At 71.4% G+C, this 56300-nt stretch carries 50 protein-coding genes, 1 tRNA gene and 1 rRNA gene (1 of these 52 running past the window's edge); 31 read left to right on the plus strand and 21 right to left on the minus strand.

Annotation, left to right across the window (positions count from 1 at the left end):
• From rrf to ACFYZB_RS28370, 3 genes are all read left to right on the plus strand, one after another.
• A 5S ribosomal RNA gene (gene rrf / locus ACFYZB_RS28360) occupies positions 1 to 93 on the plus strand; the annotation flags it as partial.
• Positions 94 to 208: 115 nt separating this feature from the next.
• On the plus strand, positions 209 to 871 hold the full coding sequence (locus ACFYZB_RS28365) for a DegT/DnrJ/EryC1/StrS family aminotransferase (RefSeq protein WP_388763687.1): 663 nt from the start codon (positions 209 to 211) through the stop codon (positions 869 to 871).
• Between the two features lie 84 nt (positions 872 to 955).
• A tRNA-Thr gene (locus tag ACFYZB_RS28370) sits at positions 956 to 1031 on the plus strand.
• Positions 1032 to 1083: 52 nt separating this feature from the next.
• On the opposite strand, the gene ACFYZB_RS28375 is transcribed toward ACFYZB_RS28370, so the two are convergent.
• Positions 1084 to 3843, minus strand: a complete 2760-nt coding sequence (locus tag ACFYZB_RS28375; protein ID WP_351209060.1) for a SpoIIE family protein phosphatase — start codon at positions 3841 to 3843, stop codon at positions 1084 to 1086.
• A 408-nt stretch (positions 3844 to 4251) separates the two neighbouring features.
• Here ACFYZB_RS28375 and ACFYZB_RS28380 point away from each other — a divergent pair, with 408 nt between their 5' ends.
• From ACFYZB_RS28380 to ACFYZB_RS28420, 9 genes are all read left to right on the plus strand, one after another.
• On the plus strand, positions 4252 to 9714 hold the full coding sequence (locus ACFYZB_RS28380) for a HAMP domain-containing protein (protein ID WP_388763522.1): 5463 nt from the start codon (positions 4252 to 4254) through the stop codon (positions 9712 to 9714).
• A gap of 299 nt (positions 9715 to 10013) precedes the next feature.
• Positions 10014 to 10694 (plus strand): response regulator, encoded by a 681-nt coding sequence (locus ACFYZB_RS28385; protein ID WP_351209058.1) that lies wholly within the window; start codon positions 10014 to 10016, stop codon positions 10692 to 10694.
• A gap of 124 nt (positions 10695 to 10818) precedes the next feature.
• The gene (locus tag ACFYZB_RS28390) at positions 10819 to 13554 is read left to right on the plus strand and encodes a DNA translocase FtsK (RefSeq protein WP_388763524.1); all 2736 of its coding nucleotides are present in this window, start codon (positions 10819 to 10821) and stop codon (positions 13552 to 13554) included.
• A 281-nt stretch (positions 13555 to 13835) separates the two neighbouring features.
• Complete coding sequence (locus tag ACFYZB_RS28395) at positions 13836 to 14681, plus strand: helix-turn-helix domain-containing protein (RefSeq protein WP_388763525.1); 846 nt, start codon at positions 13836 to 13838, stop codon at positions 14679 to 14681.
• Positions 14682 to 14765: 84 nt separating this feature from the next.
• Positions 14766 to 16238: a 30S ribosomal protein S12 methylthiotransferase RimO gene (gene rimO, locus ACFYZB_RS28400; RefSeq protein ID WP_388763527.1), complete on the plus strand. Its 1473-nt coding sequence runs from the start codon at positions 14766 to 14768 to the stop codon at positions 16236 to 16238.
• Positions 16235 to 16993, plus strand: a complete 759-nt coding sequence (pgsA, locus tag ACFYZB_RS28405; RefSeq protein WP_351209054.1) for a CDP-diacylglycerol--glycerol-3-phosphate 3-phosphatidyltransferase — start codon at positions 16235 to 16237, stop codon at positions 16991 to 16993. The genes rimO and pgsA overlap by 4 nt, the downstream gene beginning before the upstream one ends.
• On the plus strand, positions 16990 to 17535 hold the full coding sequence (locus ACFYZB_RS28410; RefSeq protein WP_388763529.1) for a CinA family protein: 546 nt from the start codon (positions 16990 to 16992) through the stop codon (positions 17533 to 17535). The genes pgsA and ACFYZB_RS28410 overlap by 4 nt, the downstream gene beginning before the upstream one ends.
• A 109-nt stretch (positions 17536 to 17644) precedes the next feature.
• Positions 17645 to 18019, plus strand: coding sequence for a helix-turn-helix transcriptional regulator (locus ACFYZB_RS28415; RefSeq protein ID WP_351209052.1), 375 nt, complete (start codon positions 17645 to 17647; stop codon positions 18017 to 18019).
• A 198-nt stretch (positions 18020 to 18217) separates the two neighbouring features.
• Positions 18218 to 18688 (plus strand): Dps family protein, encoded by a 471-nt coding sequence (locus tag ACFYZB_RS28420; protein ID WP_388763688.1) that lies wholly within the window; start codon positions 18218 to 18220, stop codon positions 18686 to 18688.
• A gap of 354 nt (positions 18689 to 19042) precedes the next feature.
• Here the strand turns inward: ACFYZB_RS28420 and ACFYZB_RS28425 are convergent, their stop codons facing one another.
• From ACFYZB_RS28425 to ACFYZB_RS28435, 3 genes are all read right to left on the minus strand, one after another.
• Complete coding sequence (locus ACFYZB_RS28425) at positions 19043 to 19807, minus strand: SDR family NAD(P)-dependent oxidoreductase (protein WP_388763530.1); 765 nt, start codon at positions 19805 to 19807, stop codon at positions 19043 to 19045.
• A 140-nt stretch (positions 19808 to 19947) separates the two neighbouring features.
• Positions 19948 to 20796: an Fpg/Nei family DNA glycosylase gene (locus ACFYZB_RS28430; protein ID WP_388763532.1), complete on the minus strand. Its 849-nt coding sequence runs from the start codon at positions 20794 to 20796 to the stop codon at positions 19948 to 19950.
• Between the two features lie 151 nt (positions 20797 to 20947).
• Positions 20948 to 25939 (minus strand): ATP-dependent helicase, encoded by a 4992-nt coding sequence (locus ACFYZB_RS28435; RefSeq protein ID WP_388763534.1) that lies wholly within the window; start codon positions 25937 to 25939, stop codon positions 20948 to 20950.
• Between the two features lie 106 nt (positions 25940 to 26045).
• On the opposite strand from ACFYZB_RS28435, the gene ACFYZB_RS28440 reads away from it, so the two are divergent.
• From ACFYZB_RS28440 to ACFYZB_RS28450, 3 genes are read left to right on the plus strand one after another with little or no spacing between them, the layout of a single operon-like run.
• The gene (locus ACFYZB_RS28440; RefSeq protein WP_388763536.1) at positions 26046 to 26972 is read left to right on the plus strand and encodes an AraC family transcriptional regulator; all 927 of its coding nucleotides are present in this window, start codon (positions 26046 to 26048) and stop codon (positions 26970 to 26972) included.
• Between the two features lie 22 nt (positions 26973 to 26994).
• Positions 26995 to 27867 (plus strand): AzlC family ABC transporter permease, encoded by an 873-nt coding sequence (locus tag ACFYZB_RS28445; protein ID WP_388763538.1) that lies wholly within the window; start codon positions 26995 to 26997, stop codon positions 27865 to 27867.
• Positions 27864 to 28172, plus strand: a complete 309-nt coding sequence (locus tag ACFYZB_RS28450; RefSeq protein ID WP_351209046.1) for an AzlD domain-containing protein — start codon at positions 27864 to 27866, stop codon at positions 28170 to 28172. Before ACFYZB_RS28445 ends, ACFYZB_RS28450 begins: the two co-directional genes overlap by 4 nt.
• Before the next feature lie 96 nt (positions 28173 to 28268).
• Here ACFYZB_RS28450 and ACFYZB_RS28455 read toward each other — a convergent pair whose 3' ends face one another.
• Positions 28269 to 29213, minus strand: coding sequence for a hypothetical protein (locus tag ACFYZB_RS28455; RefSeq protein ID WP_388763540.1), 945 nt, complete (start codon positions 29211 to 29213; stop codon positions 28269 to 28271).
• 80 nt (positions 29214 to 29293) lie between these two features.
• Here ACFYZB_RS28455 and ACFYZB_RS28460 point away from each other — a divergent pair, with 80 nt between their 5' ends.
• The 4 genes from ACFYZB_RS28460 (at position 29294) to recX (ending at position 33093) form a co-directional block, all read left to right on the plus strand.
• A complete protein-coding gene (locus tag ACFYZB_RS28460) occupies positions 29294 to 29488 on the plus strand; it encodes a DUF3046 domain-containing protein (protein ID WP_388763542.1) in 195 nt (64 codons plus the stop codon).
• Positions 29489 to 29537: 49 nt separating this feature from the next.
• Complete coding sequence (locus tag ACFYZB_RS28465) at positions 29538 to 30788, plus strand: AI-2E family transporter (protein ID WP_388763543.1); 1251 nt, start codon at positions 29538 to 29540, stop codon at positions 30786 to 30788.
• Between the two features lie 304 nt (positions 30789 to 31092).
• A complete protein-coding gene (gene recA / locus ACFYZB_RS28470) occupies positions 31093 to 32220 on the plus strand; it encodes a recombinase RecA (protein WP_351209042.1) in 1128 nt (375 codons plus the stop codon).
• A 3-nt stretch (positions 32221 to 32223) separates the two neighbouring features.
• Positions 32224 to 33093 carry a recombination regulator RecX gene (gene recX / locus ACFYZB_RS28475; protein WP_388763545.1) on the plus strand — a complete coding sequence of 290 codons (870 nt, stop codon included), beginning with the start codon at positions 32224 to 32226 and terminating at the stop codon, positions 33091 to 33093.
• A gap of 54 nt (positions 33094 to 33147) precedes the next feature.
• Here recX and ACFYZB_RS28480 read toward each other — a convergent pair whose 3' ends face one another.
• The 8 genes from ACFYZB_RS28480 to ACFYZB_RS28515 form a co-directional block, all read right to left on the minus strand.
• A complete protein-coding gene (locus ACFYZB_RS28480; protein ID WP_388763690.1) occupies positions 33148 to 33567 on the minus strand; it encodes a rhodanese-like domain-containing protein in 420 nt (139 codons plus the stop codon).
• On the minus strand, positions 33558 to 34091 hold the full coding sequence (locus ACFYZB_RS28485) for a cysteine dioxygenase (RefSeq protein WP_351209040.1): 534 nt from the start codon (positions 34089 to 34091) through the stop codon (positions 33558 to 33560). The genes ACFYZB_RS28480 and ACFYZB_RS28485 overlap by 10 nt, the downstream gene beginning before the upstream one ends.
• Positions 34092 to 34160: 69 nt before the next feature.
• A complete protein-coding gene (locus ACFYZB_RS28490) occupies positions 34161 to 34247 on the minus strand; it encodes a putative leader peptide (protein WP_310875732.1) in 87 nt (28 codons plus the stop codon).
• 76 nt (positions 34248 to 34323) lie between these two features.
• A complete protein-coding gene (locus ACFYZB_RS28495; RefSeq protein ID WP_388763547.1) occupies positions 34324 to 35928 on the minus strand; it encodes an FAD-dependent monooxygenase in 1605 nt (534 codons plus the stop codon).
• Between the two features lie 176 nt (positions 35929 to 36104).
• Positions 36105 to 37055, minus strand: a complete 951-nt coding sequence (locus ACFYZB_RS28500) for an amino acid ABC transporter permease (protein ID WP_388763549.1) — start codon at positions 37053 to 37055, stop codon at positions 36105 to 36107.
• Positions 37052 to 37717 carry an amino acid ABC transporter permease gene (locus tag ACFYZB_RS28505; protein ID WP_351209037.1) on the minus strand — a complete coding sequence of 222 codons (666 nt, stop codon included), beginning with the start codon at positions 37715 to 37717 and terminating at the stop codon, positions 37052 to 37054. The genes ACFYZB_RS28500 and ACFYZB_RS28505 overlap by 4 nt, the downstream gene beginning before the upstream one ends.
• A 77-nt stretch (positions 37718 to 37794) precedes the next feature.
• Entirely contained in the window at positions 37795 to 38631 is an 837-nt protein-coding gene (locus tag ACFYZB_RS28510) for a glutamate ABC transporter substrate-binding protein (protein WP_388763551.1), read from the minus strand.
• A 78-nt stretch (positions 38632 to 38709) separates the two neighbouring features.
• Positions 38710 to 39489: an amino acid ABC transporter ATP-binding protein gene (locus tag ACFYZB_RS28515; RefSeq protein ID WP_351209035.1), complete on the minus strand. Its 780-nt coding sequence runs from the start codon at positions 39487 to 39489 to the stop codon at positions 38710 to 38712.
• Between the two features lie 290 nt (positions 39490 to 39779).
• On the opposite strand from ACFYZB_RS28515, the gene ACFYZB_RS28520 reads away from it, so the two are divergent.
• Both ACFYZB_RS28520 and ACFYZB_RS28525 read left to right on the plus strand, forming a co-directional pair.
• Complete coding sequence (locus tag ACFYZB_RS28520; protein ID WP_351209034.1) at positions 39780 to 40466, plus strand: response regulator transcription factor; 687 nt, start codon at positions 39780 to 39782, stop codon at positions 40464 to 40466.
• A 9-nt stretch (positions 40467 to 40475) separates the two neighbouring features.
• The gene (locus ACFYZB_RS28525) at positions 40476 to 41879 is read left to right on the plus strand and encodes a sensor histidine kinase (RefSeq protein ID WP_388763553.1); all 1404 of its coding nucleotides are present in this window, start codon (positions 40476 to 40478) and stop codon (positions 41877 to 41879) included.
• Positions 41880 to 41916: 37 nt separating this feature from the next.
• On the opposite strand, the gene ACFYZB_RS28530 is transcribed toward ACFYZB_RS28525, so the two are convergent.
• On the minus strand, positions 41917 to 42915 hold the full coding sequence (locus ACFYZB_RS28530; RefSeq protein ID WP_388763555.1) for a TAXI family TRAP transporter solute-binding subunit: 999 nt from the start codon (positions 42913 to 42915) through the stop codon (positions 41917 to 41919).
• A gap of 106 nt (positions 42916 to 43021) precedes the next feature.
• Here ACFYZB_RS28530 and ACFYZB_RS28535 point away from each other — a divergent pair, with 106 nt between their 5' ends.
• Complete coding sequence (locus ACFYZB_RS28535; protein WP_351209031.1) at positions 43022 to 43450, plus strand: MazG nucleotide pyrophosphohydrolase domain-containing protein; 429 nt, start codon at positions 43022 to 43024, stop codon at positions 43448 to 43450.
• Here the strand turns inward: ACFYZB_RS28535 and ACFYZB_RS28540 are convergent.
• The 3 genes from ACFYZB_RS28540 to ACFYZB_RS28550 form a co-directional block, all read right to left on the minus strand.
• Positions 43447 to 44871, minus strand: coding sequence for a hypothetical protein (locus ACFYZB_RS28540; RefSeq protein WP_388763557.1), 1425 nt, complete (start codon positions 44869 to 44871; stop codon positions 43447 to 43449). The genes ACFYZB_RS28535 and ACFYZB_RS28540 overlap by 4 nt on opposite strands.
• A 207-nt stretch (positions 44872 to 45078) precedes the next feature.
• Entirely contained in the window at positions 45079 to 45522 is a 444-nt protein-coding gene (locus ACFYZB_RS28545; RefSeq protein WP_388763559.1) for a MarR family winged helix-turn-helix transcriptional regulator, read from the minus strand.
• A gap of 39 nt (positions 45523 to 45561) precedes the next feature.
• Positions 45562 to 45921, minus strand: coding sequence for a DUF6204 family protein (locus ACFYZB_RS28550; protein ID WP_388763561.1), 360 nt, complete (start codon positions 45919 to 45921; stop codon positions 45562 to 45564).
• Between the two features lie 114 nt (positions 45922 to 46035).
• Here ACFYZB_RS28550 and ACFYZB_RS28555 point away from each other — a divergent pair, with 114 nt between their 5' ends.
• Positions 46036 to 47367 (plus strand): cytochrome P450, encoded by a 1332-nt coding sequence (locus ACFYZB_RS28555; RefSeq protein WP_388763563.1) that lies wholly within the window; start codon positions 46036 to 46038, stop codon positions 47365 to 47367.
• A gap of 93 nt (positions 47368 to 47460) precedes the next feature.
• Entirely contained in the window at positions 47461 to 48210 is a 750-nt protein-coding gene (locus ACFYZB_RS28560) for a PP2C family serine/threonine-protein phosphatase (RefSeq protein WP_351209026.1), read from the plus strand.
• Positions 48211 to 48306: 96 nt separating this feature from the next.
• On the opposite strand, the gene ACFYZB_RS28565 is transcribed toward ACFYZB_RS28560, so the two are convergent.
• The gene (locus ACFYZB_RS28565; RefSeq protein WP_388763565.1) at positions 48307 to 48969 is read right to left on the minus strand and encodes a protein-L-isoaspartate O-methyltransferase; all 663 of its coding nucleotides are present in this window, start codon (positions 48967 to 48969) and stop codon (positions 48307 to 48309) included.
• A gap of 46 nt (positions 48970 to 49015) precedes the next feature.
• Here ACFYZB_RS28565 and ACFYZB_RS28570 point away from each other — a divergent pair, with 46 nt between their 5' ends.
• Positions 49016 to 49294, plus strand: a complete 279-nt coding sequence (locus tag ACFYZB_RS28570; RefSeq protein WP_388763567.1) for a hypothetical protein — start codon at positions 49016 to 49018, stop codon at positions 49292 to 49294.
• 49 nt (positions 49295 to 49343) lie between these two features.
• On the opposite strand, the gene ACFYZB_RS28575 is transcribed toward ACFYZB_RS28570, so the two are convergent.
• On the minus strand, positions 49344 to 49769 hold the full coding sequence (locus ACFYZB_RS28575; RefSeq protein ID WP_388763569.1) for an SRPBCC family protein: 426 nt from the start codon (positions 49767 to 49769) through the stop codon (positions 49344 to 49346).
• A 113-nt stretch (positions 49770 to 49882) separates the two neighbouring features.
• Between ACFYZB_RS28575 and miaB the strand changes: the two genes are divergently transcribed.
• Both miaB and ACFYZB_RS28585 read left to right on the plus strand, forming a co-directional pair.
• Positions 49883 to 51412 carry a tRNA (N6-isopentenyl adenosine(37)-C2)-methylthiotransferase MiaB gene (miaB, locus tag ACFYZB_RS28580; RefSeq protein ID WP_388763571.1) on the plus strand — a complete coding sequence of 510 codons (1530 nt, stop codon included), beginning with the start codon at positions 49883 to 49885 and terminating at the stop codon, positions 51410 to 51412.
• A gap of 90 nt (positions 51413 to 51502) precedes the next feature.
• Positions 51503 to 52219, plus strand: coding sequence for a class III extradiol dioxygenase subunit B-like domain-containing protein (locus ACFYZB_RS28585; RefSeq protein ID WP_388763573.1), 717 nt, complete (start codon positions 51503 to 51505; stop codon positions 52217 to 52219).
• Positions 52220 to 52315: 96 nt separating this feature from the next.
• Here ACFYZB_RS28585 and ACFYZB_RS28590 read toward each other — a convergent pair whose 3' ends face one another.
• Both ACFYZB_RS28590 and ACFYZB_RS28595 read right to left on the minus strand, forming a co-directional pair.
• A complete protein-coding gene (locus ACFYZB_RS28590) occupies positions 52316 to 52615 on the minus strand; it encodes an antitoxin (RefSeq protein ID WP_351209020.1) in 300 nt (99 codons plus the stop codon).
• A 24-nt stretch (positions 52616 to 52639) separates the two neighbouring features.
• Positions 52640 to 52939, minus strand: a complete 300-nt coding sequence (locus ACFYZB_RS28595) for a hypothetical protein (RefSeq protein ID WP_388763575.1) — start codon at positions 52937 to 52939, stop codon at positions 52640 to 52642.
• 183 nt (positions 52940 to 53122) lie between these two features.
• Between ACFYZB_RS28595 and miaA the strand changes: the two genes are divergently transcribed.
• From miaA to ACFYZB_RS28615, 4 genes are all read left to right on the plus strand, one after another.
• Positions 53123 to 54061: a tRNA (adenosine(37)-N6)-dimethylallyltransferase MiaA gene (gene miaA / locus ACFYZB_RS28600; protein WP_351209018.1), complete on the plus strand. Its 939-nt coding sequence runs from the start codon at positions 53123 to 53125 to the stop codon at positions 54059 to 54061.
• A 101-nt stretch (positions 54062 to 54162) separates the two neighbouring features.
• Positions 54163 to 54867, plus strand: coding sequence for a hypothetical protein (locus tag ACFYZB_RS28605; RefSeq protein WP_388763577.1), 705 nt, complete (start codon positions 54163 to 54165; stop codon positions 54865 to 54867).
• Positions 54868 to 54964: 97 nt separating this feature from the next.
• A complete protein-coding gene (gene dapF / locus ACFYZB_RS28610; protein WP_351209017.1) occupies positions 54965 to 55828 on the plus strand; it encodes a diaminopimelate epimerase in 864 nt (287 codons plus the stop codon).
• A 283-nt stretch (positions 55829 to 56111) separates the two neighbouring features.
• Positions 56112 to 56300, plus strand: the beginning of a protein-coding gene (locus ACFYZB_RS28615; protein ID WP_388763579.1) for a RelA/SpoT family protein. 2067 nt of this gene lie beyond the right edge of the window; the window shows 189 of its 2256 coding nt (coding positions 1–189); its start codon is at positions 56112 to 56114; its stop codon lies off the right edge, out of view.

Genomic DNA, 56300 nt, shown 5'->3' on the forward strand with positions numbered 1-56300 from the left:
ACGCCCGGTTACATTCCGAACCCGGAAGCTAAGCCTCACAGCGCCGATGGTACTGCAGGGGGGACCCTGTGGGAGAGTAGGACGCCGCCGAACAAATTTTCAAAAAGGTCGGATTCTGAACTTCGGTTCGGAGTCCGGCCTTTTTACTTTGTTCTTAACGTGTCGTTCACGTTGCGCGCCCAGCATCCAGCACATGGGAACTGCTGCAATGCTCAGGGCCGCCGGCGTCGGCGTCGGCGACGAGGTCGTCGTACCTGCCTTCGGGAACGTCGAAGTCGCCGAGGCCGTGACCCTGGCCGGTGCGCTCCCGGTGTTCGCCGACATAGACCCGGTGACCTACTGCCTCGACCCCGGCGCTGTCGAGGCAGCTGTAACTCCGCGTACCGCAGCGGTCGTTGTCGTGCACCGCTTCGGGCGGTGGGCCGACGTGCGGCGGTTGCACGGGCTCGGGCAGCGGTACGGTGTGCTGGTTCTCGAGCAGGGCGAGTCCGAGGCGCCGTACGACGAGATAGCGCAGCGCAGGGAGCGCGCCGCCTACCTCGACGTCAGGCTCAAGGGCGTGCGGACGCCGGACGGTGGTGACGGGCACACCTACCAGCAGTACGTGGTGCGGGTGCCGGGGAACGGCCGGCCGGACCGGGACGCCTTCGCGATGGCGCTGCGGGCCAAGGGAGTTGAGTGCCGGGTGCCGGTCAAGACGCCCGTGCACCGGCTGCCGGAGTTCCGGCGGTGCGTGTCCCTGCCGGAGACCGAGCTGGCCGCCGACGAGACGCTGACGCTGCCCGTGGACGCAGCGCTCACCAAGCGGGAGATGCAGCGGATCGTGTCCGCGTGCAATGCGCTCGGCGGACTGCTGCAGCCTGCCTACTGAGCGGGTTCCGAACGAATTTGGGAACTCGGGCCCGTCCGGGGTACAGTTTCTTCGTCGCCGCGAGGGAAACCTCGAAATGGACAGGCCCCTATAGCTCAGTCGGCAGAGCGTCTCCATGGTAAGGAGAAGGTCAACGGTTCGATTCCGTTTGGGGGCTCCAGTAAAAAGGCCTCACCCTTCCGGGTGGGGCCTTCTTTCTGTTTGACGCCGCCTCATGCGTCCTTGTGGATTCCCGGGACGCGCATCGCCAGGATCGCCATGTCGTCCGACGGGGCGTCGGACGCGAAGCGTTCCACCGCCCGCATGATGCGTGCGGCGACCGCGCCCGCCGTCAGACCGGTGCAGGTCGTGAGCACGTCGGCGAGGCCGTCGTCGCCCAGCATGCGTGTGCCCTCACGGCGTTCCGTGACGCCGTCCGTGACGCAGAGCAGCACGTCACCGGGGTCGAGGGTGACGGTCTCCTCGTGCAGCTCCAGGTCCTCGATCACACCCAGCAGCGGCTGCGGTTCGGCGGCCGGCGTCACCGTGCCGTCCTGGCGCAGGCGCAGCGGAAGCGGGTGGCCGGCGCAGACCACCTTCAGCTCGGCGCTGCCGTCCTCCTGCGGGCGCATCTCGCCGTAGAGGAGAGTCAGGAAGCGGCTGCGGTCGCCCTCGTCGAGGATCGCGGAGTTCAGGCGCTGCAGGACGGCCGGTCCGGAGAGGCCCTCGCGGGCCAGCAGGCGCAGCGCGTGCCGGGCGAGGCCGGTGACCGCCGCCGCGTTCGGGCCCGTACCGCAGACGTCGCCGATGGCGAAGCCGTAGGCGCCGTTGCCGATCGGGAAGAGGTCGTAGAAGTCGCCGCCGACCTCGTTGCCCTCGCCGGCCGCGCGGTAGATGACCTCCACCTCGACGCCGTCGATCTGCGGCAGGCCCGGCGGGAGCAGGCTGCGCTGGAGGGACTGGCTGATGGCCGTGCGCTCCGAGTACAGGCGGGCGTTGTCCAGGGCGAGTGCGGCCCGGCGGGAGAGGTCCTCGGCCAGCTCGAGGATTTCCTGGCGGAAGTGTTCGTCGGTGGGCTTGCCGAGGGTGAGCATGCCGATGACGCGGTTGCGGGCCACGAGCGGCAGGACGACCGTCTCACCGCCGACCGCGGAGGCCGTGGCGAGGGTCGGGCCGATGCCCGAGGAGATCTGGCGGGTGGGTCCGCCGGAGAGGCCGAGGCTGCGCATGGAGCTGCGCAGGGCCGCGCGGTGGGCGACCTCGCCGGGGGCCGTCCAGACGCGGGCGCCGGGGGTCGGTACCGGATCCGGCGGGGGGACCTTCGACAGCAGCGACTTGATGCCGTCGATGAGTTCCTCGTCCTCGTGCAGGACGTACGACAGATACGGCTCGGAGGCCTGGTCGGCGATCGTATAGACGGCGCACCAGGTGGCCAGCGTGGGGACCGTCATCTGGGCCATCAGGGCCAGCGTCTGGTCGCGGTCCAGGGTGCCGGCCAGCAGGTCGGAGGCCTCGACCAGGAAGCTCAGGGAGCCGCGGCGCAGCCGCTCCAGCTCGCCCAGGCGGGCCGACTCGACGGCCAGGGCGATCCGGTCGGCGGCGAACTGCAGGCGCAGGGCCTCCTCGTTGGAGTACCGGCCCGGGGCCTCGGCCGCGACGCCGAGCGAGCCGGTGAGGCGGCCCTCGACCTTCAGCGGGACCGTGACGACCGAGCGCATGCCGGTGCCGGCGAGCAGTGGTACGGCACCGGGGACGGAGGTGAGGTCGTCGTGGACGGCCGGCATGCGCGCGGAGCCGTAGCGGCCGGGGCCTGCTTCGACGGGCACGCGCGCGAAGCGCTGGCGGGCGGAGGGCAGGCCGGTGGAGGCGCGGACCTCCAGCTCGGTCTCGTCGTCGGTGGCCAGCAGCAGGAAGGCGGAGTCGCCGTCGAGCATGTCGCGGGCGCGCTCCACGGTGCGCTGCAGGAGGCCGTCGAGGTCGTCCGGGGCGGGGGAGCCGATGAAGACCTCGAAGGGGTCGGTGCTCTGGCCGTCGGCGGACGTGCTCTGGTCGCCGGCCGGGACGCGCGACGGGGTCTGGAGCACGGCGCGCTCGTGGTCGCGGACCAGGAGGCAGACCGTGGAGGGTTCGCCGCCGGTGTCGCGGACCCTGAGGTGGGAGGCGTAGACCGGGGCCACCCGGCCGTCGGCGCCGCGGATGCCGTAGCTGCCCTCCCAGCGGGAGAGCTGCAGGGCCTCGGCCACGCCGGTGCTGGTGCCGGGGGTGTGCGGCCAGGCCGCCAGTTCGGTGAGGGGCCTGCCGATGACCTCGGCGGCCGGATAGCCGAACAGTTCTTCGGCGTCCTCGTTCCAGGAGGTGATGGCCCCCTTTCGGTCGACCTGAAGGACGGCGACGCGGACCCGGCCGTCGGCCAGCGGGAGCAGTTCGGCGGGCAGGGACGGGCCTGCCGTACGGGTGCCGACCGGACGTTCGGGCAGGTTGAGCTGGAACCAGACGTGCTTGTGGGTGGGTGTGTAGTCGACGCCCCAGCGGGTGGCCAGGGCCGCGCACAGCTGCAGGCCGCGGCCGCCCTCGCGGTCGGGGCTGCCCATCGTGGCCGGGCTGCTCTGGAGGGGGACCTCGCGTTCGGGGTAGCGGTCGGAGACCTCGATGCGCACACCGTCCTCGGTGCGCAGGCACAGGACGTCCGCGTGCGTGCCCGCATGGACGACCGCGTTGGTCACCAGTTCGCTGGTGAGGACCACGGCGTCGTCGACGATGTCGGCGAAGCCCCAGCCCTGGAGGGTGTCGCGGACGAAGGAGCGGGCGGTCGCGACCGACCGCCCCACGGGCTCGAAGGTGGCGGCCGCGCGCGCGGTGATCACAGAACTCCTCGGCCGGTTGTCTACGTGCAGGGCTGCGTGGCCGGCCGGCTCGCGCCGCTGCTGCGGCATCAGCTCGCCCGTCGGCTGTGGCTCCGGGGGCTGTTCCCCGGGGATGACTCCGGTGGTCATGTCTGCGGCCGCCCCTCCGATGCCCGCTCGTTCTCGTGCCACCGCCCAAGCCGGTCGGACCGGTGCGGCTGGACAGCCGCATGCAAGGTTACTTACCTTCGCCGTCCGAGCGGATGCCGGTCGCCGGTGTTTACCCCCCAGGGTGTGCGGACGATGTGCGAAGCTGCCGAACTGTTATGGCCTGGTTCGGGCGGGGTGAAACACTGGGCAAGCTTCTGATGAAGGTCGGGTCGGCCTGCGTGCATTCCGTGTACGGCGGGCAGCAGCCTCTGGTGTGGCCGGATCTCGTCTGGCAGAAATACGCAGCAGTAACGGGTACGCGGACGTAACCGGTATGCCGATCAGCGGCACTCCGGGCCGAAGCGGCCGAGCACAGCAGTAACGGTCTACCCCTCCGGGAGGGACACAGTGGAGTCTGGCGCGGCGACGCGTGGCACGAAGACGCGCGCGAAAGGCGGACCGTCCCTGGGCAGGCGCGGCGACACCACCACCGTGGACACGGCTGCCCTGAACCGGCTGCTGGCGGCTCTCGTCTCGATGCGCGACGGGAACTTCCGCAAGCGGCTCACCGTCTCCGGCGACGGTGTGATGTCGGAGATCGCGGCCGTCTTCAACGAGGTGGCCGACCGAAACCTGCATCTCACCGGTGAGCTGTCCCGGGTGCGCCGCATGGTGGGGCGTGAGGGAAAGCTCACGGAACGGCTGGAGAAGGGGGCCTGTGAGGGCTCCTGGGCGTCCGCGATCGACGCCTCCAACGCGCTGGTCGACGATCTCGTGTGGCCGGTCTCGGAGGTCGGCCGGGTGCTCACGGGGGTTGCCGAGGGTGATCTGTCGCCGCGCATGGAGCTGCGGACGCAGGCTCTGGACGGCGCCACCGGGCATCCGCTGCGGGGCGAGTTCCTGAAGGTCGGCCGTACCGTCAACAACCTGGTCGACCAGCTGTCGACGTTCACGGACGAGGTCACGCGCGTGGCCAGCGAGGTCGGCACCGAGGGCAAGCTCGGTGGTCAGGCCCGGGTGCGCGGTATGTCCGGTTCATGGAAGGATCTCACCGAGTCCGTCAACACCATGGCGCGGCAGCTGACCGCCCAGGTGCGTGACATCGCGCTGGTGACGACGGCGGTGGCCCGGGGTGACCTGTCACGCAAGGTCACCGTGCAGGTGGCCGGCGAGATGCTGGAGCTGAAGAACACCGTCAACACGATGGTGGAGCAGCTGTCGTCCTTCTCCGTCGAGGTGACCCGCGTCGCCCGTGAGGTGGGCACCGAGGGCATCCTGGGCGGTCAGGCGCAGGTGCCCGGTGTGGCCGGTGTGTGGAAGGAGCTGACCGACTCCGTCAACACGATGGCGGGCAACCTGACCGCGCAGGTCCGTGGGATCTCGCAGGTCACGACCGCTGTCGCCAATGGTGATCTGTCGCAGAAGGTGACGGTTCCGGCGCGCGGCGAGGTGGCGCAGCTCGCCGAGACGATCAACCAGATGACCGAGACGCTGCGGATCTTCGCGGACGAGGTCACGCGCGTGGCGAACGAGGTCGGCGGGGAGGGCCGGCTCGGCGGGCAGGCGAACGTGCCGGGTGCCGCCGGTACCTGGAAGGACCTGACCGACTCGGTCAACACGGTCTTCCGGAACCTCACCACCCAGGTGCGGGACATCGCCACCGTGACGACAGCCGTGGCCAACGGTGACCTGTCGCAGAAGGTCACCGTCGACGTGGCCGGCGAGATGCTGGAGCTGAAGAACACCGTCAACGGGATGGTGGACCAGCTGTCGGCGTTCGGTGCGGAGGTGACACGGGTCGCGCGGGAGATCGGTGTCGAGGGTGAGCTGGGCGGCCAGGCGCAGGTGCCCGGTGCCGCCGGCGCATGGAAGGACTTGACCGACTCCGTCAACACTGCATTCCGCAACCTCACCGGGCAGGTGCGCAACATCGCCCAGGTGACCACGGCGGTGGCCAACGGCGACCTCTCCCAGAAGGTCACCGTCGACGTCTCCGGCGAGATGCTCAAGCTGAAGAACACCGTGAACACGATGGTGGACCAGCTGTCGAGCTTCGCCGACCAGGTCACGCGGATGGCCCGGGACGTGGGTACGGAGGGCCGGCTCGGCGGTCAGGCCCGGGTGGACGGCGTGTCGGGCACCTGGAAGGAGTTGACGGACTCCGTCAACTTCATGGCCGGCAACCTGACGTCGCAGGTGCGGCAGATCGCCCAGGTGACGACGGCCGTGGCGCGTGGTGACCTGTCGCAGAAGATCGACGTTGACGCGCGCGGTGAGATTCTTGAGCTGAAGAACACGATCAACACGATGGTTGATCAGCTGTCCGCCTTCGCCGACCAGGTGACCCGGGTGGCCCGGGACGTGGGTACGGAGGGCCGGCTCGGCGGTCAGGCCCAGGTGCCCGGTGTGGCCGGTGTGTGGCGTGACCTGACCGACTCCGTGAACGGCATGGCCGGCAACCTGACGGCCCAGGTGCGCAACATCGCTCAGGTCGCGACGGCCGTGGCGCGCGGTGACCTCTCCCAGAAGATCACCGTGGATGCGCGCGGGGAGATCCTGGAGCTGAAGAACACGCTGAACACGATGGTGGACCAGCTGTCGTCGTTCGCCCAGGAGGTCACGCGTGTGGCCCGTGAGGTGGGTACGGAGGGCATCCTCGGCGGTCAGGCCGAGGTCCAGGGTGTCTCGGGCACCTGGAAGGACCTCACGCAGTCCGTGAACTTCATGGCGAACAACCTGACGATCCAGGTGCGCAACATCGCCGAGGTCACGACGGCGGTCGCCAAGGGTGACCTGTCGAAGAAGATCACTGTTGACGCCAAGGGTGAGATCCTTGAGCTCGTCACGACGGTCAACACCATGGTTGATCAGCTGTCCAGCTTCGCCGAGCAGGTGACCCGGGTGGCCCGTGAGGTGGGCACCGAGGGCATCCTGGGCGGCCAGGCGACCGTGCCGGGCGTCACCGGTATCTGGAAGGACCTGAGCAACAACGTCAACCTGATGGCCAACAACCTGACCATGCAGGTGCGGAACATCTCCCAGGTCGCCTCGGCCGTCGCCAACGGCGACCTGACCCGCCAGGTGACGATCGAGGCGCGCGGTGAGGTCGCTCAGCTCGCCGACACCATCAACATCATGGTGAAGACGCTGAGTTCGTTCGCGGACCAGGTCACCAAGGTGGCCCGCGAGGTGGGTACGGACGGCATCCTGGGCGGCCAGGCGCACGTACCGGGTGTGGCCGGCACCTGGAAGGACCTCACCGAGTCCGTGAACCAGATGGCGTCCAACCTGACCGGTCAGGTGCGCAACATCGCCATGGTCACCACGGCCATCGCCAAGGGTGACCTGACCAAGAAGATCGACATTGACGCGCGCGGCGAGATCCTTGAGCTGAAGACGACGATCAACACCATGGTTGACCAGCTGTCCAGCTTCGCCGAGGAGGTCACGCGCGTGGCCCGCGAGGTGGGCACGGAGGGGCAGCTCGGCGGCCAGGCACGCGTGCGTGACGTCGACGGCACCTGGCGGGACCTGACCGAGTCGGTGAACGAGATGGCCGGGAACCTGACCCGGCAGGTACGTGCCATCGCGCGCGTGGCGACCGCGGTGACCCGCGGCGACCTGAACCTGAAGATCGACGTCGACGCGTCCGGCGAGATCCAGGAACTGCAGGACTACATCAACAAGATGATCGCCAACCTGCGCGACACCACGATCGCCAACAAGGAGCAGGACTGGCTCAAGGGCAACCTGGCCCGTATCTCCGGTCTCATGCAGGGCCGCCGGGACCTGGAGGACGTGGCCTCGCTGATCATGAGCGAGCTTACGCCGGTGGTGTCCGCGCAGCACGGCGCGTTCTTCGTGGCGATGCCGCTCATGGAGGAGGGCAAGGACGGCGGCGACGGCGAGGACAACTACGAGCTGCGCATGCTGGGCTCGTACGGCTACTCGATGGGCTCCATGCCGACGTCGTTCCGGCCCGGTGAGGCGCTGGTCGGCACGGCCGCGGAGGAGAAGCGCACGATCCTGGTGGAGAATGCGCCCAGCGGCTATCTGAAGATCTCCTCCGGGCTCGGCGAGGCCCCGCCGGCGCAGGTGATCGTGCTGCCGGTGCTGTTCGAGGGCACGGTGCTCGGTGTGATCGAGCTGGCCTCCTTCACACCGTTCACGCAGATCCAGAAGGACTTCCTCAACCAGATCGCCGAGATGATCGCGACGAGCGTCAACACCATCTCGGTCAACACCAAGACCGAGCAGCTGCTGAAGCAGTCGCAGGAGCTGACCGAGCAACTGAGGGAGCGCTCCGCCGAGTTGGAGAACCGGCAGAAGGCGCTGCAGGCCTCCAACGCCGAACTGGAGGAGAAGGCCGAGCTGCTGGCCCGGCAGAACCGCGACATCGAGGTGAAGAACACCGAGATCGAGGAGGCCCGGCAGGTCCTGGAGGAGCGCGCCGAGCAGCTCGCGGTGTCGATGCGCTACAAGAGCGAGTTCCTCGCCAACATGTCGCACGAGCTGCGTACGCCGCTCAACTCGCTGCTGATTCTGGCCAAGTTGCTCGCCGACAACGCCGAGGGCAACCTCTCGCCGAAGCAGGTGGAGTTCGCCGAGACCATCCACGGCGCCGGTTCCGACCTGCTCCAGCTGATCAACGACATCCTCGACCTGTCGAAGGTCGAGGCGGGCAAGATGGACGTCTCCCCGACGCGTATCGCGCTCGTCCAGCTCGTGGACTACGTGGAGGCCACCTTCCGTCCGCTGACGGCCGAGAAGGGCCTGGACCTGTCCGTACGGGTCTCCCCGGAGCTGCCCGCGACACTGCACACCGACGAGCAGCGGTTGCTGCAGGTGCTGCGCAACCTGCTGTCGAACGCGGTGAAGTTCACCGACTCCGGGTCGGTGGAGCTGGTGATCAGGCCGGCCGGCGCCGACGTGCCGGTGGGCATCCGGGAGCAGCTGCTGGAGGCCGGCTCACTGACCGATCCGGACGCACCGCTGATCGCGTTCTCGGTGACGGACACCGGCATCGGCATCGCGGCCAGCAAGATGCGGGTGATCTTCGAGGCGTTCAAGCAGGCGGACGGCACGACCAGCCGCAAGTACGGCGGCACCGGCCTCGGCCTGTCGATCTCCCGGGAGATCGCGCAGCTGCTCGGCGGTGAGATCCACGCACAGAGCGAACCGGGCCGCGGCTCGACGTTCACGCTGTACCTGCCGCTGCATCCCAGCGAGCTGCCGCCCCAGGGCTACCAGCAGTCCGTGCCCCCGCTGGAGGCCGGCGAGCTGGTCGCCTCCCGGACGGAGCAGTCCTCGGAGCTGTCCGCCGTGGAGATCGAGACCCCGGCCGAGGTGAAGTCGTACCGGGAGACGCAGAACGGCCCGGCGGCGCTCTTCCGGCGCCGGCGCCGGGGTCTGCCGCAGGGCGAGCAGCGGCCGGAGCACTGGGCGGCCGTGCCCGACCAGGAGGGCGTGCCGCTGTCCGCGCGCGGGGTGCGGTTCGGCGGCGAGAAGGTGCTGATCGTCGACGACGACATCCGTAACGTGTTCGCTCTGACCAGCGTCCTCGAGCAGCACGGCCTGTCGGTGCTGTACGCCGAGAACGGCCGCGAGGGCATCGAGGTGCTGGAGCAGCACGACGACGTGGCGGTCGTGCTGATGGACATCATGATGCCGGAGATGGACGGGTACGCGACGACCACGGCGATCCGCAGGATGCCGCAGTTCGCCGGGCTGCCGATCATCGCGCTGACCGCGAAGGCGATGAAGGGCGACCGGGAGAAGGCCATCGAGTCCGGAGCCTCGGACTACGTGACCAAGCCGGTCGACCCGGATCATCTGCTGGCCGTGATGCAGCAGTGGATGGGTGGGAAGTGACGAGATCCGGCCACTGGGTTGTGAACACCCCGGGAACCCTTGGCGTGGGTCGGGAGTTGCCCCCTTGAGGTGATGGCGGACGAACCACCTAAGGTGGCGAGGGTACGTATGGGAATGCAGGATTCCGGGAACCATCCCGGCCCCCGCCGCGTTTCCGGTACGTGCACAGTGACATCGCGGTGACAGGGTGTGGCGACAGGCGGGGTGCGGCTACGATGACCGGCACAAGGACGGGCGGCGAAAGGGAGTCGTCCCCTGGGGCGGCGCCCGGTGTACCGCCGGGGCGAGGAGGGCGGGCCATGGTGCAGAAGGCCAAGATCCTCCTGGTCGATGACCGGCCGGAGAATCTGCTGGCGCTGGAGGCGATCCTCTCGGCGCTCGATCAGACGCTGGTGCGGGCATCGTCCGGGGAGGAAGCGCTCAAGGCACTGCTCACGGACGATTTCGCGGTCATTCTGCTGGACGTCCAGATGCCGGGCATGGACGGTTTCGAGACCGCCGCGCACATCAAGCGCCGCGAGCGGACCCGGGACATCCCGATCATCTTCCTCACAGCGATCAACCACGGCCCGCACCACACCTTCCGGGGCTATGCGGCAGGTGCGGTCGACTACATCTCCAAGCCCTTCGACCCGTGGGTGCTGCGAGCGAAGGTCTCGGTGTTCGTCGAGCTGTACATGAAGAACTGCCAGCTGCGGGAGCAGGCGGCGCTGCTGCGGCTGCAGTTGGAGGGCGGCGGCAAGGGCGGGGTCGGCGGCAAGGAGTCCGCCGGGCTGCTCGCCGAGCTGTCCGCGCGGCTCGCGGCCGTGGAGGAGCAGGCCGAGGCGCTGTCCAAGCAGCTGGACGACGATTCGGCGGACGCGGCCGCGGTGGCCACGGCGGCCCATCTGGAGCGCAAACTCACCGGGTTGCGGCGCGCGCTCGACGCCCTGGAGCCGGGCGCCGGCCCCGGTGGCTCGTCGGTGCCGGCGCAGAACTGACATACGCCCAGGTGGCGGTTGCCCATGAGCGTGCGTCAGTTCCGGTCCGCGTCAAGGGCGACACGAACGGGTGAAGCTGTGGGCACACGTGTCCGCTGTCGTCTCCCCCGGTAACCTCACACCCATGGCCTCACGTCCCTCCGCAGCCAAGAAGCAGCCCGCGAAGAAGGCGGCCGCTCCCTCGAAGGCTCCGGCGAAGAAGGCCGCAGCGAAGAAGGCCCCGGCCAAGAAGGCGCCCGCCAAGAAGGCCGCGGCCGGAAAGGCCGCGCCGCCGAAGCCGGCGCCCAGCCCCACCGGGGGCGTGTACCGGCTTGTGCGCGCCCTCTGGCTGGGCCTCGCGCACGCCGTCGGCGCCATCTTCCGCGGCATAGGGCAGGGCGCGAGGAACCTCGATCCGGCCCACCGCAAGGACGGCATCGCACTGCTGCTGTTCGGCATCGCGCTGATCGTCGCCGCCGGCACCTGGGCCGACCTGAAGGGTCCCGTCGGCAACCTCGTGGAGATCCTCGTCACCGGCGCCTTCGGCCGTCTCGACCTGCTGGTGCCGATACTGCTCGCGGTGATCGCCGTACGGTTCATCCGGCACCCGGAGAAGCCCGAGGCCAACGGACGGATCGTGATCGGCCTGTCCGCGCTCGTCATCGGCGTGCTCGGGCAGGTCCACATCGCGTGCGGCTCACCCGCGCGCAGCGACGGCATGCAGGCCATAAGGGACGCCGGCGGCCTCATCGGCTGGGCGGCGGCCACGCCGCTGACGTACAGCATGACCGACGTGCTCGCGGTACCGCTGCTGGTGCTGCTGACGGTCTTCGGGCTGCTCGTGGTGACCGCCACCCCGGTCAACGCCGTCCCGCAGCGACTGCGGGCGCTCGGCGTGCGCCTGGGCGTGCTGCACGACCACGAGACGGAGGAGTACTCCGAGGACGACGCGCGCTATGACGAGCAGTGGCGTGAGGCGCTGCCCGCGCGCCCCCGTAAGCGCCAGTCCGCCCCCCAGGCGTACGACCCCGACAGCGCCGAGGAGGAGGCCCTCTCGCAGCGCCGTGGCCGCCGCAGGCGCTCCGCAGTGCCCCAGCCGGATCTGCAGCAGCGCCGGATGGACGCCGTGGACGTCGCGGCGGCCGCCGCCGCGGCGCTGGACGGCGCGGTGCTGCACGGCATGCCACCGTCCCCGCTGGTGGCCGACCTCACCCAGGGCGTCAGCGTCGGCGACCGCGAGGAGACGACACCCGTACCGACCCCCGCGTCCGCGGCCTCACCGGTCCCGGCCGCGCGCCCCAAGCAGGAGAAGCTCACGGCCGGGGTCGTCCCCGACCTGACCAAGAAGGCCCCCGAGGAGCCGCGCGACCTGCCGCCGCGCGCCGAGCAGCTCCAGCTGTCGGGGGACATCACCTACTCGCTGCCGTCGCTGGACCTCCTCACCCGCGGCGGCCCCGGCAAGGCGCGCAGCGAGGCCAATGACGCCGTCGTCGCCTCGCTCACCCAGGTCTTCACCGAGTTCAAGGTCGACGCCGCCGTCACCGGCTTCACCCGCGGCCCGACGGTCACCCGCTACGAGGTCGAGCTCGGCCCCGCCGTGAAGGTCGAGCGGATCACCGCGCTGACCAAGAACATCGCGTACGCCGTCGCCAGCCCGGACGTGCGGATCATCAGCCCGATCCCCGGCAAGTCCGCGGTCGGCATCGAGATCCCGAACACCGACCGGGAGATGGTCAACCTCGGCGACGTCCTGCGCCTCGCGGAGTCCGCCGAGGACGACGACCCGATGCTGGTCGCCTTCGGCAAGGACGTCGAGGGCGGGTACGTGATGCACTCGCTGGCGAAGATGCCGCACATGCTGGTCGCCGGTGCGACCGGTTCCGGCAAGTCGTCCTGCATCAACTGCCTGATCACCTCGGTCATGATGCGGGCGACCCCGGAGGACGTCCGGATGATCCTGGTCGACCCCAAGCGCGTCGAGCTGACCGCCTACGAGGGCATCCCGCACCTGATCACGCCGATCATCACCAACCCCAAGCGGGCCGCCGAGGCCCTGCAGTGGGTCGTACGCGAGATGGACCTGCGCTACGACGACCTCGCGGCGTACGGCTACCGGCACATCGACGACTTCAACCGGGCCGTCCGCGAGGGCACGGTCAAGCCGCCCGAGGGCAGCGAGCGCGAGCTGCAGCCGTACCCGTACCTGCTGGTGATCGTGGACGAGCTGGCCGACCTGATGATGGTCGCCCCGCGTGACGTCGAGGACGCGATCGTGCGCATCACCCAGCTCGCGCGCGCGGCCGGCATCCACCTGGTGCTCGCCACCCAGCGCCCGTCGGTCGACGTGGTCACCGGTCTGATCAAGGCCAACGTGCCCTCCCGGCTGGCCTTCGCCACCTCCTCGCTCGCCGACTCCCGGGTCATCCTCGACCAGCCCGGCGCCGAGAAGCTGATCGGCAAGGGCGACGGCCTGTTCCTGCCGATGGGCGCGAACAAGCCGACCCGTATGCAGGGCGCGTTCGTCACCGAGGCCGAGGTCGCGGCCGTCGTCCAGCACTGCAAGGACCAGATGGCGCCGGTCTTCCGGGACGACGTCACGGTCGGCAGCAAGCAGAAGAAGGAGATCGACGAGGACATCGGCGACGACCTCGACCTGCTGTGCCAGGCGGCCGAGCTGGTCGTCTCCACCCAGTTCGGGTCGACGTCCATGCTCCAGCGCAAGCTGCGCGTCGGCTTCGCCAAGGCCGGGCGGCTCATGGACCTCATGGAGTCCCGCAACATCGTGGGCCCGAGCGAGGGATCCAAGGCACGTGACGTTCTTGTGAAGCCTGACGAGCTGGACGGCGTGCTCGCCATGATTCGCGGGGAGTCTGGAGAGTAGGCGGCGAAGGGCGAAGGGTCGTCCGGCGGATGACGGTTACTGCGGCATCGTCGTGATCCACCCGTTAGAGAAGGACGGGCAACCGTTTCCCTTTGTCGTACGTCCAGTTGAGCGAAAGGACAGTTGGGCGTCCCACCATGGGGTACCTGCCTGTCCAATCATAGGAATGTCCGGCCATTCCTATGGTGTACAAAGTCCGACCGCCCGGTTGCCCCACCCTTTCGTACCCCCCCTAGACTGAGCTTCCAGCACAGGTGGCTACACGCTCGAAAGGCGCCCCCGTGTCCATCGGCAACTCCCCTGAAGACGAGCGTCCGTTCCAAGACGAGTCCCAGGAAGCCCGTGTCTCCGTGGGCCGCGCCCTGCAGCAGGCGCGGATCGCGGCCGGGCTCACCGTGGACGACGTCAGCACCGCCACTCGTGTCCGTATAAGCATCATCCATGCCATCGAGGCGGACGACTTCGCCCCCTGCGGCGGCGCTGTGTACGCCCGCGGGCACATCCGCACGCTGGCCAAGGCCGTCCACCTCGATCCCGCGCCCCTGATCGCCCAGTACGACGCCGAGCACGGCGGCCGTCCCGCCCCCACGCCGGCAGCCCCCCTGTTCGAGGCCGAGCGGATCCGGCCCGAGCGGCGCGGACCGAACTGGACCGCCGCCATGGTCGCCGCGATCGTCGTGGTGATCGGCTTCGTCGGCTTCACCGCGGTCAAGGGCAGCGACTCCGGAAACGATGCGAAGTCGCAGGTCGCTGGAGGTGCCAGTACGTCCGCCGCGCACAAGTCCGCCTCACCCAGCCCGACGAGGAACAAGCCGGCCACGCCGAGCGCCGCACCCTCCGACAGCGCCATCGCCGCCGCGCCCCAGGACAAGGTGACCGTCCAGGTCAGTGCGCCCAACGGCCGCAGCTGGATCTCGGCCAAGGACCACAACGGCCGAATGCTCTTCGACGGGCTGCTGACGAAGGGCGAGTCCAAGACCTTCCAGGACAGCACAAAGATCAACCTGATCCTCGGCGACGCCGGAGCGATCGAGCTGTACGTCAACGGCAAGAAGATCGACGACAACTTCCAGCCGGGCCAGGTGCAGCGCCTGACCTACACCAAGGGCGACCCCGTCGCGGGGTAGACCGTCCCCGTGCGGAACGGATGTGACGGGGTCGGCCAACCCCGTCGACGTGGGCTGTCAGTGAGACGAAGTACTCTTGAGCCCATGCCTGAACGCCGTACCGTCGCACTCGTCACACTCGGCTGCGCCCGTAACGAGGTGGACTCGGAGGAGCTCGCAGGCCGTTTGGAGGCGGACGGCTGGCAGCTCGTCGAGGACGCCGCGGACGCCGACGTCGCCGTGGTCAACACGTGCGGCTTCGTCGAGGCCGCGAAGAAGGACTCCGTCGACGCCCTCCTCGAGGCCAACGACCTCAAGGACCATGGGAGAACCCAGGCCGTCGTGGCGGTGGGCTGCATGGCCGAGCGGTACGGCAAGGAGCTGGCCGAGGCGCTGCCCGAGGCCGACGGCGTGCTCGGCTTCGACGACTACGCGGACATCTCCGACCGCCTGCAGACCATCCTGTCCGGCGGCATCCACGCCTCCCACACCCCGCGCGACCGCCGCAAGCTGCTCCCGATCAGCCCGGCCGACCGGCAGGAATCGGCCGCGTCCGTCGCCCTGCCCGGGCACGGCCCCGCCGACCTCCCGGAGGGTGTGGCACCCGCATCCGGCCCCCGCGCACCCCTGCGCCGCCGCCTCGACGGCGCCCCGGTCGCGTCGGTGAAGCTCGCCTCCGGCTGCGACCGGCGCTGCTCCTTCTGCGCCATCCCGTCCTTCCGGGGCTCCTTCGTCTCCCGCCGTCCCAGCGACGTGCTGAACGAGACGCGGTGGCTGGCCGAGCAGGGCGTGAAGGAGATCATGCTGGTCTCCGAGAACAACACCTCCTACGGCAAGGACCTCGGCGACATCCGCCTGCTGGAGTCCCTGCTGCCCGAGCTGGCCGAGGTCGACGGCATCGAGCGGGTGCGGGTGAGCTACCTGCAGCCGGCCGAGATGCGCCCGGGCCTGATCGACGTGCTGACCTCCACCCCCAAGGTCGCCCCGTACTTCGACCTGTCCTTCCAGCACTCCGCGCCCGGCGTGCTGCGTGCCATGCGTCGCTTCGGCGACACCGACCGCTTCCTGGAGCTGCTCGACACGATCCGCTCCAAGGCGCCCGAGGCCGGCGTGCGCTCCAACTTCATCGTCGGCTTCCCCGGCGAGAGCGAGGCGGACCTGGCCGAGCTGGAGCGCTTCCTGAACGGCGCCCGCCTGGACGCCATCGGTGTCTTCGGCTACTCCGACGAGGAGGGCACGGAGGCGGCGACCTACGACCACAAGCTCGACGAGGACCTCGTGGCCGAGCGCCTGGCCCGGGTGTCCCGGCTCGCGGAGGAGCTCGTCTCCCAGCGCGCCGAGGAGCGCGTCGGCGACACCGTGCGCGTCCTGGTCGAGTCGGCCGACGAGGAAGAGGGCGTGTACGGCCGTGCCGAACACCAGGCGCCCGAGACCGACGGCCAGGTCCTGCTCACGAGCGGCGCGGGCCTGAGTGTCGGACGTATGGTCGAGGCGAAGGTGGTCGGTACGGAAGGTGTCGACCTGGTGGCCGAGCCGCTGACCGGCTCGCCCGCGTGTAGTGAGGAGGCGGGCAGATGACCGGAGTCCCGGCATCCGCCGCGGGTGGCTCCTCCGGCGCGCACGGCGCCCGGGGTTCCGCCGCCGCTGCCGACGGCGCTCGGTCCGAGGTCTCCGGTTCTGCTCCAGGTCCCGACAACGGCGGCAGGTCCGCGCGCGGCGGAAAGATCGCGGCCGCGGCCGTCAACCAGGCCAGCGTCTGGAACGTGGCCAATCTGCTGACCATGCTCCGGCTGGTCCTGGTGCCCGGCTTCGTGGCGCTGATGCTGGCCAACGGCGGCTACGACCCGGCCTGGCGCTCACTGGCCTGGGCGGCCTTCGCCATCGCCATGATCACCGACCTGTTCGACGGGCATCTGGCGCGCACCTACAACCTGGTCACCGACTTCGGGAAGATCGCCGACCCCATCGCCGACAAGGCGATCATGGGGGCGGCGCTGATCTGTCTGTCGGCCCTGGGCGATCTGCCGTGGTGGGTGACGGCCGTGATCCTCGGCCGGGAACTCGGCATCACGCTGCTGCGTTTTCTGGTCATTCGCTACGGCGTGATCCCGGCCAGCCGCGGGGGCAAGCTCAAGACCCTCACCCAGGGGGTGGCGGTCGGGATGTACGTCCTGGCGCTGACGGGATGGCTGGCCACGCTGAGGTTCTGGGTGATGGCCGTGGCGGTCGTCCTCACCGTCGTCACCGGACTCGACTACGTGAGACAAGCCATTGTGCTGCGCAGGCGGGGAATCGCCGAGCGCGCGGCGGCGTTGGAGGAGAAGGAAGCGTGAGCTCACAGGCCACCGAACTGGTGCGACTACTGACCGTGAGGGGCCAGACCCTCGCTGTTGCCGAGTCGCTCACCGGTGGCCTGGTGGCGGCGGAGATCACCTCGGTCCCCGGAGCGTCCAAGGTGTTCCGGGGTTCGGTCACGGCCTACGCCACCGAGCTGAAGCACGGGCTGCTCGGCGTCGACGCAACCCTGCTGGCACAGCGAGGAGCGGTGGACCCGCACGTCGCGGGCCAGATGGCAGCCGGCGCACGCAAGGCGCTGGGCGCCGACTGGGGCATCGCGACCACCGGAGTGGCCGGCCCCGAACCCCAGGACGGCAAGCCCGTCGGGACGGTCTTCGTGGCCGTCGACGGGCCGTTCACCGACCGCCCCGGTTCTGCCGGTGGCGGAAAAGTGGAGGCCCTGCGGTTGAACGGCAGCCGTGCGGAAATTCGTATGGAGAGTGTACGGAGCGTACTCGCAGCGCTCCTCGAGCAGCTTGCGGGCGAACAGACCGGTAATGAGCGGGCACAGGATACGGAACGGAACGGGGGGTTTTGATGTTTGCAGCCCTGAGTGAACACGACATCGCTCCCCGCACGGCCGCAGCGCGAGGCGGTACGGTGGGGCGAGAAGGATGCGGCTACGCGGTCCGAGGAGGGAGCCACCGATGATTCTGCTCCGTCGCCTGCTGGGTGACGTGCTGCGTCGGCAGCGCCAACGCCAGGGCCGTACTCTGCGCGAAGTCTCCTCGTCCGCCCGAGTCTCACTCGGCTATCTCTCCGAGGTGGAGCGGGGGCAGAAGGAGGCTTCCTCCGAGCTGCTCTCCGCCATCTGCGACGCGCTGGACGTACGGATGTCGGAACTCATGCGAGAAGTGAGCGACGAGCTGGCGCTCGCCGAACTGGCGCAGTCCGCCGCGGCCACCGAGCCCGTGCCCACGCCGGTCCGCCCGGTCCTGGGTTCCGTCTCGGTGACCGGTGTGCCACCGGAACGGGTGACCATCAAGGCACCCGCCGGGGCGGTGGACGTGGTTGCCGCGTGACGTACGCGTGCGCGGCTTAGCCAACCGATACGTGTGAGGCCCCGGTCGGCCGTTCCAGGGACACCTGGAGCGTCGGCCGGGTTTTTCGCTTTGCCGCTCGCATGTGTGATGTGTGTCGCTTTTGCGTCCGTTTGCCGGTGTTGGGCGAGGCGGTCATGGTGGAGGGACGTGACGGCGCCGAAGCACCGGAGGAAGCGGATGTACGTCGTGAAGAGCCCGTTGGCGGACGCGGACCTGAAAACCGTGGCCGAGGCCCTGCAGGGCGCCCTCGTCGACCTGGTGGACCTCTCCCTGGTCGCCAAGCAGATCCACTGGAACATCGTCGGGCCCCGCTTCCGCTCCATCCACCTCCAGCTCGACGAGGTCGTCGCCTCGGCGCGCACCCACTCCGACACCGTGGCCGAGCGGGCCTCGGCCCTGGGCGTACCGCCGGACGGGCGCGCCGCCACGGTGGCCTCCGGCACCGGCATCGGCACCACTCCGGCCGGCTGGATCAAGGACGGCGACGCGGTCCGGGCGATGGTGGACGCACTCGGCGCCGTGATCACCCGGATGCGGGAGAGGGTGGCCGCGACGGGGGAGCCGGATCCGGTGTCCCAGGACATCTTCATCGGGATCACGGCGGATCTGGAGAAGCATCACTGGATGTTCCAGGCCGAGAACGCGTGAGCGATTCGCTCGCGGCCGGTCCTCGATCGCCACACGGGCTGCTTCGGCCGCTGCATCCGTGAGCCCTCGGTGCGCCTCCCGTGTCGGGCGGGCGGCGGTCTAGCGTCCCCCAGGAGGTGGTGGCGGCCATGGTGGGACGGGCAGCGCGCTGGGCAGTCGGACTGGGGCTCGCAGCCGTGTGGTGGTGGGCCGTGCTGCGGATCGCCCTGGGGCAGGGCGCGGGTGTGCTGGAAGGCGCCGTCGCGGCCGGCGGGTGGGGGCTGAGCCTGCTGCCCGTGCACTGCGTCCCCAGGGGACAGGCCGTGGGAGCCGTGCCGAAGGGGCGGTGGGGGGCCGCCTGGCGGGTGCGGGACGCTACCAGGGCATCGCCACGCCCCCGTTAGGGCGAAGTATCTGACCTGTGGTGAACGCCGAGGCGTCCGACGCCAGGTACAGCACCGCGTGTGCGACGTCGTCGGGCTCGCCGACCCGGCCGAGTGGCGCCATCCGGGCCATCACGCCCTCGGTGTGCGCCTGCGCCTCGCGGTCGTGGCGGTCGGTCATCGGGGTCCGGATCCAGCCCGGGGCGATCGCGTTGACCCGGATGCCGTGCCGGCCGACCTCGCCGGCCAGCGTCTTGGTGAGCTGCACCACGGCCGCTTTCGCGGCGCTGTAGCAGAGCAGCCCGTGGCCGCCGGTGTCGATCGCGCCGGAGGCCATGGTGACGATGCTGCCGCGCGTCGCACGGGCCAGCATCAAGCGGGTCGCCTCCTGACAGGCGTACAGCACGCCCTTGAAGTTGACGTTCAGCACCCGGTCGAGGTCCTCGTCGCGGGTCTCCAGCACGGGGCTGCTGTGCATGATCCCGGCGATCGCCGCCATCACGTCCAGGCGCTCGCAGGACCGGACGGCCTCCGCCAGCCGGGCCCGGTCGGTGACGTCCAGGACGTGGGTACGGGCCGTGCCGCCGCGCTTCTCGATCAGCTCCGCCGTGCCCTGCAGGCCGTCGCCGTCCCGGTCGGCGCAGTGCACCGTCGCCCCCGCCTCGGCGAGCAGAACGGCGGAGGCCCGGCCGATACCGCCGGCGGCTCCGGTGACGAATGCGGTGCGCCCGGTGAGGTCGTACGCCGTGAGAGGCATGCAGCGACGGTACGAGCATTTCTGACGGGTCGTCAATTGGTCGGGGTGGATTGCGCTTGCCGCGTGCACCGGGGCACGACCACAGGTGCGCACGGGGTGCGAATCGGCTGTCGTCGGGGCATCGGACGGAGCGGTGGGCGTCAGGTGGTGCGGCGGGGAGGAGGGCGGTCTCGCCGGTGCTGTGGTGAGCCGGGGACCGGGGCGGGGCCCGTCTGGCAGGTGGGGCACCAGTAGGTAGGGCGTTCCCGGGAGCCGTCGCCCTGGTCGGCCAAGCGGATCGAGGTGCGGCAGCGCAGGCAGGGGCGGGGTGCGCGGCCGTAGACGAACAGGTCGTGCCGGTGCAGGCCCGTGGTCTGGCGCACGGGGCGGTCGCGGTTCGCCTCCAGGAGTCTCTTGGCGAGCGCGGGCAACTTCTCGGCGCGGTCCGCGGGCAGCATGCCGACCGGCAGCCACGGGGTGACACCCAGCAGGAAGCACAGCTCGCTCTTGTAGATGTTCCCGATACCTGCGAGGTTGCGCTGGTCGAGCAGGGCCTCGCCGAGCGGGCGGGCGGGGTCGGCGAGGAGGTTGGCGAGGGCGCGCTCGGGATCCCAGTCCGGGCCGAGCAGGTCGGGGCCCAGATGGCCGACGACCTGCTCCTCCTCGCTCGTGCGCAGCAACTCCATGACCTGGAGCCGGTAGCCCACGGCCGTGCGGTCGGCGGTGCCGAGGATCGCCCTGATCTGGTGTCCGGGGCCGCCCCGCCAGCGTTCGCCGGTGCCGTACACCTTCCAGGTGCCCTCCATCCGCAGATGCGTGTGCAGGGTCAGGCCACCCTCGAACCGGGTGAGCAGGTGTTTGCCGCGCGGGACCGTGCCGAGCACCGTACGACCCGTGAGATCGACCGTCGCGTACCGCGGCACCCTGAAGTCGCTGCGGGTCAGCACCTTGCCCGCGAGGGCCTCGTGCAGCCGCTTCGCGGCCTGCCAGACCGTGTCACCTTCGGGCATGGGTCAAGGGTGCCACGGCCGGGTGCGGCGGGCATGCGGCCGCCCCGGCGTGGGTGCGACCGGTCACGACGGCGCCGCGGACGAAAGACGGCACATCGCGGCACCTCCACGCTTCGAGGCGCCTCCGCACTTCGCGGCACCCAGCGGAGCGTCACGCTCTCAGCCGCAGTCCGCGTGGCGTGGCCACGAAGCCCGCTGCTTCGAAAAGGGTACCTATGGGCGAGGTCAGTGCCTGTTCGCCGTTGATCCGCTCGACCGTGACCGTGCCGAGGGAGCCCGCGCGGGCGGCCGCGGCAAGGGCCTCCGCGGCCGTACCGAGACGGGGGTCGTCCGGGGGCGGAGTGTCCGGGCCGGAGGGCCAGGCCAGCAGGGTCTTGCCGCCGCGCTCCATGTACAGCGTCAGCTCGCCCTCCACCAGGACGACCAGCGAGCCCGCCTTGCGGCCCGGCTTGTGCCCGGCCTCGGTCGGCGGGTCGGGCCAGGACAGGGCCGCGCCGTAGGCGTTGGCGGGATCGGCCGCGGCGAGGACCACGGCACGCGGGTCGGGTGAGGCCGTGCTCGTACGACCGCTGCCGTACCCCCGGAGCGCCGGTGAGCCGTAGGCGCCCGCTCCGCCTCCTCGGGGGCCGCCGTAGCCGGGGGAGGCGAAGGGGTCGGGGAGGTCGCGGGGCGAGACATAGTCGCCGGGGGCGGACGGGGGGTCCGCCGGCGGCCAGGTGAAGTCGCCGTCGAGCCCGGGATGGGCGAAGCCGGCGTCCGACCCTTCGAAGGCGCCGGGGAGGGGGTGCGCGTGGGGTGGGCCGTTGCTCCCGCCGAAGTCGTCCGGGAACGCCGGTGCGGCAAAGCCGTTCGAGACGCCCGGGAAGCCGCTTCGGGGGTCCGCGGCGGTCAGGCCCTCGCCGCGTTCGCGGGCGTTGGACACCGCGCGGAGCCGGTCCACCGCGCCGTCCATGGCGAACTGGGCCGCGCCCAGGCCCTCGACCACATAGCCGCGCCGTGCCTGGCCGCTCTCCTCGAACGCGGACAGCACCCGGTACACCGCCGAGAAGCCGCCCTCGATCCCCTCCGCCGCGACCGCCCCGCGGGTGACCACGCCGTGCCGGTCCAGCAGGGTGCGGGCCAGCGCGTGGGCGCGCACGGTGGCGTCCGGCTCCGCTGCCGGGAGCAGTGACCAGCGGCCGGCCACCGTCGGCGGGCCGCTACGGGACGCGGTGCGGGCGGCGGCCGTCAGGGAGCCGTAGCGCCCGCGTGGGACGGCACGCTTGGCGCGGTGGGCGGTCGAGCCCGCCGTGCGGCCCGAGCCGAGCAGGGAGCGCATCGGTGCGAGAGTGTCGTTGGTCAGTCGGCCCGACCAGGCCAGGTCCCAGAGGGCGTCGGCGAGTTGGGGGTCGGTCGCGTCGGGATGGATGGTGGCACGGACCTGGTCGGCGATCTGACGGAAGAACAGGCCATAGCCGCCGGAGAGCGCGTCCAGCACGGACTGGTGGACCGCGGTGAGCTCGAGGGGGTGGGGCGTCGGCAGCAGCAGGGGGGCCGCGTCCGCCAGATAGAGGGAGACCCAGCCGTCCTTGCCGGGCAGGGCACCCGCGCCGGCCCACACCACTTCGCCGGCGGCGGTGAGCTCGTCGAGCATCGAGGGCGTGTAGTTCGCCACGCGGGAGGGCAGGACCAGCTTCTCCAGCGCGGAGGCCGGCACGGAGGCGCCCTGCAACTGCTCGACGGCGCGCACCAGTCCGTCGATGCCGCGCAGGCCGTGCCCCTTGCCGATGTGCTGCCACTGCGGCAGGAACTGGGCGAGCGCGGCCGGTGGCGCGGGCTCCAGCTCATGGCGCAGGGCCGCCAGGGAGCGGCGGCGCAGGCGGCGCAGTACGGCCGCGTCGCACCACTCCTGGCCGATGCCCGCCGGGTGGAACTCGCCCTGGACGACCCGGCCGTTCGCGGCGAGCCGCTGCAGGGCGCCCTCGGTGACCGCCACGCCCAGGCCGAAGCGGGCCGCGGCCGTGGCCGAGGTGAACGGGCCGTGCGTGCGCGCGTAGCGGGCGAGGAGATCGCCCAGGGGATCCTTGACCGGCTCGGTGAACGCCTCGGGCACACCGACCGGCAGTGCCGTGCCGAGCGCGTCGCGCAGCCGGCCCGCGTCCTCGACCGCCGCCCAGTGGTCGGCGCCGGCGATCCGGACCTTGATGGCCCGGCGGGCTCCGGCCAGTTCGCGCGCCCACTGCGGATCCGCGCCCCGGGCCACCAGCTCGGCGTCGGTCAGCGGGCCGAGCAGCCGCAGGACATCGGCCACGCCCTCCACGTCCTTGACCCGGCGGTCCTCGGTGAGCCACTGCAGCTCCCGCTCCAGCTCGGTCAGTACCTCGGCGTCGAGCAGTTCGCGCAGCTCCGCCTGGCCCAGCAGCTCGGCCAGCAGCCGGGAGTCCAGGGACAGCGCGGCGGCGCGGCGCTCGGCGAGCGGGGAGTCGCCCTCGTACAGGAACTGGGCGACGTACCCGAACAGCAGGGAGCGGGCGAACGGGGACGGCTCCGGCGTGGTGACCTCGACCAGGCGCACCCGGCGGGACTCGATGTCACCCATCAGCTCCGTGAGCCCGGGGACGTCGAAGACGTCCTGGAGGCACTCGCGGACGGCCTCCAGGACGATCGGGAAGGAGCCGAACTCGCTCGCCACCTGGAGCAGTTGGGCGGCGCGCTGGCGCTGCTGCCACAGCGGGGTGCGCTTGCCGGGGTTGCGGCGCGGCAGCAGCAGCGCGCGGGCGGCGCACTCGCGGAACCGGGAGGCGAACAGGGCGGAGCCGCCGACCTGGTCGGTGACGATCTGGTCGACCTCGCCCTTGTCGAAGGCGACGTCCGCAGCGCCGACGGGCGCCTGGTCGCTGTCGTACTCCGTGCCGGCCTTCATCGGTGCCTGGTCGAGCAGGTCCAGGCCCATCAGGTCGGCGTCGGGCAGGCGCAGCACGATGCCGTCGTCGGCATGCATGACCTGCGCGTCCATGCCGTACCGCTCGGACAGTCGGGCGCCGAGCGCCAGGGCCCAGGGGGCGTGCACCTGGGCGCCGAAGGGGGAGTGGACGACGACCCGCCAGTCGCCGAGCTCGTCGCGGAACCGCTCCACGACGATCGTGCGGTCGTCCGGGACGTGGCCGCAGGCCTCGCGCTGTTCGTCCAGGTACGACAGCACGTTGTCCGCCGCCCAGGCGTCGAGGCCGGCCGCCAGCAGCCGAAGCCGGGCGTCGTCCCTGGGCAGCGCGCCGACCTCGCGCAGGAACGCGCCCACTGCGCGGCCCAGTTCGAGGGGGCGGCCCAGCTGGTCGCCCTTCCAGAAGGGCAGTCGGCCCGGCACGCCGGGCGCGGGGGAGACCAGGACCCGGTCGCGGGTGATGTCCTCGATGCGCCAGGAACTCGTGCCCAGCGTGAAGACGTCCCCGACCCGGGACTCGTAGACCATCTCCTCGTCGAGCTCGCCGACCCGGCCGCCGCCCTTCTTGGGGTCGGCACCGGCGAGGAAGACCCCGAACAGTCCGCGGTCGGGGATCGTGCCGCCGGAGGTGACGGCGAGGCGCTGGGCGCCCGGGCGGCCGGTGATCTCGCCGGTCAGGCGGTCCCACACCACGCGCGGGCGCAACTCCGCGAACGCGTCGGACGGATAGCGGCCCGCGAGCATGTCGAGGACCGCCGTGAACGCCGACTCGGGCAGCGACGCGAAGGGGGCCGCACGACGGACCACGGCGAGCAGGTCGTCGAACTGCCAGGTCTCCAGCGCCGTCATCGCGACCAACTGCTGCGCGAGCACGTCCAGCGGGTTCGCGGGGACCTTCAGCGACTCGATCGAGCCGGAGCGCATCCGCTCGGTGACCACGGCCGCCTGGACGAGGTCGCCGCGGTACTTGGGGAAGACGACGCCGGTGGAGACCGCGCCCACCTGGTGTCCCGCGCGGCCGACGCGCTGCAGCCCGGAGGCGACCGAGGGCGGGGACTCGACCTGCACGACCAGGTCGACGGCGCCCATGTCGATGCCCAGCTCCAGGCTGGACGTGGCGACCACGGCGGGCAGGCGGCCTGCCTTCAGGTCCTCCTCGACCAGGGCGCGCTGCTCCTTGGAGACCGAGCCGTGGTGGGCGCGGGCGATCACCGGGGGCGCGCCCTGGGCCGCGCCCGAGCCGCCCATCAGCTGGGCCGGGGCGTGGTGCTCGTCCAGGGTTTCGCCGGTCGCCCGCTCGTAGGCGATCTCGTTGAGCCGGTTGCACAGCCGCTCGGCGAGGCGCCGGGAGTTGGCGAACACGATCGTGGAGCGGTGGGACTGGACCAGGTCGGCGATCCGCTCCTCCACATGCGGCCAGATCGACGGCCGCTCCGCGCCCTCGCCCGCGTCCGCCGCGGGGGAGCCGCCCAGCTCGCCCATGTCCTCGACCGGGACGACCACGGACAGGTCGAACTCCTTGCCGGACTCCGGCTGGACGATCTCCACCTTGCGGCGCGGTGAGAGGTACCGGGCCACCTCGTCCACCGGGCGGACGGTCGCCGACAGGCCGATCCGGCGGGCCGGCTTCGGCAGCAGCTCGTCCAGCCGCTCCAGGGAGAGCGCGAGATGGGCGCCGCGCTTGGTACCCGCGACCGCGTGCACCTCGTCCAGGATCACCGTCTCCACGCCCGTCAGCGCGTCGCGCGTGGCCGAGGTAAGCATCAGGAACAGTGACTCGGGGGTGGTGATCAAGATGTCCGGCGGGCGGGTGGACAGCGCGCGCCGCTCGGCGGCCGGGGTGTCGCCGGAGCGGATACCGACCCGGACCTCGGGCTCGGGCAGGCCCAGGCGCACGGACTCCTGGCGGATGCCGGTCAGCGGGCTGCGGAGATTGCGCTCGACGTCGACCGCGAGGGCCTTCAGCGGGGAGACATAGAGCACCCGGCAGCGTTTCTTCGGGTCGGCCGGGGGCGGGGTCGAGGCCAGCTGATCCAGGGCGGCGAGGAACGCGGCCAGCGTCTTGCCCGAGCCGGTCGGGGCCACCACCAGCACGTCCGAGCCCGCACCGATGGCCTGCCACGCGCCGGCCTGGGCCGCGGTGGGCGCGGAGAACGCCCCCGTGAACCAGCCGCGGGTCGCGGGTGAGAAGCCGTCGAGGGCCCGGTGTGCGGAGCTGACCATGCGTCCATCCTGCACCCGGCCACTGACAATCGTGCTGACCTGGGCAAACGCCGTGCGGAGGTGAGTGGGCGGGCCGGTCGCGGACAGCGGGGCGGAGAATGGGCGCATGGCGGGTGCGGCTCGACGGGGCGAGGAACGGACGCACGGGACGACGGGGGCGCGTCGGCCGGTGGAGCGTGCGCGGCACTGGCGGTACGACGATCTGCCGGGCGTCGATCTGCTGCGGGCCCGGTACATCCGCAAGACCTTCGTCCGGCACACCCACGAGCACTTCGTGATCGCGGCCATAGCCGACGGCGTCGAGGTCTTCCACCACCGTGGCACCGACGTGTCCGCGGGCGCGGGAGCCCTCGCTCTGGTCAACCCGGACACCGCGCACACCGGCCGCGCAGGCGTCCCCGAGGGCTGGCGGTACGGCGCGGTCTACCCCTCACCCGAGGTGGTCGCCGCGATCGCGGCCGAGACCACCACCATTCGGGGCACGCCGGGTTTCGTCAGCCCCGTCCTCGACGACCCCTACACGGTCGGCCTGGTCCACCAGGTGCTGCGCGCCGCCGACGAGGGCAACGCGCTGGCCGCCGACACCCTGCTGCGGGTGGCCGTGACCAGGCTGCTCCGGCTGAACGGCGGACCGCTGCCGCAGCGGCCGGTCCGCTCGGCCGGAGCCGGTGTCGCGGCACGCGCGCGTGCCGTGCTGGACGAGCGGATGGCCGAGCCGCCGACCCTGGAACGGCTGGCCACCGACCTCGGCACCAGCCCGTTCGCCCTCCTTCGGGCGTTCCGTGACGCCTACGGCATGCCGCCGCACGCCTGGCTGACCGACGCCCGCGTGCGGCGAGCGCGGCTCCTGCTGGACGCGGGCTCGCCCCCCGCCGAGGCGGCCACGGCCGTCGGCTTCACCGACCAGCCGCACCTCAACCGGCACTTCACCCGGATCGTCGGCGTGCCGCCGGGGGCCTACCAGCGCGAGCGCAGGAACGCGGGCGAGCCGAGGGGCATGCGCGGGCGCAAGAACGTACAAGACCCGCGGTGAGGGACGTCCGTACCGTCGGGGCGTGGCACAGCAGACAGCATGCGTGGACATGACCGCCGACGGCGCGGACAAGCCCGACCGGGCCGTCGTACGGGACGCCCTCGGGGTCGGCGTCGCCGTGGGTCTGTCCGGCTTCGCCTTCGGGGTGACCTCGGCCGGGAGCGGGCTCGGGCTGCTCCAGACCTGTGCGCTCAGCCTCCTGGTCTTCACCGGCGCTTCCCAGTTCGCCCTGGTCGGAGCGCTCGCCGCCGGAGGCAATCCGTTCACGGCGGCCGCCGGCGCCTTCTTCCTCGGCATGCGCAACGCCTTCTACGGGCTGCGCCTGTCACACCTGCTCGCCCTCCCGCGCGTGGTGCGGCCGTTCGCCGCCCAGTGGGTGATCGACGAGACGACGGCGGTCACCCTGGCCCAGCCGACCCGGCGCGCCCGGCGGATCGGCTTCACCGTCACCGGGCTCACGCTGTACGCGCTCTGGAACCTCACCACGCTGCTCGGCGCGCTCGGCGCCAAGGCCATCGGTGACACGCGCGCGTGGGGCCTCGACGCGGCCGGACCCGCCGTGTTCCTGGCACTCCTCGCGCCGATGCTGAGAACGACCACCGAGCGCGCGGTCGCGGGCCTGGCGGTCCTGCTGGGCCTCGGCCCGCTGCCCGTGCTGCCGGCCGGCGTTCCGGTCCTGGTGGCAGCCCTGGCGGCGCCGATCGCGCTCGTCGCCGAGGGCCGCCGCGAGGGGCGTGGCCGACAAGGGGTACGACGCGCGCCGGGCCGGCCGGGTGGACCGGCTGGACCCACCGCATCGGAAGGAGTGGGCCGGGTGGACCGGATTGACCAGGTTGACCGGATCAATGAAGTGGACGGACCGGACGGCGGCGCCGTGGCGGAGGGGGACCGGTGAACACCTGGATTGCGATCGGCCTGACCGCCCTCGGCTGTTACGCCGTCAAGCTCGCCGGGCTGCTGGTGCCCGCGGGCGTCATGGAGCGGCCGTTCGTACGGCGGCTCGCCGCCCTGCTGCCCGTCGCCCTCCTCGCCGCGCTCACGGCTCAGCAGACGTTCTCCGACGGGCACGCGCTCGTGCTGGACGCACGGGTCGCGGGGCTCGGTGCGGCCGCCGTGGCGCTGGTGCTGCGCGCGCCGTTCCTGCTGGTCGTCGGTGCGGCCGTGGTGGTGACGGCGGGCCTACGGGCGCTTGGTGGATGATGCGGGAGCGGCGCGGGCCGGCGCGGTTCACACGCGGGCGGCTCCGCGCGTGAACCGGTTCGGCCCGGCCGCCGCGGGCGGCCGCACGGCACCGGCTCAGCCCACGAAACGGCCGTACGCCCGCAGGGTGCGCAGGGCTTCGACCGTCACCAGGGGACGTGCCTCCAGTGCCGGGGCCGGGGCCCACTGGCGCCACCGGACCGGCCAGCCGCCGTCCTCCTGCTGCTCGGCGGCCAGGTGGTCCAGGGAGCGTGTCATCTCGTCGTCCGTGAACCACGCGCGCGCGAGTGACTCCGGAGACCTGGCGAAGTCGTGCGGGAAGTGGTGCTCGCCCGGCGCGTAGCCCGACGCGACCGGATACGCGTCGAGCCGGTCCGGGTCCAGAGCCGCGAGCCGCTGCTCGCGAACCAGGCGGCCCAGACGGTCCGCGGCGGCCTCCGCGCGCGAACGGTCGGGAGCGGAGTCGAGGAAGGCCACGGCGGCCTCCACCTCGTAGGGGTGGGACTTCTCCAGGGTCTCCACGGCCTGCCAGCAGAAGTCGGTGGCCCGGAACAGCCAGGCGTGCCACACCTCGTTGCGGTGCAGCAGTCCCACCACCGGTCCCGTGGCGAGCAGCTCGCTGGGAGGGTCGTCGACGACCGGGACGAACGGCGCCACCGGATATCCGCGCTGGCTGGGATGGATCGCCGGCAGGGCGCCGTCCGCGGTGGAGATCGAGGTCAGATAGCGGCACACGCGTTCGACCCGCTGCCCGCCGCAGCGCCCGATGGCGTCCAGGACGCGCAGCGCATGCGCGGTGTGCAGGGGCTGGCTCACGGGGCCGCGCAGATCGGGCTCCAGCGCGTGCCCGTACCCGCCGTCCTCGTTGCGGTAGGCGTCCAGCGCCGCTTCCACCGCGTCCGGGGTGCCGTGGAGGAAGTGGTACGCGAAGAGGCGCTGTTCCAGCACGCGCGCGGTGAGCCACACGAACTGCTCGGCGCGGAAGAGCGGGGAGCGCGCCGGGGGCGGGGAGGGGAGTGGGGAAGCTCCTGTTTCGGCCATGGGTCAGACCGTAGGACGGAAAGCGGTCTCGGCAAGGGCTCACGGCCGGGGCCCACCCCCAGGGGCGGGATACTGGAGTCATGCGGTTGACGGTCTTCTGGCAGCGGATGGCGGAACACTTCGGTCCGGGGTACGCCGACACCTTCGCGCGCGATCACGTCATGTCGGAGCTGGGCGGGCGCACGGTGCACGAGGCGCTGGACGCCGGCTGGGACGCGAAGGACGTGTGGCGCGTGGTCTGCGCGGTGATGAACGTGCCGGGCGAGCGGCACTGACCCGTTGCCCCGAGCGCAGGCTGCCGGTGGGGTGGGCGAGACTTGGCGCGTGGCACCGATGGACGAGCACAACGAGCCGCTGACCCGGGACGCGGCACCGACCGGCACGACACGGCCCGAGCGGCCCACAGCCCCCGACGCAGTCGCCGCGGGCGGCCGCATGCCGCGCTGGCTGCCGCGCGCCATGATGCTCGCGCTCGCGCTGATCGCCGCGTTCCAGCTCGGCAGCTGGGCCTTCCACCAGCTGACCGGACTGTTGATCAACGTATTGATCGCGTTCTTCCTGGCCCTGGCGATCGAGCCCGCAGTGAGCCGGATGGCCGCCCGCGGCATGCGCCGGGGACTGGCCACCTTCCTTGTCTTCCTCGGGTTGACGATCGCCGTCGCCGGGTTCGTCGCCCTGCTCGGCTCCATGCTGGCCGGCCAGATCATCAAGATGGTCGAGGGCTTCCCGCAGTACCTTGACTCGCTCATCAACTGGATCAATGAGACCTTCCACACCGAACTCCGGCGCGTGGACGTCCAGGAGGGCCTGCTCCACTCCGACTGGCTGCGCAAGTACGCGCAGACCAGCGCCGCCGGTGTCCTCGACGTCTCCGCGCAGGTGCTCGGCGGGCTGTTCCAGCTCCTGACCGTGGGGCTGTTCTCCTTCTACTTCGCGGCCGACGGCCCCCGGCTGCGCCGCGCCCTGTGTTCTGTCCTGCCGCCCGCACGCCAGGCGGAGGTGCTGCGGGCCTGGGAGATCGCCGTCGACAAGACGGGCGGCTACCTCTACTCGCGCGGCCTGATGGCGCTCGTCTCCGGCGTCGCCCACTACATCCTGCTCCAGTCCCTCGGCGTGCCGTACGCACCCGTGCTCGGCGTCTGGGTGGGCCTCGTCTCGCAGTTCATCCCGACCATCGGCACCTACCTCGCCGGCGCGCTGCCGATGCTGATCGCGTTCACCGTCAACCCCTGGTACGCGGTGTGGGTGCTGGCCTTCGTGGTGGTCTACCAGCAGTTCGAGAACTACATGCTCCAGCCCAAACTGACCGCCAGGACGGTCGACATCCACCCCGCGGTCGCCTTCGGCTCGGTCATCGCCGGCACCGCGCTGCTGGGCGCCGTCGGCGCGCTGATCGCCATCCCGGCGGTGGCCACCCTCCAGGCCTTCCTGGGGGCGTATGTGAAGCGGTACGCCGTCACGGACGATCCCCGGGTGCACGGGCACCGCGGCCGGGGACCAGGCAGTCCCGGGATGCCGGCGCGGATACGCGGGCCGCGGGCCGCGCAGCCCCGGCCGGAGGAGTCGTCGCCCTGAACCGGTGGGCCCGGAAGGCGGAAGGCAGCCGTGATGGGTCAAGGCATTCCGGGGCGGTCCGCGCGGTCGTCGTCCGGTCGAGGACACCTGCCCTGCACCGCCGGAAGCAGCGCTTGACACCAAAATCGAACATCCATTCTCATGGAGGCTCAGGCGAGGCTTTGGTCGGTGGATTTCGCCCCGTTTTGCGGGAAGAAGTCCCATGGTTATCCACAGGCTGGGCCTGCGTCGGGGCGCATTGTCAGTGGCAGGCGTTAGCGTCTTTGACGTGAAGCGATCGACTCAAGCAAACCGGGTGGAACCCATGGCAGGAACCGACCGCGAGAAGGCGCTCGACGCCGCGCTCGCGCAGATTGAACGGCAATTCGGCAAGGGCGCGGTCATGCGCATGGGCGAGCGGGCGAAGGAGCCCATCGAGGTCATCCCGACCGGGTCGACCGCGCTCGACGTCGCCCTCGGCGTCGGTGGCCTTCCGCGTGGCCGTGTCGTGGAGATCTACGGACCGGAGTCCTCCGGTAAGACGACCCTTACCCTGCACGCCGTGGCCAACGCCCAGAAGGCCGGCGGCCAGGTCGCGTTCGTGGACGCGGAGCACGCTCTCGACCCCGAGTACGCGAAGAAGCTGGGCGTCGACATCGACAACCTGATCCTCTCCCAGCCCGACAACGGCGAGCAGGCCCTGGAGATCGTGGACATGCTGGTCCGCTCCGGCGCCCTCGATCTCATCGTCATCGACTCCGTCGCCGCGCTCGTCCCGCGCGCGGAGATCGAGGGCGAGATGGGCGACAGCCACGTCGGTCTCCAGGCCCGCCTGATGAGCCAGGCTCTGCGGAAGATCACCAGCGCGCTCAACCAGTCCAAGACCACCGCGATCTTCATCAACCAGCTGCGCGAGAAGATCGGCGTGATGTTCGGCTCCCCGGAGACCACGACCGGTGGCCGGGCGCTGAAGTTCTACGCCTCGGTGCGTATCGACATCCGCCGCATCGAGACCCTGAAGGACGGCACCGAGGCGGTCGGCAACCGCACCCGCTGCAAGGTCGTCAAGAACAAGGTCGCGCCGCCCTTCAAGCAGGCCGAGTTCGACATCCTCTACGGCCAGGGCATCAGCCGCGAGGGCGGCCTGATCGACATGGGCGTGGAGCACGGCTTCGTCCGCAAGGCCGGCGCCTGGTACACGTACGAGGGCGACCAGCTCGGCCAGGGCAAGGAGAACGCGCGCAACTTCCTCAAGGACAACCCCGACCTGGCCAACGAGATCGAGAAGAAGATCAAGGAAAAGCTGGGCGTCGGTGTCCGGCCGGAGGAGCCCGCCGCCGAGCCGGGCGGGGACGCGGCGGTCACCACCGCGGCCGCCGACGACGCCAAGACGGTGCCCGCCCCGGCAGCCGCCAAGGCCACCAAGCCCAAGGCCGCTGCAGCCAAGAGCTGACCCGTGACACGACGAACCGACTGGGCCGAGTACGAGTACGCCACCCCCGGTGCCCCACGGGGGAGGGGCACCGGGGGCCGCCCGGACTCCACCCCGGGCGGTGACGGCGGGCACCCGGACGACGGTCACAAGGGTCACGACGGGTACGACGAGTACCGCGGCGCCGGTGGATACGGGGATGCCGGCGGCGCCCATCCGGGGAGCACGGGCGACGAGCCGTACGGGGGCGGCTCGCCCGGCCGTGGCTCCCGGGGTGGTGCCGGCCCGCGGGGTGGCCGGGGGCGCGGCCGGCGGCGGCACGGCTTCGGCGACGCGCCCGGTGAGGACGAAGGCCCCCCTTCCTCGTCGAGGGCCGAGCGGGGGGAGTCTTCGGGGGACCCGGCTGAGCGGGCCCGGGCGATCTGCCTGCGCCTGCTCACCGGGACCCCGCGCACCCGAAAGCAACTCGCGGACGCCCTGCGCAAGCGGGAGATCCCCGAGGACGTGGCCGAGGAGGTGCTGTCGCGGTTCGAGGAGGTCGGGCTGATCGACGACAGCGCGTTCGCGGACGCCTGGGTGGAGTCCCGGCACCACGGCCGGGGACTCGCACGCCGGGCGCTCGCCCAGGAACTGCGCACCAAGGGGGTCGACTCCGCGCTGATCGACGAGGCCGTCTCCCAGCTCGACTCCGAGCAGGAGGAGGCGACCGCCCGTGAGCTCGTGGACCGCAAACTGCGCGCCACCCGTGGCCTCGACCGTGACAAGCGGCTCCGCCGCCTCGCCGGCATGCTCGCCCGCAAGGGCTACCCCGAGGGCATGGCCCTCCGCGTCGTCCGCCAGGCCCTGGAGGAAGAGGGCGAGGACACGGAGTTCCTCGGAGACGGGGACTACTGACCCCGGATCCCGGGTGGTGACGATGGCCACGACCAGCAGGCGCTGAGGGGCCGTTCAGGGCTTCGCCGGCTCCACCGGGAGGCCTTCCGCCCGCCATGCCTGGAAGCCGCCCACGAGGTCCGTCGCCCGGTGCAGGCCCAGTTGGCGGAGGGAGGCGACCGCGAGGCTGGAGGCGTAGCCCTCGTTGCAGACCACCACGACACGCAGGTCATGGCCGGTGGCCTCGGGGACGCGATGGCTGCCCTGGGGATCGAGGCGCCACTCCAGCTCGTTGCGCTCGATGACGAGTGCGCCGGGGATCACCCCGTCCCGCTCGCGCAGGGCCGCATACCGGATGTCGACCAGAAGCGCCTCGCCCGTCCGCGCCGCCTCGTCCGCCTCCCGTGCCTCGATGCGCCGGTAGCCCGCGCGCACCCGCTCCAGCAACTCGTCGATGCCGACCGGTACTTCACCGCCGGTGCCGCTCACTGCCAGTCCTCCGGGCGTTCGACCTGCTCCAGACGCAGGACCTGCCCGCTGCGGCTGTAGCGGCGGATGCGCGGCAGGGGCGGGTAATAGGCGTGCACCGAGATCGCGTGCTGGGTACGGGAGTCGTTGAGGACCTCGTGGACATGGTGCCGGCCGAAGGCGCGGCCCTCGCCGACGGTCAGCCGGCGTTCGCGGTCCACGTCCTCGGCGAGTTCCAGGGTCTTCCAGCCGTCGGTCGGCAGTCGAGTGGCGAGCGAGTTCTCCTTGAGAACGCCCGAGGCGGTGAGGAACGCGCCGACCGAGTCGGCGTGGTCGTGCCAGCCGGTGCCGGTGCCGGGCGGCCAGCCGATGAGCCACGCCTCGCTGCCGCCCGGCCCCTCCAGCCGCACCCAGGTGCGGCCCTCCGGGTCGAGCGGGAGGGAGGCGATCAGCTCGGCGTCGGCGGCCGTACGCCGCACGAAGTCGAGGAGGTCCGCCTGCGTGGGCGCCGAGCCGACGGCAGGGGACACGGGAACGGGGGAAACAGACACGTGCACCGTCCTGGGAAGGTTCGCGGAACGGGCGCACCGCGGCGCCCGGAAGAAGGGGGGGATGCGAATTCAGCAGGACGGGCGACACACGCAGCCCGCGTAGCGGATGAGGTCCATGTGGACCCTCCGCCACAGGCGCACGCAGGTGTCGGTCATGGTCCGGAGTACAGCATGCCGGTGTAATTCGGTCAACTCACCGTCACCATGTGGACAGCGGGTGACGGTCGTGGCGTCAGCGGGCGCCGGAGGCCGCCTGTGCCTCCTCCTTGGCGGCGCCGCCCACCGTCGCCTCCGCCGCCGCGTACAGGTCGGCGGGCCGGACCCCGCTCAGTGCGGTCACCAGGTGGCCGTCGGGGCGCACGAGCAGCACGCTGTGCGCCGGCGCACCCGGGTAGCTCTCGGCCACCAGCAGCTCGGCGGGGTACGGCAGCGCGGTCACGGCCGCCGCGAGCCGGGGCATCACGCCGGCGGAGACCCAGTGCTTGCGGTCCCACACCCCTGTGCCGGGCGCGATCAGCACGACGAGGAGGGCGCCGCGGCCGAGCCGTTCGCGCAGTTGGACGAAGGAACCATCCTCCGCGGTGACCCGTACGTCGGTGACGGCCGCGCCGGGCGGGGTGCCGACCGGGATCTCGCCCTCCAGATTCCGGGGCGCGAGCGGCGAGCCGGCGTACGCCCCTGGCGCACCGAGCGGCCCGCGGCCGAGGTGACCGTCCGTGAGCAGCGCGTCGTGGCCGCGCGCCGCACCCGGGACGATCTGGCGCAGTCCGCCGGCGCCGCGCAGCACCGGCAGCGCCTGGTCGGCGGCGCGCAGCCGGGCGGCGACCACCGCGCGCCGCTCTGTCTGGTAGCTGTCCAGCAGCGCCTCGTGCCGGCCGTGGTGCCAGGCCGGGGCCAGCTTCCAGGCGAGGTTGTCGGCGTCCCGGAGACCCTCGTCCAGGCCCTGGGTGCCGAGCGCGCCGAGCAGATGGGCCGCGTCCCCGGCGAGGAAGACCCGGCCGACGCGCCAGCGGCGGGCCAGCCGGTGGTGCACCGTGTGGACACCGGTGTCGAGCAGCTCGTACGGCGGTGTCGAGCCGTCCGTCCAGCCCGCGAGCGTCTCGCGGATCCGGGCCACCAGGATCTCGGGCGTGACCAGGTCCTTGCCCGGGGGCAGCAGCCAGTCCAGGCGCCACACGCCGTCCGGGAGGGGGCGGGCGGTCACCTCCCCGGCCGAGGAGCCGGACTGCCGCCACGGCGGCGCCCGATGGAGCAACGTCCGGCCCTGCCAGGGAAGTTCCACGCGCAGAGCGGCGACCGCGTGCCGCTCCACCGCCGTACGGCCGGGGAAGCGGATGTCCTGGAGTTTGCGCACCGTGGAGCGCGGGCCGTCGCAGCCGACCAGGTAACTGCCGCGCCACCAGGTGCCGTTCGGGCCCCGGGTGTGCGCGGTGACGCCGGAACGCTCCTGCTCGATCGAGTCCAGACGGCTGTCCACGGCCACCTTCACCAGCGGCTCGTCGGCGACGGCCGCGCGCAGGGCGCCGGTGACCACGTGCTGGGCGATGTGCAGCGGAGCCGCCGGGTCCGCCTCCTCGAAGGTGATCTCGCTCATCACCTGCTTGCGCCTGAGGGACCGCCATCCGGCCCAGCGCACGCCCTGCTCACCGAGCGCCACCCCGGTCAGCCGCTCCAGCAGGGCGGCCGTGTCCTCGCGCAGTACGACGGTGCGGGCCGAGCGGGGTTCGTCCTTGCCGGGACCCTCGTCCAGGACGACGGACGGCACCTCCTGGCGGGCCAGCGCGAGGGCGAGCGCAAGCCCGACGGGCCCCGCTCCGACGATGATCACCGGGTCCATGACGCGGCGCCCCCTGCCCGTGACGATGCCCTGACGGAGACAAGTGAACAGGAAGGGGGAGCGGGGTGCACGATCACAGAACGTATGCAACCCATTGGCAGAGTTTGCGTCAAGCGAACGGAGGCAGTGGCGATCAGGCCACTGCCTCCGGGCGTTTCATATCACCTGAATGAACGTCAGTTCCCGTGTCCGCCGCCGTGGTGACCGCCGCCCACGAAGGGACCGCTGAGGTCGGCGGCGCCTCCGGCCCCGGTCGCCGCCGTACCCGCGATGTCCGTGACGTCCTGGGCGCCGAGCACCGCCCCGGTCGACTTCTTGCCGCGCCGCAGCCTGGCCTCCAGCCAGCTCGCGAACGAGGTCAGCGAGAAGTTGATGATCACGAAGATCACGGCCACCACGGTCAGCGAGGCGATCATGTTGCCGTAGTAGCCGGCCATCGTGTTGGCCGAGGCCATCAGTTCGGGGAAGGTGAGGACCGCGCCGCCGAGGGCGGTGTCCTTCACGATGACCACCAACTGGCTGACGATGGCCGGGAGCATGGTGGTGACCGACTGCGGCAGCAGGATGAGCCGCATCATCTGCCCCTTGCGCAGACCGATCGCCAGGGCCGCCTCGGACTGCCCCTTCGGCAGGGCGAGAATGCCCGCGCGGACGATCTCCGCGAGCACGGACGCGTTGTACAGCACCAGGCCGGTGACGACCGCGTAGAACGGCCGGTCGTCCGAAGTGACGTCGGTGTACTGGGCGAAGAGCGCGAGCCCGAAGATCATCAGCACCAGGACGGGGATCGCGCGGAAGAACTCGACCACGATCGTGGCCGGGACGCGCACCCACAGGTGGTCAGAGAGCCGGGCGATACCGAGGACGGCACCGAGCGGCAGTGCGATGATCATTGCCAGGGCCGCCGCCTCCAGGGTCTTCTGCAGACCGGGCCAGATGTACGTCGAGTACGCCTCGGTGCCGCTGAAGAAGGGCTTCCACAGGGCCCAGGCCAGCTGCCCCTTGTCGTCGAACGACTTGTACACCCACCATGCGACGGCCGCGAGGGCGATCAGGAAGACCGCCGTGTACAGGATGTTGCGCCGCTTGGCGCGGGGTCCCTGGACGTCGTACAGGACCGAGCTCATCGCTTCACCGCCACCTTCTTGCCCACCCAGCCGAGGATCAGACCGGTCGGCAGGGTCAGGCAGACGAACCCGAAGGCGATGACCGCGGAGATCGCCAGCAGCTCCGCCTCGTTCTCGATCATCTTCTTCATCAGGAACGCCGCCTCCGCCACGCCGATCGCGGCCGCGACCGTCGTGTTCTTCGTCAGCGCGATCAGTACGTTGGTCAGCGGACCGACGGCCGCGCGGAGGGCCTGCGGCAGCACGACCAGCCCCAGCACCTGGGGGAAGCTCAGCCCGATGGCCCGGGCAGCCTCCGCCTGGCCGACCGGCACCGTGTTGATGCCGGCCCGGATCGCCTCGCACACGAAGGCCGAGGTGTAGACGATCAGACCGAGCACGGCCAGCCGGAAGTTGATCGTGTCGAAGTCGCTTGCACCGAGGCTGATGCCGAGCGTCTGGTTGAGGCCGAGGGAGGAGAAGAGGATGATCACCGTGAGCGGGATGTTCCGCACGATGTTCACGTAGGCGGTGCCGAAACCGCGCATCAGCGGTACCGGGCCCACCCGCATGGCGGCCAGCAGAGTGCCCCAGACCAGGGAGCCCACGGCCGACAGCAGCGTCAGCTGCACGGTCGTCCAGAAGGCGCCCAGCACGTCGTACTTGTCAAGAAAGTCGAACACGATCTCCCGCGCTTCCGCGTGTAGGGATGCCCCGGTGCGCCGCCGTGTTCAGAGACGGCGCACCGGACGGCGTTGCCTCAGCTCTTGATGTCGCCGATCTTCGGGGCGGGCTCGTTCTTGTAGTCGGCCGGGCCGAAGTTCTTCCTCACGGCCACCTCCCAGGAGCCGTCGGAGACCATCTCCTCGAGGGCCTTGTCGATCTTGGCCTTGAGGGCGCTGCCCTTCTTGACGCCGATGCCGTAGTTCTCGTTGGTCATCTTGAAGCCGCCGAGCTTGAACTTGCCCTTGAACTGGGCCTGGGAGGCGTAGCCCGCGAGGATCGAGTCGTCCGTGGTGAGGGCCTCGATGGCGCCGCTCTGCAGACCGCCGAGACAGGCCGAGTAGGTCGGGTACGTCACGAGGTCGGCCTTGGGGGCCAGCTTGTCGTGGAGGTTCTGCGCCGAGGTGGAGCCGGCCACCGAGCAGAGCTTCTTGCCGTTCAGGTCCGCGGGAGACTTGATCTTCGTGTCGTCCGCCCGCAGCAGCACGTCCTGGTGGGCCAGCAGGTACGGCCCGGCGAAGTCGACCTTCTGCTCGCGCTTCGGGGTGATCGAGTAGGTGGCGGCGATGAAGTCGACGTCACCGCGCTGCAGCATGGTCTCGCGGTCGGCGCTCTTCGACTCCTTCCACTCGATCTGGTCCGCGCTGTAGCCGAGCTTCTTGGCGACATAGGTGGCCACGTCCACGTCGAAGCCCGAGTAGCCCTGCGGGGTCTTCTGGCCGAGGCCCGGCTGGTCGAACTTGATGCCGATGGCGATCTTCTTGCCGCCACCGGAGGAGCCGTTGTCGTCCTTCTTGCCGCCGCCGCACGCGGTGGCGCCCACGGCGAGCGCGAGTACGGCGGCCGAGGCGGCGGTGACCTTGCGGAGCTTCATGGTGAACATCCTTCTGAAGGGTGAGGAACGAGGTCCGTTGGAAAAGCCAACCCAGGGGCGCGGGGCGGGCCTGCGACGTCAGTGGTGCAGGATCTTGGACAGGAAGTCCTTGGCCCGGTCGCTGCGCGGGTTGCTGAAGAACTGGTCGGGTGCAGCCTGTTCGACGATCCGGCCGTCGGCCATGAAGACCACACGGTTCGCGGCCGATCGAGCGAAGCCCATCTCGTGGGTGACGACGACCATCGTCATGCCGTCACGGGCGAGCTGCTGCATGACCTCGAGGACCTCGTTGATCATCTCGGGGTCGAGGGCGGAGGTCGGCTCGTCGAAGAGCATGACCTTCGGGCCCATCGCCAGGGCCCGCGCGATGGCGACGCGCTGCTGCTGGCCGCCGGACAGCTGCGCGGGGTACTTGTCGGCCTGGGTGCCCACGCCGACCCGGTCGAGCAGTGACCGGGCCTTCTCCTCGGCCTGCTTCTTGTCCGCCTTGCGGACCTTGAGCTGGCCCAGCATCACGTTCTCGAGCACGGTCTTGTGCGCGAAGAGGTTGAAGGACTGGAAGACCATCCCGACGTCCGCCCGCAGCCGGGCCAGCTCCCTGCCCTCCTGGGGCAGGGGCTTGCCGTCGATGGTGATCGTGCCCGAGTCGATCGTCTCCAGGCGGTTGATGGTGCGGCACAGGGTCGACTTTCCGGACCCGGAGGGCCCGATGACCACGACGACCTCGCCGCGGGCGATCGTCAGGTCGATGTCCTGGAGCACGTGCAACGCGCCGAAGTGCTTGTTGACGCTCTTCAGGACGACCAGTTCGTCGGACGTGACCACAGTGTCTTCCTTGGTCACCGATACATTGGTCATCGCTTTCGGGCTCCGTCCTCCTCGGTTTCGCAGGACAGTAGTGAGGGGCTGTGACCTGCGTCATCACATCTGAGGGAGATCTGAGCATCACGATCAGATAGCAATCGGACACGTGTCGTAGCACTTGCCGCCCGTGTGCGTATCGGCCGGATAACGGAAGCGGCGGGCAACCGGAACCCTCTTGACGCCGTCCTTGTACATCGGCGTCACTGCCATGGTGCACGCGCGCGTGAGCAGATGCGAGGCACGTGAACCCAGACCGTACGACCGCTGAACCGGAGGGGGCCGGGATGAGACTGCTGCTCGTCGAGGACGACAACCACGTCGCCGCGGCCCTGTCCGCCGTACTCGCGCGACACGGTTTCGACGTCACGCACGCACGCAGCGGCGAGGAGGCCCTCCAGGCGCTCGTCCCCGAGAGCGACGGTTTCGGCGTGGTCCTGCTCGACCTGGGCCTGCCCGACCAGGACGGCTACGAGGTCTGCGGCAAGATCCGCAAACGCACCAGCACCCCGGTGATCATGGTGACGGCCCGCTCCGACGTCCGCTCCCGCATCCACGGGCTCAACCTGGGCGCCGACGACTACGTGGTGAAGCCCTACGACACCGGGGAACTTCTCGCCCGTATCCACGCCGTCAGCCGGCGTACCGTCCACGAGGATCCGGCGGCGGTCGGCGAGAGCGCCCTGCATCTCGGTCCCGTACGCATCGAACTGCCCACCCGGCAGGTCACGGTGGACGGTTCGGTCGTCCAGCTGACCCGCAAGGAGTTCGATCTGCTCGCCCTGCTGGCGCAGCGCCCCGGCGTGGTGTTCCGGCGGGAGCAGATCATCAGCGAGGTCTGGCGCACCAGTTGGGAGGGCACCGGACGCACCCTGGAGGTGCACGTCGCCTCCCTGCGCGCCAAACTGCGCATGCCCGCGCTCATCGAGACCGTACGCGGCGTCGGCTACCGGCTCGTCGCCCCGGCCGCCTAGCGGGGACGGGTGCGCGCACGTCTGCTGCCGCTGCTCATCATCCTGTTGGCGGCCGTCCTTCTCGCCCTCGGGCTTCCGCTCGCCGTCAGCCTGGCCGCCGCGCAGCAGCAGAAGGTGGTCGTCGACCGGATCGACGACACGGCACGCTTCGCGGCGCTCGCCCAGTTCGTCACCGACGGGCCCAGCGGATCGCGCCGCACCGGCACCGACGAGCGCCTGGAGGCCCTGCGCAGCGAACTCGGCAGCTACTACGGCGTCTACGGCATCCGCGCGGGCGTCTTCTACCGCAACGGCTCGGCGATGGCCAACGCCCCCGACGACTGGTTCGTACCGCGGACGGGGGAGGTGCGGGAGGCGTTCGAGGAGGCGTTGCTCAGCCGGCGCAGCCATGACCCGCGGCAGGTGTGGCCCTGGCAGCACAGCCGGCTGGTCGTGGCCTCGCCGGTGATCCGGGACGGGGACGTCGTGGCGGTCGTGGTCACCGAGTCGCCCACCGGGCAGATGCGTGCGCGGACCCTGCGCGGCTGGCTGATCATCGGGGCCGGCGAGATCGCGGCGATGCTGCTGGCCGTGGGCGCGGCGCTGCGGCTGACCGGCTGGGTGCTCCGACCGGTACGGGTCCTGGACGCCACCACCCACGACATCGCCACCGGACGGCTGAAGTCACGGGTCGCTGTCGGCGGCGGGCCGCCGGAACTCAGGCGGCTCGCCCGTTCGTTCAACGAGATGGCGGACAACGTCGAGGACGTGCTGGAGCAGCAGCGCGCCTTCGTCGCGGACGCCTCGCACCAGCTGCGCAACCCGCTCGCGGCGCTGCTGCTGCGCATCGAACTGCTCGCACTCGAACTGCCGGAGGACAACGAGGAGATCGCCTCGGTCCGCACCGAGGGAAAGCGCCTCGCGCAGGTCCTGGACGACCTGCTGGACCTGGCGCTGGCCGAGCACGCCGAGGCGGACCTGACGCTGTCCGACATCGGCGCCCTCACCGAGGAACGGGTCGCCGCCTGGTCTCCGGCGGCCGAGGCCAAGGGCGTCCGGCTGAGCGGGGACTGCCCGCCCACGACCGCCTGGGCGGACCCGATCGCCCTGTCCAGCGCCCTGGACGCGGTGATCGACAACGCCGTGAAGTTCAGCCCCGAGGGCGGCACGGTGGAGGTCACCGTCGCCTCCGACGGCGACAGATCCACGGTCGTGGTCACTGACACCGGGCCCGGCCTCACCGACGAGGAACTCGCCCGCGTCGGCGACCGGTTCTGGCGCAGCGGCCGCCACCAGAACATCAAGGGCTCGGGCCTCGGCCTGTCCATCGTGCGTGCGTTGCTCACGCCGTGCGGCGGCTCGATCGACTACGCCCACCATGAGCCGCGAGGGCTGCGGGTGACGGTGTCGGTGCCCAGGCACGCGGAGCGGTGACGGGGGCTGAGCGCTCGGCCGAGCGGTCATGCCGCGGCTACGGCTTCACCGAGCGGTAGTAGCGACGGGCGCCCTCCTGGAGAGGCAGCGGGTCGGTGTAGATGGCGGTGCGCAGATCGACGAGTTGGGCGGAGTGGACATGGGCGCCGATGTCGTCGCGGCTCTTGATGACCGTGCGGGTCACCCATTCGGTGAGCCGGGGATCCATGTCCGCGCGGGTCATCAGGAGGTTGGACACGGAGATCGTCGGGACCTCGTTGCCCTGCTGCACGGCCGGGTACGCCGACTCGGGGATGTTGGTGGCCCGGTAGTAGCGCGCCTCCTCGCCCTGGCTGTGCAGTTTGGTGACCAGGTCGCCCTCGATCGGCACGAACTTGAAGGCGGACCGCTGGGCCAGCGTGACGAGTCCCTTGGTGGGCAGGCCGCCCGACCAGAAGAAGGCGTCGACCTTGCGCTGCTCCAGCTGGTCGGGCCCGGTGTCGATGCCGTCCGCGACCGGGGTGATGTCCTTGCGGGGGTCGATGCCGGAGGCCTTCAGCACCCGGTCGGCGATCAGCCGCACCCCGGAGTCGGGCAGCCCGGTCGCCACCCGCTTGTGCCTCAGGTCGGCGACGTTTCTGATGTCCGAGTCACTGCGCACGACGAGGTGGACGTAGTCGTCGTAGAGCCGGGCCACCCCGCGCAGCCGTCCGGCGCCGCTGCCGTGTCGCAGCTCGTAGGCCTCCACCGCGTCGGCCGCCGCGATGGTGAAGTCGGCCCTGCCGGTCGCCACCCGCTGCACGTTCTCCTGCGAGCCGGCGCTGTTCAGCAGCTTCACCTTCAGGTTGGGCATGTCCTTGGCGAACTCGGCGCGCAGCCGCTCGCCGTACTCCTGGTAGACCCCCCGGGGCGTGCCCGTACTGAACACGATCGTCCCGCTCGGCGGCTTCTCGCCCAGCGGCAGCAGCCACCACAGCAGCAGGCCGAGCACCACGGCACCTGCGGCCGAGACCGGCAGCGCCCGGCGCCTGCTGATACGGGCGAACACCTTGGACATGCGGCGATCCTGCCAGGCCGGGTGCGACGCTGACCAGGGCAGGGGTCGCTCCGGGGTCCGGAGGCGGACGGAGGGCTCTGTCGGTGGTGGCCGTTAGAGTCGTCGCATGAGCACTTCTCCCGCCGACCTCGTCCGAGAGTTCCACCTCGCCTTCGGCCTCGACGCCCGCACCACGCCGACGGAGGTCGACCCCGAACTGGCCGCGCACCGTGGGGAACTGCTCGCCGAGGAGGCCGCGGAGGTCGCCGAGGTCGCGGTCGACGGCCCGCTGGACCGGCTCGCGCACGAACTGGCGGACGTGGTCTACGTGGCGTACGGCACGGCACTGGTCCACGGCATCGACCTCGACCAGGTGATCGCCGAGATCCACCGCGCCAACATGAGCAAGCTCGGCCCGGACGGACAGGTCGCCCGCCGGGCCGACGGCAAGGTCCTCAAGGGGGAGCACTACCGGGCGCCGGACGTGTCGTCCGTACTGCGCGGCCAGGGCTGGATACCGGCGGCGCGGGACGGTTCCGCGCAGGCGAACGCCTAGAAGGTGCCGCCCGCCAGCTTCCACTCGCGGTTCAGGGTGCCCAGCGGGATGCTCCGCTGGATGACCGGTGTGCCGAAGACGGACAGCTGGAGCCGCAGGGTCCCGGACAGATCGACCCCGCCGTACACACTCCAGGCGCCCGCGGTCCTGGCCCCGCCGCCGGCGGAGCCGGTGACCCTGCCCGAGGCCTCGCCGCGCAGATACGGGGCCAGGTCGGCGGTGACGCCGACGGTGCCGTAGAGGCCCACCGAGGCCTCGGCGCCCAGCGCCGTCTTCAGGTTCCCGGCGGTGGTGACGGAGGCACGCACGGGCGTGCTCGTCATGTCCGAGGAGCTGACCGGCGTCCAGCCCCTGGCCGGGCCGAAGGTGCCGCCCGCCGTGAAGTCGCCCTTGAGGTTCTGCTCGACGTCGACGGTGACCCGCCCGTCGCCGCTGATCTGGACATAGGCGGTCAGGTCGAGGTTGACGACGACAGGCACCGGGCCGACCTGGAGGACGGGGTCGGCGTGCAGCTTGGCGAACGGGATCCGCAGCGGGGTGCCGGCGGCCGCGGCGGCCCGGCCCTTGACCGACCAGCCGGAGGTCCAGTCGCCGGACACGCCGAGATACGCGGAACCGGGCGGGGCGTCGGTACCGGCGCCGCCGTAGGCGAAGTCGACCCGCGGGGCGACCTGGACGAAGCCGTTCACCGAGGCGGTGGCCGAGGCCGGGGCGTTCTGGGCCGTCGGCAGGACGGCGCTCACGTCGAGCCGGAGGCTGCCGAGCGGCACCGTGGCACCCTTCGGACCGGTGTGCAGGTGACCGGTCCTCGCCCAGGACACCTGCACACCGGGCAGCAGCTTGTCGACGGCGAAGGACGACGGGTCGACCGGTACGGCGCCCTTCGCCGTCTCGTCGCCGAGCAGCGCGTCGAGGGTGGCCGGTTCCGTCTGCACCTCGGTGCCGCCGTGCGTCGCACCGATCACCCTGGTGACCTTGGCGAGCAGCCCGTCCGGTGCCCCGGGCGCGGGCGCACTGGCGATCACATCGCCGACGGCGGCCCGGTACGGGGCGCCGGAGGGGGAGGGGGAGACCGCCGGGGAGGAGGGGGATGAACTCCTGTGCGGGGCGGGCTTGTCGGTGAGGACGGCCCGCCGGGTGCGGCTGTCGTACGAGCCGATCGCGAGCCCCGTCCTGTGGGCCCGCTGTGCGGAGCCGGCCGGACCCGCCGTGGCGGTCGTGGCGGTCGTGGTGGTGGCGGGCGCGGCGGCGACGGCGAGCGAGCGGTCCGTGCCGTCGGTGGGCCGTTCGGCGGCCTCGACCTGCCGGCCGTGCCCGGCAGTCGCCGACGATCCGGCGTGCGAGGGGGGCGAGGAACAGGCCGCGGCGAGGAAGAGGGTGCTCACGGCGAAGGCGGGCAGCAGGGCACGTCTGTGCCGCATGCGTCTGCGCATGGTCGGTCCTGTGTGAGGTGGGGGTGGCAGAGAGGTACCGGCAAGGGGGCTACTCGGCGGTAGAACTGGTCGGTAACTCGTGATGAGCCATGAGCATGCCATGGCTGTGTGCAGGGCCCCACACAATCCGGCCACATCTCAACTCGACCTGCAGAGCGGCGAGTCAGCGGCGTGGCCGGTGCGCCCGGGGCAGGCTCAGAAGCCGGCCAGGCCGGTGCCGCCGAGGCGGGTCAGCAGGGACGACAGCCGTGTGATGTCCTCGGCGTTCAACGCGGGGGCGGCGAAGACCTCGGCGGCGGTCTCCTCGGCCGTCGCGAGCATCTCCTTCAGCCGCCGTCGGCCCGTCCCGGTCAGCGAGGCGTAGGCCACGCGCGCGTCCCGGGCGTCCGCCTCGCGGGTCACCAGCCCGATCCGCTCCAGGGGCGCGAGCCCGCGCGTGACCCCGGAGGCCGTCAGGCCCAGTGCCTCGGCGAGGTCGACGCGCCGCATGCGACCGCCGGTCGCCTGGCTCAGCCGCAGCAGCAGGGTGAAATCGGCGAGGCTCACGCCGTGCAGCCCGCTCAGCCGGGAGTCGAAGCGTCGCACGAGCGCCGCCTGGGCGCGGACCAGCCGCAGTGCCGCGTCCAGGGCGTCACTCATGCCGGCCGCCTTTCTTGTCATCTCCTTGAGTACTCAAGTTTATGCGCCCTCGAGACGCGCCGCCCGTCGCTGTCGCTTGCCCATCGGTGCCTGGGAGAGGTCCTCGGCGGTGGAGCGGAGGTTCTTGAAGCCGTAGCCGCGCTCGGTCAGCCAGGCCGTGGCCGCCTCCTCGGCCCGCTCGGTCGCCTCCAGGATGTCCTCTTCCTCCTCCCCGGTGTCGGAGAAACGGAAGACGAAGGCAGGCCGGGCGGCGATGTCGTAGGTGAGGTTGCCCTGGGGGGTGAACGCGGCGCGCAGTACGTCGTGTTCGGCGGCGTCGGCCAGCAGCTCGGCGCGCTGCGCGTCGGTGAGGCCGTCGAAGGCGCCGCGTACGGTGATCCGGAACGTGCGAGTGCTCATGCCGCGACCTTAGGCGTGGCGGGCTCCCGGTCTCCACCGGGTTTCCGAACGCACCAGGGCCCTCCTCCTCCATCGTGTGTGCTTCTGTCGTGCCGGGACGGGGTAGAAGAGATCATGGACATCGAAGCCGGTACCGGCTCCCTCGCGCGCGTTCCGGGAGCGGGGCGGCCGGTGCCCGAGGCCGAGCCCGCGCTCGTCGAGCGGTGGCGCTCGGCGGGAGGCGAACTGGTGGAGCTGCTGTCCCGGGTGCGCGCGCACTGCGGTGGCGTCGCCGCGTTCCGGCTGGGCCCCGCGCGTACCGTTCTCGTCACCGACCCGCAGGCGGTCCAGCACGTCCTCGCACGGCACCCCGAGCGGTACGTCAAGCGCTCCCACCGCGCCCGTCTGCTGATCGGCGACGGTGTCCTCGCCGCCACCGGCACGGCGTGGAAGCGGCAACGGCGGTTGCTGCAGTCCCAGTTCACCGGCACCGGGATGCGCCGTTACGAACAGCGGATCACCGAGGCCGCCCGGACCACCGCCGCTCGCTGGGAGGGGTACGCCCGCACCGGACAGACCCTGGACGTCGCCCGGGAGATGCGCCGGTTCGCCCTGGACGCCATCTGGCGCTCTCTCACCGGGCACGCTCTCGACGACGGGACCGAGCGCGAGCTGGCCGCCGTGACCGCCGTGGCGGCAGCCCTTCCGACGCTGCCCGCGGACGGCACCGACGCCCGGGACGCCGTCGCCGCCGATCTCGCCCGGATCGACGCGGTCGCCCGGCACGCCATCGACACCGCCCGCGCCGGGGTGGCAGGCCACGACGGCCCAGGCCTGCTGCACGTGCTCGTCGACGCCGCCGCCGAGCACCCCGAGTACACCGACCGGCTGATCCGCGACGAGTTGGTCACGCTGCTCACGGCCGGGCACGAGACCACCGCCACCACCCTGACCTGGCTCTACCTGCTCCTCGACCAGTACCCCGCCGCTCGCGAGCAGGCCCTGGCCGCCGGCGGCGAAGGCTCGGCACCACGCCGCCAGGCCGTCCAGGCCCTGGTCCACGAGACGCTTCGGCTGTACCCGGCCGCCTGGATCCTGCCCCGTCACGCCACCGAGGACGACACCGTCGCCCGTCACACCGTAACGGCCGGCACCGACATCCTGGTCTGCCCGTATCTCACGCACCGCGACCCCGAACTGTGGCCGGAGCCGGAGCGGTTCGACCCCCGGCGCTTCACCGTCCCGGAGGGCCGGCCCGCCCACCCGGGCGCCTACCTCCCGTTCGGGATCGGTCCCCGCGCATGCCTCGGTGTCCAGTTCGCGCTCCGCGAATCGACCGTCCTCCTCGAACACCTGCTGCCGGTCCACGCGCTGTCCTTCCACTCCAGGCCCACCAAGGCGGCGTACGGCATGACCGTCCGTCCCGACGGCCCCACCACCGCGTCCTTGGTGCCGCCACTCACCTGACCCGAACCCCACGGCCGGCGAACGCCTACCCTGGAGCCGCGGGCAGCGAGCCGGCCGACGGCCGTGGCCCGCCCGGGAAGGCGGTGGCGTTCCATGCGGTACGTGGCGGTGAGCGCACTGAGTCACCCCGGGCTGCTCCGCGAACGCAACGAGGACAGCCTCGTGGTCGGACCGTGGACCCTGTGCGCCACGGTGACGGAGAGCCCGCAGACCCTGGTCTTCCCGCTGGGCACGCCCCTTGTGGTCGCCGTCGCGGACGGGCTCGGCGGGCATCCCGGAGGCGACCTGGCCAGCGCCCTCGTCGCCCGCCGGATCGCGGCCGTCGGCCCCACCCTGAGCGGCGAGGACGCCGTCCGTGACGCCCTGAACGCCTGCAATCGCGCCGTGTACGCGGCCGCCGGCGGCGAGGAGGAGACCGAGCTCGCCGCCATGGGCACCACCATCGCCGGCATCGTCGTGCAGCCAGGCTCGCTGCTGGCGTTCAACGTGGGCGACAGCCGGGTCTACGCGGCTTCCCGCGACGGTCTGCGCCTGGTGAGCGTCGACGACAACCCCCCGCTCGAACCCGGGCAGCACACCACGTCCATCGTCACCCAGTGCCTGGGCGGCAGCCCCTCGTACCGCGCCGTCCATCCCCATGTGACGGCCGAGTCCCTGTCTCCCGGCGCCCGCTACCTCGTCTGCACCGACGGTCTGACCGACCCTGTGCCGGCGGATGTGCTCGACGAGGTGATGCGGGAGCACGACGACGGCCGCGCCGCCTTCGAGCTGTGGAAGGCCGCCATCGCCGCGGGCGGCCCCGACAACATCACGCTGGCGGTCGTGCGCGTCGCCGACGAGTAGCTTGCCGCCGCCGAACAGCTCAGCACGCCGGCGAGCAGCTCAGCACGCCGAAGAACAGCTCGCCGCCGAGGACGGTGCGAGGCCGCGGGGAACGCCTCAACGCAACCCCGCCGCGTCGGGCGGGAAGCCGTATCGTCCCTGCAACCGGACGAAGCAGGCCGAGGCCAGGACCCGCACCTGCGCCAGCCCCGCCGCGGTGCGCTCGAAGCACACCACCTGCTCGTGCCCGCCCGGCCCGATCGGCTGCACCAGCCGGCCGCCCGGCCGTAGCTGTGCGACCAGCGGCGCGGGCACCTCCGGGAACGCGGCCGACACGAGGACGGCGTCGTACGGAGCCAGATCCGGTACGCCGCCGCTGCCGTCGCCGATGCGCAGCTCCACGTTCCGCACGCCCTGACGGGCGAGGTTCACGCGGGCCCGGCGGGCTGTGTCCGGCCGCAGCTCGATGCTGACCACGTCCGCGGCCAACCGGGCGAGCAGGGCGGTCTGGAAGCCCAGACCCGTGCCGACCTCCAGGACGTGCTCGCACCCGTCCAGAGCCAGACCCTCGATCATCAGGGCGGACAGCGAGGGCTGCGTGGTGACCTGTCCCTGCCCGATGGCGACGGGTACGTCCCGGTAGGCGGCGGCCGTCTGATCGGCCGGGACGAATCCCGTCCGGGGGGTCGCCCGCACGGCCGCGAGCAGACGTTCGTCCCCGACCCCGGCGGCCGTGAGGGCCCGCACGAGATCGTCCGGTCCTCGGGGGACGGAGTTCACGGCCCGGTTCACCACATCACCGGGTGGCGACGCCTACGGTGGAGACATGAGCGAGATCGTCGTCTACGAACTCGACAAACCGGGCGCAGCACGCTCCTCCGCAGAACCGGCGAGCGGGGCGGAACGGCGCGTGCGCAAGGTGCACGCGGCACCGGCCGCGCCGGGGTCGCACACGGCCACGGGACCGCGGACCCTCTGCGGCAAGGACACCTTCGCGATGGAGACGGCCGACTGGAGGCCCTCCGCACACCCGGGAGCGCCCTGGTACCCCGAGGAACACGCGTCCGTGGTCTGTCCGGACTGCGACGCCGTGATGGAGACCTGACCGGCCTGCCGGCTGCCCGACGTCGTCGCGCCCACCGCCTTCGCGGCGCTCACCCGCGTTCGACGTACTCCTTGAAGTGCGCCAGATCGCTGCGGACGAGCCGTTCGATCGCGTTCGTCTGGGCGAACCCCTTCGGCCCGCCGAAGGCGTCCCGGACCGTGCCGGGGTCGTACTCCAGCCGTGCCTGGATCCGGGTGTGGTCCCGGTCGATCGGCTGGACCGAGAAGGAACCCGTCAGCTCGGGAGCGCTCGTGGTGAGCCACTCCATCACACGCTCTCCGCGGTCGGTCACCTCGGCGTCGACCTCCCGGGCCCGGCCGCCTGTCTCGAGGTCCAGATGCGCTCGGCCCCCCGACTCCGTACGCGCGTCTCTCACCCCTTCCACGAAGCGCGGATAGTTCTCCACCCGATGCAGGGTCTCCCAGGCCCGGTCGACCGGGACATCGACGTCGACGTGCAGTTCCAGGGTGCTCATGGCTCACCTCCACGTGCGGCTCATGACGCATGGCCTTCTGCTTACAGTGTGCGCCCGGCAGGCGGGCAGACCAGCCGGAACAGGGCTCTCCCGACAGCGCCTACCCTTGACGCATGACCAGCAGCAGCGACCGGAGCCCCGCAGTGGACGTTCGAGCCCCCAAGAGTTACGAGATCCGCACCTACGGGTGCCAGATGAACGTCCACGATTCCGAGCGTTTGGCCGGGCTGCTCGAGGAGGCCGGGTACGTGCGGGCCCCCGAGGGTTCGGACGGGGACGCGGACGTGGTCGTGTTCAACACCTGCGCCGTGCGGGAGAACGCCGACAACCGGCTGTACGGCAATCTCGGCCGGCTCGCGCCGAGGAAGGCCTCGCGGCCGGGCATGCAGATCGCGGTCGGCGGCTGCCTCGCGCAGAAGGACCGCGACACCATCGTGAAGAAGGCGCCCTGGGTGGACGTCGTCTTCGGCACGCACAACATCGGCAAGCTGCCGGTCCTGCTGGAGCGCGCCCGCGTGCAGGAGGAGGCGCAGGTCGAGATCGCCGAGTCGCTGGAGGCCTTCCCGTCGACCCTGCCGACCCGGCGCGAGAGCGCCTACGCGGCCTGGGTGTCGATCTCCGTCGGCTGCAACAACACGTGCACCTTCTGCATCGTCCCGGCCCTGCGCGGCAAGGAGAAGGACCGCCGGCCCGGCGACATCCTCGCCGAGGTCGAGGCCCTGGTCGCCGAGGGCGTCTCCGAGATCACGCTGCTCGGGCAGAACGTCAACGCCTACGGCTCCGACATCGGCGACCGGGAGGCCTTCAGCAAGCTGCTGCGCGCCTGCGGGACCATCGAGGGCCTGGAGCGGGTGCGGTTCACGTCCCCGCATCCCCGTGACTTCACCGACGACGTCATCGCCGCGATGGCCGAGACCCCGAACGTGATGCCGCAGCTGCACATGCCGCTGCAGTCCGGCTCGGACACCGTGCTCAAGGCGATGCGCCGCTCCTACCGGCAGGAGCGTTACCTCGGGATCATCGAGAAGGTGCGGGCCGCCATCCCGCACGCCGCGATCACCACCGACATCATCGTGGGCTTCCCCGGCGAGACCGAGGAGGACTTCGAGCAGACCCTGCACGTGGTCCGTGAGGCGCGGTTCGCGCAGGCCTTCACCTTCCAGTACTCCAAGCGGCCCGGCACCCCGGCCGCGACCATGGAGAACCAGATCCCCAAGGAGGTCGTCCAGGCGCGCTACGAGCGGCTCGTCGCCCTCCAGGAGGAGATCTCCTGGGAGGAGAACAAGAAGCAGGTCGGCCGCACGTTCGAGCTGATGGTCGCCGAGGGCGAGGGGCGCAAGGACGGTGCCACGCACCGGCTCTCCGGCCGCGCCCCCGACAACCGGCTGGTCCACTTCACCAAGCCGGAGCAGGAGGTCCGCCCCGGTGACGTCGTCACCGTCGAGGTGACCTACGCAGCCCCGCACCACCTCCTCGCCGAGGGCCCCGCCCTCTCCGTGCGCCGCACGCGCGCGGGGGACGCCTGGGAGAAGCGCAACGCCGCCGAGGCCGCGGGACCGGCCGGCGTCATGCTCGGCCTGCCGAAGATCGGGGTGCCCGAGCCGCTGCCGGTCGCATCGGGCAGCGGCTGCGGCTGCGACTGACCGGGTTGCGTTCACCGGCGGTCGATCCGACCGACGTGCGCATCGAGGACCGACTCGGCCGGGGCCGTCGTACGGCGTACCCTGCCGGTCATGCTTGTCGCCGCCGCAGTCTGTCCCTGCCCTCCGCTGCTCGTGCCCGAGGTGGCCGCGGGCGCCGCTCCCGAGATGGACGCCGCGCGCGCGGCCTGCACCGACGCGCTCGGGGTGCTCGCCGCCGCCCGCCCCGACCTCCTGGTGGTCGTCGGGCCCGCCGAGCAGAGCGGGCGCGGATCGTTTCCGCAGGGCACCCTCGGCTCATTCCGCGGATTCGGGGTCGACATGGCGGTACGCCTCGGCCCCACCACCGGGCACTCCGTCTCCGAACGGGAGCTGCCGCCGTCGCTGGCCGTCGGCGCATGGCTGCTGGAGCGGACCGGCTGGGCGGATGCCCCGATCGAGGGACTCGGTGTCGGGGAACCCCTCGCGCCCGAGCGGTGCACCGAAGCCGGAAGGGTGATCGGCGCCAAGGCCGGCCGGGTGGCCCTGCTGGTGATGGGAGACGCCAGCGCGTGCCGTACGGTCAAGGCGCCGGGCTACCTGGACGAGCGGGCGGCACCCTTCGACGCGGAGGTCGCGCGGGCGCTGGGCGCCGCGGACGTGGCGGCCGTGAAGGCGCTGGACGCCGAACTGGCTCAGGAACTGAAGGCCTCCGGCCGGGCCCCCTGGCAGGTCCTGGCCGGTGCCGCCGAGGGCGCGAACCTCACCGGCGCACTGCTGTACGAGGACGCGCCGTACGGCGTGGGATACGTGGTGGCCGCCTGGTCGTAGCGGGCCGGTAGGACTGCGGCGCGCGGGGAAACGGCGGACGGCCGGGAGCCGGTGGGCTCCACGACCGTCCGCCGATCCGCATGCCGTTCACGAGACTCAGGAAGCCGGTGGCGGGCCCTCCGGCCGGGTGGGGGGCGTGGGATCGCCGGTGGCCTTGACCGGGCCGGGACCTTCCGGGCCGGGACCCTCCTTGTGGGCGAGGCGGTCCATGGCCTCCTTGGCCTTGCCGGTGCCCGCCTGGATCCTGTCGCTGTACTTGTGCTTGGTCCGGTCGTCCACGACCTTGGCGGCCTTGTCGAGACCGTGCTGGACCTTGTCCCCGTGCTGTCGCGCGAGGTCCGACACCTTGTCCTTGGCCGGGCCGAGCTTGGCCTTCATGTTGTCCAACAGACCCATGGTCCACCTTCCCTCGCGGGCCAGTTACCTGCGGGCGCCCTCGTCGGCCTCGTTGTCGGCGGCCTCCTCGGCGGACTGCTGCTTGGGGATGCCGGAGCCGTCGGAGGCGTCGTCCTCAGCGGCGTCGGACCGCGTCGCCGCGTCCTCGCTCCCGTCCCCGTCCGAACTCTCCGCCTCCGCCTCCGCCGACTCCGCTTCCTCCGCCTCCGCCGACTCCGCTTCCTCCGCCTCGGCCCCGGCCGGCTCCGTTCCGGTCTGCGCCTCGGCGGCCGACGCCTCCGGAGTCGCCTTCGACCTGCCGAGGAGTCGTGCAAAAACGCCCATATCCACTCCATACGGTACTCGTGCGGGCGAATTCCCGCGTTACCCGGTGCGTACGGTTGCGCCGCCCGGGTCACCGCCTCCGGCGGTCCGGAGGGCGGTACCTCGCCACGGGCAACGACCCGGGACCCCACCCGTCACGTAACTCGTTCGAGGCGCCGCCAGGAGGTTTGCGAGACTGGTGCGGTGAGCAGTGCACCCTCCACCCCCCGTGTCATCGCCGTCGTCGGACCCACCGCGGCCGGGAAGTCCGATCTCGGTGTCTTCCTGGCCCAAGAGCTCGGCGGGGAGGTCGTCAACGCGGACTCCATGCAGCTGTACCGAGGGATGGACATCGGCACCGCCAAGCTGACGCCCGAGGAGCGCGGCGGCATCCCGCACCACCTGCTGGACATCTGGGACGTGACGGTCACCGCCTCCGTCGCCGAGTACCAGAAGCTGGCCCGCGCCCGGATCGACGCACTGCTCGCCGGGGGCCGCTGGCCGATCCTGGTCGGCGGTTCCGGCCTGTACGTCCGCGGGGCCGTCGACAACCTGGAGTTCCCCGGTACCGACCCCGAGGTCCGGGCCCGTCTGGAGGAGGAGCTGGCGCTGCGTGGCTCGGGCGCGCTGCACGCCAGGCTGGCCGCCGCCGACCCGGGGGCCGCCCGCGCGATCCTGCCGAGCAACGGCCGCCGTATCGTCCGGGCGCTGGAAGTGATCGAGATCACCGGCCGGCCCTTCACCGCCAACCTGCCGGGCCACGACTCCGTGTACGACACCGTCCAGATCGGAGTCGACGTGGCGCGACCGGAGCTGGACGAGCGCATCGCGCGCCGTGTCGACCGGATGTGGGAGGCGGGCCTCGTGGACGAGGTGCGCGCACTGGAGGCGGAGGGGTTGCGCGAGGGGCGCACGGCGTCGCGTGCGCTGGGTTACCAGCAGGTGCTCGCGGCGCTCGCCGGGGAGTGCACCGAAGCGGAGGCGCGGGCCGAGACCGTACGGGCGACCAAGCGCTTCGCGCGCCGCCAGGATTCCTGGTTCAGGCGCGATCCCCGGGTGCACTGGCTGAGCGGGGCCGTGGCGGATCGCGGGGAACTTCCGCACCAGGCCCTGGCGTTGGTCGAACGACCGGTTACAGCCTGATCACGTCATGGCATCGGGATGCGCCGCCGGTCATCGCGGCCTTCGGTGCCGTGCCATCATCGAGCTTCGATCGACCAAGTGGAGCCTAGTTGGGAGGGCGCGTGGCGATGGAGGCCGGCCCTCGCGACACCGCACACAGTACCGAGCACGTCACCACCGCGGGTGACGGGCCGGACCGGGGCGGCGGCCGTCTGACCGACGGCTGCCTGGGCGAGGACCGGCTGACCGGCGAGCGTCCGAGCGGAGACCGCCTGGACGAGCACCGGCTGCCCGAAGCCCCTCACCCCGAGGACCGGCCGGCGCAGGACCGCCTCACCGGCGACCCGCTCGCCGACGACCGGCCCTTCGACGAGCGGCTCACCGAGGACCCGCTCATCGATGACCGGCTGACCGACGACGGCCCCGACGAGACGCCGGACGGCGTGACCGACGACGGGCCGGAGCCCGAGGAGATGTACCCGGGCGGTCCGGAGGTGGAGGTCGAGCTGCGCCCGCAGCGCAGGCTCCGCCTGTGGCAGCTCGCCCCCATCGTGGGTCTGTCCGCCGTCGGCTCCCTGATGTTCGCCTTCCCGCTCGCCTTCGACTTCGGCGACAGCGGCGCGGTGATCGCGATGCTGGGACTGCTGATCTGCTCGTGCGCGGCGGGCTGGGGCATGATGGCGGCCCGCAGGGTGGGCTACACGTGGCCCGGCCTCCCGGCGAGGGGGTCGGGGCGACGCGCGGACTGGCGGGTCGTGATCGGGTATGTGCTGCTCGTGGCGGTGGTGGTGGTCCTCGCCGTGTGGCGAGTGGCCCGTCTGCGCTGAACAGCGCGTCCGACCGCAGTGCGCGGCGACGGGCAGTGCCCTCACCCACCCCGAACCGCCGCTCCGCCCCACCCACCTGTTCCTTTACGATCGAAGAATGCGCATCCCCTTCCTCAAGGGCCACGGCACCGAGAACGACTTCGTGATCGTCCCGGACCCCGAGAACGCCCTCGACCTCACCCCGGCCACCGTGGCAGTCCTCTGCGACCGCCGCGCCGGCATCGGCGCCGACGGCGTGCTGCACGTCGTACGGTCCGCCGCGCACCCCGAGGCCAAGGGGATGGCCGCCGAGGCCGAGTGGTTCATGGACTACCGCAACGGCGACGGATCGGTCGCCGAGATGTGCGGCAACGGAGTCCGTGTGTTCGCGCGCTACCTCCAGCACGCCGGACATGTGGGCGAGGGCGACCTCGCGATCGCCACGCGCGCGGGCGTGAAGACCGTCCACATCGCCGAGGACGGTGACGTCACGGCCGGCATGGGCCGCGCCCGCCTGCCGGAGGGCGAGGTCACGGTGAGCGTCGGCGAGCGCAGCTGGCCCGCCCGCAACGTGAACATGGGCAACCCGCACGCGGTGGCCTTCGTCGACGACCTCGCGCAGGCCGGCACCCTGTACGACCCGCCGCCGTTCAGCCCGGCCGCCGCCTACCCCGACGGGGTCAACGTCGAGTTCGTCGTCGACCGAGGTCCCCGGCACGTCGCCATGCGTGTGCACGAGCGCGGCTCCGGCGAGACCCGCTCGTGCGGCACGGGCGCGTGCGCCGTCGCCGTGGCCGCAGCCCGGCGCGACGGTGCCGACCCGGCCGTCACCGGAACCCCGGTCACGTACACCGTCGATCTGCCCGGCGGCCGTCTGGTCATCACCGAGCGGCCCGACGGCGAGATCGAGATGACCGGCCCCGCCGTGATCGTCGCCGAGGGCGAGATCGACGGCGGATGGCTGGAAAACGCCCTTCGCTGACGCGGCGTCACCGCGAGCGGGACGGCCCTCGGCTCCTGGATCAGCGGTTTCCGGTGACCGCGTCTGTTCGAAACCGCGGTCGGTCCCAAGGCAGTTGGCGCAAACCCTAAACCTCCTTTCCGTCGCTCGAATGGGTGATCCGTTTCACGCTCGGCGAGAGGCGGTCGGTCGCACGTGGTGGGCTCGGTAGCATCAAGCACCGGCACGGACGGGGGAACGTCGCCATCCCTGAGCCGCGTACGCCCTGGGGCCCCGTCCGCCGGTCCACGAGCCGGAGGTGCCCATGAGTGCGGAGGCCACGAATCCTGCGACCCCTGGCCCGGTAGCGCCGACGGCGTCCGCGGCGGTCACCGCCGCCGCGGTGCCCAGAGCGGACCGCAGGAAGTCCCGGCCCCGGATCGACCTGCGCAGGCTCGGCCGGGCCGCGCTGCTCGGCCCCGCCGTCCGCGGCAAACTGCCCGACGCCATCAGT

The organism is Streptomyces sp. NPDC001852 (assembly GCF_042891825.1).
Classification (GTDB): Bacteria; Actinomycetota; Actinomycetes; order Streptomycetales; family Streptomycetaceae; genus Streptomyces.

Bases quoted from the DNA above. Each gene is read 5' to 3' on its own strand.
- ACFYZB_RS28365 (WP_388763687.1), top strand. From the start codon at position 209: ATGCTCAGGGCCGCCGGCGTCGGCGTCGGCGACGAGGTCGTCGTACCT.
- ACFYZB_RS28375 (WP_351209060.1), bottom strand. From the start codon at position 3,843: ATGACCACCGGAGTCATCCCCGGGGAACAGCCCCCGGAGCCACAGCCG.
- ACFYZB_RS28385 (WP_351209058.1), top strand. From the start codon at position 10,014: ATGGTGCAGAAGGCCAAGATCCTCCTGGTCGATGACCGGCCGGAGAAT.
- ACFYZB_RS28390 (WP_388763524.1), top strand. From the start codon at position 10,819: ATGGCCTCACGTCCCTCCGCAGCCAAGAAGCAGCCCGCGAAGAAGGCG.
- rimO (WP_388763527.1), top strand. From the start codon at position 14,766: ATGCCTGAACGCCGTACCGTCGCACTCGTCACACTCGGCTGCGCCCGT.
- pgsA (WP_351209054.1), top strand. From the start codon at position 16,235: ATGACCGGAGTCCCGGCATCCGCCGCGGGTGGCTCCTCCGGCGCGCAC.
- ACFYZB_RS28415 (WP_351209052.1), top strand. From the start codon at position 17,645: ATGATTCTGCTCCGTCGCCTGCTGGGTGACGTGCTGCGTCGGCAGCGC.
- ACFYZB_RS28420 (WP_388763688.1), top strand. From the start codon at position 18,218: ATGTACGTCGTGAAGAGCCCGTTGGCGGACGCGGACCTGAAAACCGTG.
- ACFYZB_RS28425 (WP_388763530.1), bottom strand. From the start codon at position 19,807: ATGCCTCTCACGGCGTACGACCTCACCGGGCGCACCGCATTCGTCACC.
- ACFYZB_RS28430 (WP_388763532.1), bottom strand. From the start codon at position 20,796: ATGCCCGAAGGTGACACGGTCTGGCAGGCCGCGAAGCGGCTGCACGAG.
- ACFYZB_RS28435 (WP_388763534.1), bottom strand. From the start codon at position 25,939: ATGGTCAGCTCCGCACACCGGGCCCTCGACGGCTTCTCACCCGCGACC.
- ACFYZB_RS28440 (WP_388763536.1), top strand. From the start codon at position 26,046: ATGGCGGGTGCGGCTCGACGGGGCGAGGAACGGACGCACGGGACGACG.
- ACFYZB_RS28455 (WP_388763540.1), bottom strand. From the start codon at position 29,213: ATGGCCGAAACAGGAGCTTCCCCACTCCCCTCCCCGCCCCCGGCGCGC.
- ACFYZB_RS28460 (WP_388763542.1), top strand. From the start codon at position 29,294: ATGCGGTTGACGGTCTTCTGGCAGCGGATGGCGGAACACTTCGGTCCG.
- recA (WP_351209042.1), top strand. From the start codon at position 31,093: ATGGCAGGAACCGACCGCGAGAAGGCGCTCGACGCCGCGCTCGCGCAG.
- ACFYZB_RS28490 (WP_310875732.1), bottom strand. From the start codon at position 34,247: ATGACCGACACCTGCGTGCGCCTGTGGCGGAGGGTCCACATGGACCTC.
- ACFYZB_RS28495 (WP_388763547.1), bottom strand. From the start codon at position 35,928: ATGGACCCGGTGATCATCGTCGGAGCGGGGCCCGTCGGGCTTGCGCTC.
- ACFYZB_RS28500 (WP_388763549.1), bottom strand. From the start codon at position 37,055: ATGAGCTCGGTCCTGTACGACGTCCAGGGACCCCGCGCCAAGCGGCGC.
- ACFYZB_RS28510 (WP_388763551.1), bottom strand. From the start codon at position 38,631: ATGAAGCTCCGCAAGGTCACCGCCGCCTCGGCCGCCGTACTCGCGCTC.
- ACFYZB_RS28515 (WP_351209035.1), bottom strand. From the start codon at position 39,489: ATGACCAATGTATCGGTGACCAAGGAAGACACTGTGGTCACGTCCGAC.
- ACFYZB_RS28520 (WP_351209034.1), top strand. From the start codon at position 39,780: ATGAGACTGCTGCTCGTCGAGGACGACAACCACGTCGCCGCGGCCCTG.
- ACFYZB_RS28530 (WP_388763555.1), bottom strand. From the start codon at position 42,915: ATGTCCAAGGTGTTCGCCCGTATCAGCAGGCGCCGGGCGCTGCCGGTC.
- ACFYZB_RS28535 (WP_351209031.1), top strand. From the start codon at position 43,022: ATGAGCACTTCTCCCGCCGACCTCGTCCGAGAGTTCCACCTCGCCTTC.
- ACFYZB_RS28540 (WP_388763557.1), bottom strand. From the start codon at position 44,871: ATGCGGCACAGACGTGCCCTGCTGCCCGCCTTCGCCGTGAGCACCCTC.
- ACFYZB_RS28545 (WP_388763559.1), bottom strand. From the start codon at position 45,522: ATGAGTGACGCCCTGGACGCGGCACTGCGGCTGGTCCGCGCCCAGGCG.
- ACFYZB_RS28550 (WP_388763561.1), bottom strand. From the start codon at position 45,921: ATGAGCACTCGCACGTTCCGGATCACCGTACGCGGCGCCTTCGACGGC.
- ACFYZB_RS28555 (WP_388763563.1), top strand. From the start codon at position 46,036: ATGGACATCGAAGCCGGTACCGGCTCCCTCGCGCGCGTTCCGGGAGCG.
- ACFYZB_RS28560 (WP_351209026.1), top strand. From the start codon at position 47,461: ATGCGGTACGTGGCGGTGAGCGCACTGAGTCACCCCGGGCTGCTCCGC.
- ACFYZB_RS28570 (WP_388763567.1), top strand. From the start codon at position 49,016: ATGAGCGAGATCGTCGTCTACGAACTCGACAAACCGGGCGCAGCACGC.
- ACFYZB_RS28575 (WP_388763569.1), bottom strand. From the start codon at position 49,769: ATGAGCACCCTGGAACTGCACGTCGACGTCGATGTCCCGGTCGACCGG.
- miaB (WP_388763571.1), top strand. From the start codon at position 49,883: ATGACCAGCAGCAGCGACCGGAGCCCCGCAGTGGACGTTCGAGCCCCC.
- ACFYZB_RS28585 (WP_388763573.1), top strand. From the start codon at position 51,503: ATGCTTGTCGCCGCCGCAGTCTGTCCCTGCCCTCCGCTGCTCGTGCCC.
- ACFYZB_RS28590 (WP_351209020.1), bottom strand. From the start codon at position 52,615: ATGGGTCTGTTGGACAACATGAAGGCCAAGCTCGGCCCGGCCAAGGAC.
- ACFYZB_RS28595 (WP_388763575.1), bottom strand. From the start codon at position 52,939: ATGGGCGTTTTTGCACGACTCCTCGGCAGGTCGAAGGCGACTCCGGAG.
- dapF (WP_351209017.1), top strand. From the start codon at position 54,965: ATGCGCATCCCCTTCCTCAAGGGCCACGGCACCGAGAACGACTTCGTG.